This is a genomic window from Variovorax sp. YR752 (genome assembly GCF_943372545.1).
Map to the genome: position 1 here is coordinate 1 of NZ_CALRZC010000033.1, position 51,274 is coordinate 51,274.

The following is a 51,274-nucleotide window of genomic DNA, read 5'->3' on the forward strand; positions in this document are numbered from 1 at the left end:
CGAGGCGCCGGGCCTGACGCTGAGCACCGTGCGCAACACCGCCGTCAACCTGCGCGACGAGCTCGAGGCGGGCAAGGTCGACCTGGCGATCGGCCTGCTGCCGCAGCTCAAGGCCGGCTTCTTCCAGCGCCGCCTGTTCACGCAGCGCTATGTGTGCCTGATGCGGCGCGGCCACCGGCTCGACAAGCGGCGCATGACGCTGGCGGAGTTCAGCAGTGCAGAACACCTCGTCGTGATCTCCGCGGGCACCGGCCACGGCCAGGTCGACGAACTGCTGCAGCGCCAGGGCATCGCCCGCCAGGTGCGGCTGACCGTGCCGCATTTCGTCGGCGTCGGCCACATCCTGCAGGGCACGGAGCTCATCGCCACCGTGCCCGAGCGCCTGGCCGACAGCCTCGTCGAACCGTTCGGGCTGTGCAAGGTGGCCCATCCAGCCAAGCTGCCGGAGGTGGCGATCAACGTCTTCTGGCACGCCCGCTACCACCGCGCGCCAGCCAGCCAGTGGCTGCGCCAGCAGGTCATCGCGCTGTTCGGCGATGCGCCGGCGCGATCGAAACCCGCGCAGACAGGGGCTCGCCCGATGGGTTGACGTGGCGCAACGCCACGCTGCGCCCACCTGCTACTTTTTGGCTCTGCGCGCGATGTCGTGCGCAGGCCAGGCGGGCAACGACCCGCAGCAGGGGGAGTGATGGCGATCCGTGTCTGGAACCTGGCCCCCGGGCTGACGAGTGCGTTGTTCGGAATCGCCGCCTGGGCGCAACCCTTGCCCGCGTGGGCCGCCTGCGTTCCCGCCGGCGTCGCGACGGCACCGGTGCCGCTGATGTTCAGCATGTCCATGCCCTGGAACCTGCTGACCGACACCTTCTGCGCCCTGCCCGCTGCGGCGCCGAAGGCCTTCGTGCTGTCCGTGCCGCGCGGGGCCGGCAGCCGCCGCCCGCAAGTCATCCTCAACGAAGGAACGCTGAACGTGCGCGTCGCGTCCGGGGTGGCGAGCCGCAGCGTCTCGCTGACGCTGGACGGTGGCGACGACGCTGCCGACACGACCAGCGTGGCCGCACGTGCCGTCGGCATCGACGGCCGCGGCGTTGCGGACTGGATCGGCAACACCGGCACGGTGTCGGTGCTCGCCAGCGCGTCGGTGAAGAACTTCGACGCCGAACTGAACCTGGCCGACCTGTCGCATGGCGACACGAGCATCGGCGTGAGTTCGCGCGCGGTCGGCATCGACGCCGACGGCGGCGGTGCCAAGGGCCACGGCAAGGGCCATGGTCATGGCACCGGCGCCATCGTGAACAGCGGCACCGTCTCGGCACGTGCCACGTCGACGGTGGGCAGCGTCGACATCGAACTCAATGCGCTGGATGCAGCAACGGGTGATTCGCGCGTCGCCATCGATGCGACGGCGATCGGCCTGCGCGGCGGCCGCGACACCGGCCGCATCGACAACCAGGGCGCGGTCCACGCGACCGCCACCGCCACGCTGCGCGAGGTCGGCGTGACCGCGACCCTGCTCGACGCCACCGTCCTCGACGGCAGCGGCAAGGACGCGCCGAGCCTGCCGAGCAGCGTGGAGGCCAGCGCCGTCGGCATCGACGCGACACGCAGTCGCGACACGGTCGACCTGCGCCACAGCGGCACGCTGCGCGCCACGGCCACGGCCGACGCGCACTCGACGCTCGTCTCGGTGTCCTCCGAAGGCCTGCCCGACCTGAGCTGGAGCCTGCCGCTGCGCGGCGAGCCGGCCGAGTTCAGCGTCGGCAGCCTGAGCCGGGCGATCGGCATCGTCAGCGGCAGCAGCGGCGACCGGCTCACTCTCACTGGCGACATCGTCGCGGCGGCCAGCTCGACGGCAACGCAGGAGAGCGTCAACGTCGGCATCGCGGTGTTCGACCTCAAGCTGCCGACGCTGGCGCGCGACCTTGCGGATGCCGGCACCACCGCCCGCGCCGAAGCGACCGGCGTGGACAGCGGGCAGGGCAACGACCGGCTGTCCGTCAGCGGCACGGTGGACGCCTCGGCCGTCTCGAAGGCCTCGGCGACGACGGTGTCGGTCGACATCGCCGAGCTGTCGGTCGACCTGCTCCCGGGCGTGCCGAGCATCCCGTTCGGCGTGTCGCTGGTGGTGACCGACACCGCCACCGAAGCGCGCACGACGACCACCGCCATCACCGCCGGCAGCGGCGACGACCTGCTGGCCAACCGCGGCACCGTGCGCAGCGATGCCCGCGCCGAGAGCGGCTCGACGAGCGTTGCCGCGGGCCTGAACATGGCCTACGGCAAGGGCGACAACACCTTCGCGGTCGACCTGATCGCCGCGCGTGCGGTGAGCGATGCCGGCGCCGACGCCGTCGGCCTGGACACCGGCGCCGGGCGCGACAGCCTGCGCCACGACGGCCGCGCCACCGTCAACGCCACGGCCGATGCGCATGCGGTGGCGGCGATCGTCGACGTGGCCGGCACCCTGAAGGGCAAGGGCGGCGCCGTGAGCGGCGCGCTGACCGACACCTCGGCGATCGGCACGGCACGCGCGAGCGGGCTGCAGGCCGGCGATGGCGACGACGCGATCGCCAGCACGGGCCGGCTCGACGTCGGCGCCATCGCCGACGTCAACGCCGTCAGCGTCTCCAGCACGATCGGCATCGTCCAGCAGGGGCTGGTGGCCGGCGCCACGTTGTCGCGCTCGGCATCGACCGCCACCGCCACCGCCATCGGCATCGATGGCGGCGCCGGCCACGACCTGATCGCCCAGTCCGGCCCGCTGACCGCCCGTGCCGAGGCCGATGCCGACGCGGTGTCGGTGTCGGTGACGATCGCCGGCACGGCCAAGGGCATCGAAGGCGGCGCGGCGCTTGCCGATGCCCACACCACCGCCAGCGCCACGGCCGTCGGGATCCGCACGGGTGGCGAGACGGTCGGGTCCGGACACGACAAGGACGGCCGGGCTGTCCACGACAACCGCAAGGGCGCGAACACCGGTTGCCATCCCTGCGCGCCCGAGGCCGGCGTGATCAATACCGGCACGATCGCCGTCGATGCCGATGCGAACGCCGATGCGGTGGGCGTGGGCGCGAAGATCGGCGTGGCCAAGACCGGCGTCGCGCTGGGCGCAGCCCTGGCGCGCACCGGCAGCACCTCGACGAGCAGCGCGATCGGCATCCAGGCCGACGCGCGCGACGACACGATCGTCAACGCCGGCCGCATCGGCCTGCGCAGCGGGGCCGATGGCGACGCGGTGAGCGTCTCGCTCACCGTCGAAGGCACGGCCAGCGGGCTGGCGGCTGGTGCCGCGCTCGCCGATGCGAGCGTGACCGCCACCGCCGGCGCCTCCGGCATCGCGGCCGGCGCCGGCGACGACCGGATCGCCAACACGGGCTCGATCGCCAGCTCGACGGTGGCCGCCAGCGCCACGGCGGTGAGCGTGGCACCGAGCGTGCTGATCGCCAAGCAGGGCGCGGCGCTCGGCGCCGCCCTGGCCGACACCAGCGCCAGCGCGACCACGGCCGTTGCCGGCATCGACGGCGGCGAGGGCCGCGACGAGCTGAACAACGAGGGCAGCATCACGCTGCGCAACGCCAAGGCGCAGGCCGAGGCGGTCGGCGTGTCGCTGCAGATCGCCGTGGCCAAGGAGGGCCTGGCGGCCGGCGCCGGGCTGGCGCGCAGCGACAGCGACGCCGCGCTCTCGGCCACTGGGCTGGGCGGCGGCGCCGGCGACGACCTGCTCGTCAACAGTGGCACGGTCACGCTGCGGCAACTCGGCGCCCGCGCCGACGCGGTCAGCGTCGCGGCGGTGCTGTCCGGCGCCAAGGACGGCGTGGCGCTCGGTGCGGCGCTGGTCGATGCCGACGCGAGCGCCACGCTCTCCGCCAGCGGGCTCGCGGGCGGCGACGGCCGCGACATCCTGGCCAACCGCGGCGCGATCCGCATCGACGGTCTGGGCGCCGATGCCGACGCGACCGGCGTCAGCGTCGGCTTCACCTTCGCCCTGCAAGGCCTGGCGGCCGGCGCGGCGCTGGCCGAGACCGGCGCCCGCGCGCTGGCGACGGTGCGTGGCATCGACGGCGGCAGCGGCGGCGACCTGCTGCTCAACGAAGGCACGCTGGCGCTGTCGAACCTGCGTGCGGATGCCGATGCGGTGAGTGTCTCGGCGAAGCTCGCCGGGGCGCAGGACGGCGTGGCCCTCGCTGCCGGCCTGGCCGATGCGAGCGGCAGTGCCAGCGTGGCGGCGCGTGCGATCGACGGCGGCAGCGGCAACGACCGGATCGTCAATCGCAGCGCGCTGACGGCGACCGGCGTCGCCGCCGACGCCAATGCGGCCGGCATCTCGGTGGCGCTGGCCGGCGTCAATGCCGGCGTGGCGGCGGGCGTGAGCCTTGCCGATACCAGTGCCACCGCGCGGGCCGAGGCCAAGGGAATGGACGGTGGCGACGGCCACGACAGCCTGTGGAACCACAGCGGGATCACGCTGACGCAGGTGACGGCGGACGCCGATGCGGTCAGCGTCGGGGTCACGCTCAATGCGGCCTTGAGCGGCGGGGTGGCCGGCGGGGCGGCGCTCGGCCGCGCGCAGGGCCGCGCCTCGGCACGTGCCACCGGCATGGACGGCGGTGCGGGCGACGACGGCCTGGTCAACAAGGGTCGCATCACCATCGACGGCGTCGTGGCCGACACCGATGCGGTCGGCGTGTCGGCGCAGCTCGGCGTGACGAACGCCGGCGTTGCCATCGGTGCGGCGCTGGTCGACACCGCCGCCACGGCGCGCGCCGAGGCGCGCGGCCTGGACGGCGGGACGGGCGACGACCACCTGCTCAACGACGGCGAGATCACGCTGCGCAACGTGAAGGCGCAGGCCGATGCGGTGAGCGTCGGCGTGACCGTCAATGCCGCGCTCTCGGCGGGCGTGGCTGCGGGTGTCGCGTTGACCGACGGCAGCGGCACCGCCCATGTTCGGGCGGACGGGCTGTCGGGCGGCGACGGCCGCGACACGCTGGTCAACACCGGCAAGATCAGGATCGAGAGCGCGCTGGCCGATGCGAAGGCCGCTGGCGTGTCGGTGACGCTCAATGCCTCGCTGGCCGGTGTGGCGGCCGGCGCGGCCCTCGCCGACACCCGCGCGACGGCGGTCACCGAGGTGGCGGGCCTGGCCGGCGGTGCCGGCGACGACATCGTCTACGGCGACGACAGCGTCGACGTGACAGGCCAGGCGAAGGCCGGCGCACTCAGCCTGGCGCTGCAGATCAGCGGCGCGGTCGGCGTGGCCGGCGGCGCGACCATCACCGACGCGAGCAGCACGGCCACGTCCACCGTGATGGGCCTCGACGGCGGCGCGGGGCGCGACGCCATCGTCAACGCGGGGACGGTGAAGGCCAGTTCCACCGCCGCCGCCGAGTCGACCGCGATCTCGCTGGGCATCAGCGTCGGCGTGGGCGGCGATGCGACGCTGGCCGATGCCCGTTCGTCGGCCACCGCCACCGCGGTCGGCTTGCACGACAGCGCCGGTGCGCCCGATGCGGTCTGCGGCCGTGGTGGCCACGACGGCAAGTCCGGTTGCCGAAGCGGCGACGACCATCACCCCGACGCGCCGGCGGATCTCGTCGACAACCGCGGCGCGGTGACGGCCAGCGCCACCGCCAGCGCCAAGGGCACCAGCATCGCCGGCAACCTGCGCGGCTTCGCGCTCGGCGAAACGAGCAACAGCTCGGCAGCGAGCGCCGCCGGCATCCTCACCCACGACAGCCGCGACCTCGTGCACAACGAAGGCACGATCACCACGACCAGCAGCGCCACCACGCAGGGCCTGAGCGTGGCAGTGACGCTGGGCGGCAAGGCGCTGGGGGACGCGAGCAGCACGGCCGCCGCGACCGGCATCGGCATCGACACCGGCGCCGGCAACGACCAGATCGCCAACCTGGCGGCGATCCGCGTCGATGCGCGCAGCAACGCCAGAGCCACGGCGGTCTCGGTCGGGCTGGTCGGCGTGGCCGAGGCGGACGCGGCGACGACGGCACTCGCCACCGCCCGCGGCATTGCCGGCGGCGAGGGCGACGACCGCATCCTTAACCAGTCCAGCGTCAACGCCAACGCCGGGCTGCCGGGTCAGCGCAAGGGCGACGGTGTGTGCAGCAGTGCGGCCGGCGGTGCCTGCGCCAAGGCCTCGACGGTCTCCGTCACGCTGGCCGGCTACGGCGAGGCGGACGCCGGCAGCACGGCAACGTCTGCGGCGGTGGGCCTGGACGGCGGCGCCGGGCGCGATGCGCTCGACAACCGCGGCGCAGTGACGGCCGGCGCGCTTGCGCGCGGCCGCGCCGACGGCGTTGCGGTGGCGGTATTCGGCGCCGCCGACGCCAGCGCCAGCAGCACGATCGCTGCTTCCGCCTCCGGCATGACGGGCGGGCTCGGCGACGACGCGCTGCACAACGCCGGCGCCGTGCGCGCCGAGGCCGCGGCCGAGAGCTTCACGCGCGGCTTTGCCGTCACGGTGGCCGGCAAGGCCGGCAGCGCGGGCAGCAGCGTGACGTCGGCGTCGGCGTTCGGCCTGGCCGGCGGCGATGGCCGCGACCGCATCGACAACGCCGCGGCCGGCACGCTGAACGTGCGGGCCGACACCCAGGCGACCGTGCAGAGCTCGTCGTGGACATTCGCCGGTGCCGCGGCCGCGCAGGCCACGCTCGGTGCGCAGACGCTCGCCACCGGCATCGCCGGCGGGGCAGGCGCCGACTGGATCGACAACGCTGGCAGCATCGGCGTGGTGACCGCCTCGACGCTGACGGCCAACGGCCGCGGCAGCGCGATCTTCGGCGGTGCCAAGGCTGGCTCGAAGATCAGCGCCGCCACCGTCGCCACCGGCATCGACGCCGGTGCGGACAACGACGTGGTGATCAACCGCGGACAGGCACTGGCCACGGCCGGCGCGAACATGCTGGCCCACACCGCGTCGGTCAGCTTCGCCGGCAGCGCTGCCACCACCGAGTTCGTCACCGCCGAGGCCGGTGCGACCGCGATCGCCGCCGGCGACGGCGCCGATGCCGTCTACAACGAGGGCAAGGCGCGTGCCGTCGTGACGGCGGTGGCGCAGACGGAGGGTTCGGCGTCGACCGACCTGGCCGGCAACGCACAGGCCAGCGGCACGGTGGCCGCCACGGCCACGGCACGCGGCATCGACGGCGGCCTGGGTGCCGGACTGGTGATCAACCGCGGCAGCGTCGGCGCGGAGGTGTCGGGTCAGTCCTGGGCCACCCACGGCTCGAACTCGGGCGTGTTCTTCAGCGACGCCGGCGTCGTGGCCAGCAGCAGTGCGCGGCTGGCGGCGGCCGGCATCACGCTGGGCGATGGCGACCACGGCGTGAAGAACGCCGGCACGGTCGCGGTGCTGGCGTCGACCGGCGCGGGCGATGCAGGGGCCGACGGCAGCAAGGAGGGCATCTACGCGCGAGCCAACGCCGAGGGCGGCGACTTCGACATCTTCACCGGCGACGGCGATGCGGCCGGCACCGCGACGGCCCGCGCCGAGATGACACTGGACGGCATCACCGTGGGAATCGGCCACAGTGTGGTGCGCAACGACGGGCGCATCAGCGTGCGCACCGGCGCCGACGGCGCGAGGGCGACCGCCTACGCCGACCCGAACGGCGGCGCCGTGACGGTCGATGGCGACGGCGCGGGCTGGGCCAGCAGCACGATGACCTCGACGGCGCGCGGCATCGCCGCCGCCGGCGGCCGCGTGCAGGTGGCCAACCTCGGTGACATCACGCTGGACGTGTCGCCAGCGGCCTCCAGCGTCGTCGATGCCGACGGTGGATCGTCCGGCGACACCGATGTCTTCCTCGACGCGCAGGTCAGCAGCCAGGCCCTGGGTATCGTGCTGGGCAGCGGCCGCCACGGCGTGCTCAACAGCGGCACGATCAGCGTGCGCAACGCCGCCAGCGCGAGCATCGACGGCGACGCCAACGGGCAGGGCGTCGACGGCGACGGGCGGGTCGGCTTCGGCATCGCGCTGTCGCAACAGCCGGGCCACGCGCGCGTCGATGCGGTCACCACCGGCATCGACGTCGGCGGCAGCGGCGCCTGGGTCGAGCAGCAGGGCAGCATCACGCTGAACGACGACGCGGCGGCCAGCGCGACGGCGCGGGCCGACTCCGATTTCACCGGCGATGCGAACGCCTTCGCGCGCAGCGGCATCGGTGCCGCGCTGTACGGGTTGCGCACCCGTGGCGCGCAGGGCTGGGTCAAGAACAGCGGCACGATCTCCCTGGCCACCGAACCCTCGGCGGGCAGCTACGCCAGCGGGCGCGCCTCGGGCAACGGCAGCCGCGCCTGGGGCACGGCCATCGCGCGCTCGGAGATCGACACGCGCCTGCGCGGCATCGCCGCCGAGGGGGCCGGCAGCCGGATCCTGAACACCGGCCGCATCGCGCTTGCCGCCGATCTGTCGACGAGTACGCGGGGCGAGGCCGAGTCCAACCTCGACGGCAACTCGCGCGCCGAAGCCACGGCCAGCGGTGTGCTGCGCGCCTACGGCATCGAGGCCGCGGGTGCCGCTGCCGTGGTCGAGCAGCGCGGCAGCATCGACCTGCGGCTCGCCGCCTCAGGCCAGGCCACGACCTGGTCGCGGGCCGACGGCGCGCTGGCCCGCACCCGGGCGATCGCCGAATCGCAGGCGCGCCTGGACGTGCAGGCGATCGGCCTGCGCGTGGCCGACGCGACCGGTGTGCTGATGCAGGCCGGCACCGTCACGGTGTCCAGCCGCGCCAGCACCAGCACGGTGACCGACACCGACGCACCGGGCCTGCCCAAGGGCGTGGAGAACAACTACAGCCTGGCGACCGCAACGGCCTACGGTCTGTCGGTCGGCACGACGCAGCCGCGGCTGCTGATTGCCAACAGCGGGGCCATGCGGGTCAGCGCCTCCAGCACCGCGCAGGCGGTGGCCGAGGGCAGCACCTACATGCACACCGAAGAGCTCGCGACGTCGCGCGCCTACGGTATCGCCACCGGCGGCACGGCGGACTTCACGCTGCGCAACGACGGCCGGATCACGGCCACGGCCTCGGCGTCCTCCGACTGGAACGACCTCGGCCAGGGGCCGATCGCCCAGGCCTTCGGCATCCGCAGCGGCAGCGGCAACGACACCGTCGTGCAGAACGGCAGCATCGTCGCGACGCAGCGCAGCAATGGCGTCGCGGCGCGCGGCACCGCGATCTCCACCGGCGCCGGCAACGACCTGGTGATGCTCGGCGACGGCTCGGTGACCGACGGCCGCATCGACCTCGGCAGCGGCCACGACACGCTGTCGCTCGAAGGCACGCCGGTGATCCGCGGCAGCATCAGCGGCGGCCTGGCGGCGTCGGCGTCGTCGCCGGGCTCGCTAACGCTGCAGTTGCTCAACAGCGGCCGCTTCGCGGGCGAGCTGCCGGGCAACATCACGGTCAAGGCCGGGCCCGGCACCTTCTCGCTGGCCACGCTGAAGGTGATGGACCGCATCGAGGTGCGCGATGGCACCCTCGCCCTGGACAGCGGCTACAGCTTCGCGGCGCACGGCAACTTCGTGGCCACGGTGCGCGGCGATGGCACGCACGGCCGCTTCCACGTGCGCGGCCAGGCCAGCCTGGCCGGCCGGATGACGGTCGTCGACGCGCGCGACGCCTTCGTCGACGGGACGACCTATGACGTGCTGACCGCCGACGGCGGCATCCGCGCCGGCACCGCCTTCGCGGCCATCGAGCTGCCGCAGCCGACGCGGTTGCTCAGCTTCGATGCGCAGCAATTGCGCGACCGCGTTCGCATCACCGCCGACGTGCAGAGCTACACCAGCGTGGCGAAAGACAAGGGCGAGCGGGCGATCGCACGGCAGCTCGACCGCATCGTGCCGCTGGCCACCGGCGAGTTGCGCTACACGCTCGGCGCGATCCAGCGGCTGTCCAGCGACAGCGAGTTCAGCGCCGCCTTCGACGCCCTCGACCCCGCGCTGCACCAGCGCCACAGCCGCGCCAGCCTGGGCGGCCCGCGCCGCCATGCGCAGACGCTGCACGACCGGATGTCGACGCTGCGCATCGGCACGCTGGCGGCGCCCGACGGGCCGCCGGCACGGCTGGCGCCTGGCGGCGGCGACGGCGCATCGTTCGGGCACGGCATGTGGAAGACCAGCTTCACCCAGCAGGGGCGGCAAGGCGTCGAGCACGATGTCGATGGCCTCGCGCTGGGCTTCGACCGGCGCATCGGGCAGACGCTGACCGCCGGCGTCAGCTTCGCGCGCGCCGACAACGAAGTCCGGCCGGGCGTGACCCGCGTGGGCCTCGACAGCGATCAGACCACGATCCGCTCCGGGCTGGCGGCCGTCTACGGCAGCTACTTCGATCGCCGCTGGCACCTCAGCGGCACGCTCTCGACGGGACGCAACGACTATCGGACGCAGCGCACGATCGTGGTCGGCCCGCTCGGCTCGGCGGCGAACAGCCAGCATCGCGGCACGCTGCTGGCTACCAGCCTCGAGGCGGGCTACCTGGTGCCGGCCGGCCGGGGCTGGCTCGACCCGTTCGTCAGCGTCCAGCACACGCAGCTGAAGGAACAGGGCTTCAGCGAGGCCGGCAGTGGGGCCGCCGGGCTGGTGATCGCGGCACGCAGCACCCGCGAGTTGCTGTCCACCCTGGGGATGCGCTGGTCGCAGATCTTCGAACGCGGCAACGGCGCGTTCGCGACACCCGAGCTCAGCCTCGGCTGGCTGCGCGACTTCAGCCCCGCGTCCCGCATCCACGCGTCGTATGTCGGCGCCCCGGGCGCCGGCTTCGCGATCGACGGCGAGCCGGTGCTCAGGAACGGCGCCGTGGTCGGGCTCGGCTTCAACTACCGCACGACGCGCGGCATGACCGGAGCGATCCGCTACAGCGGCGAGTTGCGCGGCGCCGACACGGCGCACAGCGTGATCGGCGAGTTCCGCTACGAGTTCTAGCCCGCACGGACACGCCGGTCGGCTCAGCGCCAGCCCGCGATCGTCACGCCCAGCCCGGCCTTGGTCTGGCGCAGGTTGTAGTCGATCAGGCTCTCGCCGTAGCCGCTGAACAGCTGCAGCTGGCCGTGCAGCGCGCCGGCAAGCGGGAACACGTAGTCGAGCTGCGCCGAGCCGCGCGAGCGCTGTCCGCCGCGCAGCGAGTGGCGCAGCTGCACCGACAGCGCATGCTCGCCCCAGTAGCGCGCCACGCGCAGCTCGGCGCGGCCGACGTAGTTGGAGATGTCGGGGTTGTCGTCGTCGTCGGTCGCTTCGGTGATGCGCTTCCACGGCCGCAGTTCGGCGACCCAGTCGTCGCGCTCGAAGGCCAGGCCGCCGATCACGCGGTTCCAGCTGCGCGACAACGGCAGCGCGCGGCCGTTGGACTGGTGGTTCAGCGACAGCGAGGCCATGCGCAGCTTCCAGCCCAGCACGCCGATGTCCAGCGGTGCGACCAGCATCACCTCGGGCTCGTAGTTGGTTTCGCGGAAGGGCCGCGAGTCGGCACCGTTGTAGAGCTGCCAGCGCGACGACTGCGTGTAGCCGCCCCACAGGCTGACCGGCGCACCGAACAGCGAGTGCGCGAACTTGGTCTTCAGGCTGATCTGGTACTTGGCCTCGACCGCCTTGAGCACCAGCGGATCGGACACGCTGTGCTCCGGCGCCGGCGAGCCGGGGCGGCGGTTGACCTGATCGGTCCAGGTGGCCGGCATCAGGTAGACCGGCTTGTAGGCGCGGGGGGCGAACAGGGCGCTGCGCTGGCCGTCGAGATCCCAGCGCGCGCTGAGCTGCGTGTCCGGATCGCCGCCGGGCATGACCGGCAAGGCGGGCGCCGAGGCGGGGCCTGCCGGCGCGGGCGGTGCGGCCGGCGCCGCGGGCTCGGGCCGGCCATGCAGCCGGTCGTAGCAGGCCAGCCGCGCGGCCGCGTCGGTCAGCACGACGCAGTCGGCGGCACTCGCCTGTGCGAAGCCGGTGACCGGCAGGGCGCCGCCCAGCGACGCAAGCACCACGACGGCGCGGACGGATCGGATCATCGGCTCGGTCTCCCTGCACAAGGAACGAAGGCCGCAGTATCCGGCAGGCGCCGCGGTCTTTGCCCGGCCCGCAGAATGCGCGCCCATGGACTCGCTCTCGCAGATCGCACTCGGTGCCGCCGTCGGCGTGGCGGTGATGGGCCGCCGCACGGCGGTGTGGAAGGCGGCGGTGTGGGGTGCGGTGGCCGGCACGCTGCCGGATCTCGACGTGCTGCTCGACCACGGCGACCCGATCCGCAACATGGTGCTGCACCGTGCCGAGACGCATGCACCGTTCTGGCTGACGCTGTTCTCGCTGCCTTTCGCACTGCTGGTGGCGAGGCTTTCCGGCGAGTGGGCACAGTGGAAGCGCTGGTGGCTGGCGATGTGGCTGGCGCTGGTGACGCACCCGCTGCTCGACGCGATGACGGTCTACGGCACGCAGCTCGCACTGCCGTTCTCCGACCACCCCTACGGCGTCGGCAGCGTCTTCATCATCGATCCGTTGTACACGCTGCCACTGCTGGCCGGCACCGGCTGGGCGCTGGCGAAGAAGGGCAGCGGGCGCGCCTTCAGTGCCAACGCGGCGGGGCTGCTGCTGAGCACGGCCTACCTCGGCTGGGGCGTGCTGGCGCAGGCGCAGGTCGAGCGCGTGGCGCGCGAGTCGCTGGCCGCGCAGGGCATCGCTGCCGAACGGCTGCTGGTCTCGCCGAGCGCGTTCAACTCGGTGCTGTGGCGGGTGATCGCGGTGGCGGGTGACGACTACCACGAGGGCTTCCGCTCGCTGCTCGATCGCGAGCCGACCATGAGCTTCGACCGCTTCCCGCGCGGCGCCGCGCTGGCCGCCGAACTGCCGGATCACGACGGCCTGCGCCGCATCGCCGCGTTCAGCAAGGGCTTCTACAAGCTGCAGCAGGAGGGCGACCGTGTGCTGCTGACCGACCTGCGCATGGGCCAGGAGCCGGCCTACATCTTCACCTTCGTGATCGCCCGGCGCGCCAGCGCGCCGGTGCCGCTGGCCGTGCCCGAGCAGGTCGGCGGCCGGCCCGACCTGGCCCGTGCGCTGCCGTGGCTGTGGCGGCGCGCGCTCGGCGAGCCGTTGCCGCCGCCGCGCTGACGGCCGCGCTTCCGGGCCGCGCGGGATGGCTCGCGCTGGTGCAGACTCGCGGCATGGCCCCGCACCAGCAGGTCCGCTTCGTCACCTCCGCCGACGGCACGCGCATCGCGGTGGCCTCGATCGGCAGCGGCGCGCCGCTGGTGCGTGCCGCGCACTGGCTCAGCCATGTCGAGCACGACCTTGGCAGCCCGGTGTGGCGGCCCTGGCTGGAGGCGCTGTCGACACATCACAACTACATCCGCTACGACCAGCGCGGTTGCGGCCTGTCCGATGCCGACGTGCTCGAGTACTCGCTCGATGCCTGGGTGGCCGACCTCGAGGCGGTGGTCGACGGCCTGGGCCTGCAGCGCTTCCCGTTGATCGGCATGTCGCAGGGCGGGGCGATCGCGGTGGCCTACGCGGCGCGCCACCCGCAGCGGGTCTCGCAGCTGGTGCTGATCGGTGCCTATGCGCGCGGCGTGCTGCGCCGCGACCCGAGCGAAGCCAAGCGGCTCGAGGCGGCCACCATGGTCAACCTGATCCGCGTCGGCTGGGGCAGCGACAACGACGCCTTCCGCCAGCTCTTCACCAGCCTGTTCATTCCCGACGGCACCCCGCAGCAGCACCAGTGGTGGACCGAGCTCGAGCGGCTGACCTCGAGCGCCGAGAATGCGGCGCGCATGCTCGAGACCTTCTACCAGGTCGACGTCAGCGACCTGGCACGGCAGCTGGACCTGCCGACCCTGGTGCTGCATGCGCGCGGCGATGCCCGTGTGCCCTACGAGGAGGGCCGCCGCCTGGCGGCGCTGATCCCGGGTGCGCGCTTCGTCACGCTGGACAGCCGCAACCACGTGCTGCTGGCCGGCGAACCGGCCTTCGACGCGCTGCTCGCCGAACTGCGCGGCTTCCTCGCGCCGGGCGCCGCGGCGGCGGTCGAATCGCTCGGCCTCACGCCCTCGGAGCGCGCGGTGCTCGAACTGGTCGCTCAGGGACTGGACAACCACCGCATCGCGCAGCAGCTCGGCAAGGGCGAGAAGACCGTGCGCAACCAGGTCTCGGCGATCTTCGCCAAGCTCGGCGTGCGCACGCGCGCCGAGGCGATCGTGCGCGCGCGCGAGGCCGGCGGGCCGCGCTGACGCTCCCACGATCTTGGGGGGCGCGGGACCGGTGTCCCGTGTCGCACGCCCTCTGCCGAGCCGCCGTGGGACATCCACCTCATGCACGGCGCCGGGCGGCGCCGGACAGTGAACCCATCTTCACTGCGCCATCGCTGGAGCCCACCATGGCCTTCTTCGCCCTGCTCTACGGACTGGCCGCCTACGCGGTCTTCCTTGCCACCTTCCTCTACGCCATCGGCTTCGTCGGCAACCTGTGGGTGCCGAAGGCCATCGATCTCGGCATGCCTGCCGGCGCCGCCGATTCGCCGCTGGCCGAGGCGTTGCTGGTCAACGTGCTGCTGCTCGGCGTCTTCGCCGTGCAGCACAGCCTGATGGCGCGACCGGCCTTCAAGCGCTGGTGGACCCGCTTCGTGCCCAAGCCGATCGAGCGCAGCACCTACGTGCTGCTGGCCAGCCTGGCGCTGATCGCGCTGTTCGCCCACTGGCGGCCGATCGTCGCCGTGGTGTGGGACGTCTCCGGCGCTCCGCTGGCCGTCGTGCTGAACGTGATCCACTGGGCCGGCTGGGGCATGGTGCTGCTCAGCACCTTCCTGATCGACCACTTCGAGCTGTTCGGGCTGAAGCAGGTGCTGGCACGGCTGAGCGGGCGCGAGCTGCCGGCACCGGTGTTCCGCACGCCGCTGCTGTACCGCCGCGTGCGCCACCCGATCTACCTCGGCTTCCTGCTCGCCTTCTGGGCCGCGCCGACGATGACAGCAGGCCACCTGCTGTTCGCCGTGGCGACCACCGGCTACATCCTGATCGGCATCTGGTTCGAGGAGCGCGACCTGATCGCCCTGTTCGGCGAACGCTATCGCCGCTACCGCGAGGAGGTCGGGATGCTGTGGCCGCGCCTGGGCGGGCGCCCGGCCGCGAAGCAGCCCGACGCCGGCAGCACCGGCCATGCCGCTCACCACTGAGCCCGGCTCGATGGATCAGGCCTGCCAGACGGCGTAGCCCGCCTCGCGCAGGCCGATCGCCAGCTCGACTTCCATCTCGCGTGCCGCCTCGTAGGGCATCGGGTTGTAGACGGCGTACAGCGCCGGCAGCAGGCGCACGCCGTACTCGAACACGAAGCGGTTGGCCTGGATGCCGGCCTTGTGCCGGTCGAAGCGCAGGTCGGGGTCGAGCCCGGTCATGCCGACGTAGAGGCAGCGCTTGGTGATGTCGTGCTCGGGGTTGGCGCGGCGGAAGCTCGGTTCGTTCCACACGCGTGCATCGAGCTCGACCACGTAGACATGGTGGCGATGGCGCGCCGGCCGGGCGGGTCTCTTCGATGCCATGCGAAGCGGGGGAGGCGAGGGGCCTATGCTATGCGCCATGACGCCCCGCGGTGATGCCCTGCGCCAACTCCTTTGCGAACGCCTGCGCGGCATCCCGGTGCGCTCGCTCGAGGCCGATGGAAAGCGCCACGCGGCCGTGGCGGTGCCGGTGGTCGAGGCCGGCCACGGCGCCGATCTGCCCGTCCTGCCGGTGCATGCGGACTGGAGCGATGCGCCGGCGCTGCTGCTGACCCGCCGGGCCGAGAGCCTGCGCAGCCACGCTGGCCAGTGGGCGCTGCCCGGCGGGCGCATCGACGCGGGTGAGACGCCGGAACAGGCGGCCTTGCGCGAACTGCATGAAGAGGTCGGCCTCGCGGTCGATGCATCGGCCGTGCTCGGCCGCCTCGACGACTACGCCACCCGCTCCGGCTACCTGATCACGCCGGTGGTGGTGTGGGCCGGCGCGGCGCACGACGTGGTGCCGAACGCCGGCGAGGTGGCCTCCATCCACCGCATCCCGGTGCAGGAACTGCTGCGCAACGATGCGCCGCTGCTGAACCATGTTGCGGGCGCCGAGCACCCGGTGCTGCGCATGCCGGTCGGCGCGAGCTGGATCGCCGCGCCGACGGCGATCTTCCTCTACCAGTTCCGCGAGTGGGGGCTGCGCGGCCGGGCCACACGCGCCGCCCACTTCGACCAGCCGGTGTTCGCCTGGCAATGAGCAGCCTGCCGCCTGCCCCGCTGCGCCCGCTGTGGCAGCGCGCCGCCTGGACCGGCGCCGGCCTGCTCGCGGTGGCACTGGGCATCGCCGGCATCTTCCTGCCGCTGCTGCCGACCACGCCCTTCGTGCTGCTGGCCGCGTTCTGCTTCTCGCGCGGCAGCCGGCGCTTCGAGGCCTGGCTGCTCGCCCACCCGCGCTTCGGCCCGATGGTGGCCGACTGGCGTGCCCGCCGCGCGGTGCCGCGCCGCGCCAAGCAGTTCGCCTGGGCGATGATGACGCTGGGCTGCGCCTGGGCCTGGTGGGCGATGCCCGAGCCGTGGCGCTGGCTGCCGGCGCTGGTCTGCCTCGCCGTCGCCGCCTGGCTGTGGCAGCTTCCGGATGCCGATCCCAGATGAGTTCTTCGCACGCACACCACGATCACCCTGACCACGAGGGTCACGAGCATCATGGGCACGACCATGCCCACGGCCACCACGGGCATGCCCACGCGCCGGCGAACTTCGACCGCGCCTTCGCGATCGGCATCGCCCTGAACGCCGCCTTCGTGGCGATCGAGGCCTTCTACGGCTGGAAGGTGAACTCGCTGGCGCTGCTCGCCGATGCCGGCCACAACCTCAGCGACGTCGCCGGCCTGGTGCTGGCCTGGGCCGGGGCGGCCGCCGGCCGGCTGCGGCCCGATGCGCGCCACACCTACGGCTTCAAGCGCGCCAGCATCCTCGCGGCGTTCGCCAATGCGTTGCTGCTGCTGGTCGCGATGGGCTCGCTGGCCTGGGAGGCGATCGATCGGCTGCAGTCACCGCAGCCGACCCAGGGCCTGACGATCATCGTCGTCGCGGCGATCGGCATCGTGGTCAACAGCGTCACCGCGCTGCTGTTCATGCGCGGCGGCAGCGACCTCAACCTGCGCGGGGCCTTCCTGCACATGGCCGCCGATGCACTGGTCTCCGCCGGCGTGGTGGTCGCCGGCGTGCTGACCCTGACCTGGGGCTGGAGCTGGACCGACCCGGTGGCCAGCCTGCTGATCGCCGTGGTCATCGTGATCGGCACCTGGGGGCTGTTGCGGCAGTCGCTGCACCTGATGGTCGACGGCGTGCCGTCACACGTGAAGCTGGTCGAGGTGCGCGAGTGCCTGCAGGCCCTGCCCGGTGTGGCCCAGGTGCACGACCTGCACGTCTGGGCGATGGGCACCTCGGAGGTGGCGCTCACTGCGCACTTGGTGATGCCGGACGGGCCGGCCGACGACGGTTTCCTCGCCGCAGCGACCGAGCGCCTGCGCGAGCGCTTCGGCATCGCCCACGTCACGCTGCAGAGTTCTCGCAAGCCCCTGATGGCCGCCTGCGGCGGCTGAGCAACGCCCGGGGCATCGGCCCCGCTTCAGGGGATGGGCGACGGCGTAACCTGTGGTTACTGTGACGGCACTGCTTCACGGAGGATGACCATGTCGAATCGCGCCACCGACCTGCTGCACGCCTCCGTCGTGATCTCGGAGTTGCCGGCGCTGCGTCGCATGCCGGCGCCGACGCCGCTGCCGACGCTGCGCCAGCCCGGCTGGATCGAGCAGCTCGGCGCCTGGTTCGCCGCGCGCCGCGACGCGCCGCACAGGCCGCGGCGCAGCGCGCAGGTTCTGATGCTGCGCGCCTGAGCGCGGCTACGACGGCAGGAAGTCGAGCGGGTAGGTCACCGACATCGGGTTGACGTCCTTCGCGCCGAAGTCGAAGCCGCGGATGCGCGCCAGCAGCTTGGCCTCGAGCTCGGCCGCCTTCAGCTCGCTCGACTCGATGCGGATATCGGTCACCTGACCCGACGGCGCGATCGTCAGCTTCAGCACCACCTTGCCCTGCAGTGACGGGTCGTCGCGCAGCGCTCGGTTGTAGATGGCATAGATCGCACCCTTGTTGCGGTCGAACACGAGGCGCACGTCTTCCAGCGAACGCGAGGCCTTGCCGCCGCCGCCCTTGGCGAGCGAGCCACCGGAGCCGCCACCGCCCACGCCGGTGCCTGTGCCGCCCTTGCCGGAGCTGCCGCCACCGCCCGGGCCGCCGCCACCGCCACCACCGGCCACGCCTTCGACCAGCGTGGTCGCGCGGCCGGCCAGGCCGCCGCCGCCGGTGTCGCGGCTGTAGGCCGCGGTGTTGATGCCACCCGAACCGCCCTTGGCGTTGGAGGTGATCAGGTTGCGGTCGGGCAGACCGGCATCCTTGCCGGCACCGACGCCGACACCCACCCCTGACCCCACGCCGGGGCCGGCCTTGATGTTCTGGTTGAGCTGCACCGCCACCGGGGCGCCACGCAGCTCGGCCAGTTCGTTCTGCATCGCCAGCAGGCCGACACCGGCGGCCTTGCGGCGTGCGCCCTCGATCTCGCCCGGCGGCTTGCCCGGAATCGGCTTGCGCGCCTCGGGGGCCACCGCCTTGGGCAGCGGCTTGGCGTCGGGCAGCGGCTTGGCGACCTCGGGCTTGGCGTCGGCCTTGGCCTGCTGTTCCGCCTTGGCCTGTTCGGTCTTGGCCACCGGCTTCGGCGGTGGCGGGGGTTCACGCTGCTCGAGCACCAGCTTGGCCAGGCGCGGCGGCAGTTCCACCGGCGCGGCGCGGTCTTCCTGCGGCCGCGGCATCAGCAGCAGCACGATGCAGACGATCGCGCTGATCGCCAGCACGGTGCGCAGGATGCGCTTGAAGCGCGCCTCGTCCTCGGGCGAGATCGCCCAGGGCAGCACCGAGATGCGGAAGGAGATGGCCGCCGCGCTCATTGGACTGCCCTCCGCGCGAAGCGCTCCGGGATTCGCACTTGGGAACGGCCCGGCGCGCTCATGCTTTCCCCGCCTTTTGCGAGACCGCGAAGGACACGTCGCTGAAGTTCGCGCGCGCCGCGGTGTACATGACCTTGCGCAGCAGGCTGTACGGGATGCCCTTGTCACCCATGATCGTGACCGCCTGGTTCGGCGCCTCGCCCTCCTTGCGCAGCAGCGTGCGGCCGGCCTGCAGTTCGAGTTCGGCCTTCAGCGGCGCGATCAGGTCACCCTGCATGGCCATCGCCTCGGCCACCGTCGCCACCTTGCGGCCGGCGACGAGGATGTCGGTGGCGCTGACCGTCACGACGAGCATCTCCTTCGGCATCTTCTCCGCGGTCGACTGCGGCAGCTTGACCGCCTGCGCGGTCGAGAGCACCTCGACGCCGGTGCTCGACATCAGGAAGAAGATCAGGATGGTGAAGATGTCGATCAGCGCGACCAGGTTCATGTCCAGGTCGGAGTGGTTGCGCGCCTTGCGTGCGGCGCGCCTCTGGATCGGGGTCAGTTTCATGCAGACCGCCTATTTCTTGGGGACGCTGATGGGCGCGTCGCCGATCGAGATGTCGGGGAACAGCTCGGCCTGCACCGTCTTCGTCGACACCACCGGATCGGGCACCGTGTGTTCGCGCACCGAATCCATCACCTGCACCAGCACGTCGTAGGAGGTGTCGGGCTGGGCGAGCACGGTGGCCGCCTTCGTCTCGGGGAACTTGACCTTGACCTGCTGCATCAGCGTGGACAGCGCCGCCAGGTCGTAGCCCTCGGGTGTGCTCGGAATGCGCTGGATCAGCCCGCCGATGCGGTCGCCGACATCCAGCGCATCGGGCCGGATCACGATCTCGAGCTTGAGGTCGTCGACCTTGAGCTGCTCGACGCCGGCGTTCTGCGCCGGCAGCGACAGCTCGATGACCGACAGGCGTGTGAACACCGCCGTCGACAGCAGGAACGGCACCAGCACCACGATGACGTTGATGAACGCGGTGACCTCGAGGCTCGCCGCGTGCTTGCGCAGGCGTCGGACACGCATGGTGGCTTACCTCGCGGCCGGGTTGGTTTCGGACTTCAGGCGCTGCACCAGGTTCAGGAAGCTGATCTTGGCGGCTTCGAGGCCGTCGACGATCTCGCTGGTGCGCGCCTGCAGGAAGGCGTGGATGAGCAGGAACGGGATCGCCACCGACAGCGCGAACGCGGTGTTGTTCATCGCGATCGAGATCGAGGCCGACAGCAGTTCCGCCTTCTCGGCCGGGTTGACCGCCGCCACCGCGGTGAAGCCCTTGATCAGGCCGATGATGGTGCCCAGCAGGCCGACCAGCGTGATGACGTTGGCCAGCGTGGCGATGTAGTGGGTGCGCTTCTCCAGGCGCGGCACGATTTCCATCATGCCTTCCTCCATCGCGTTGTCGATGTCCTCGCGGCGCGCCGGGCTCTGCATGCGCTCCAGGCCGTTGGCGACGATCTTGCCGATCGCGGCATCCGAGCCCGAGGCGACGCTGTGCACCTCCTTGAACTTGCCGCTCTGCAGCAGCGGTAGCACCTTCGCCCACAGCTTGCGGTTCTCGGCGCGGGCCTTGTTGAGGAAGACCCAGCGCTCGATGGCGATGGCCAGGCCGACCGCCATGATGGCGATGCTGAAGTAGATGGCGACGCCGCTGTCCTGGAAGAACTTGACGGCAAAGTCGATGATGCTCATGAGGGTGCTCCTGTGACGGCTGTCTGTCTGTAGGTTTGTATTCGGGAACGGATGCTCAGGGGCGCGTGGGCGCCGCGGCGGGGGTGGCGCCGGCCTTCGGCGCCTGCAACTGCGCGTCGTACTGCACCTGGCGGCGGAACACATCGCGGTCGACCGGCGCGAGCGCCTCGTCGAGCACGCCGCCGCCGGGCCGGCCAGCCAGGTCGCCGGGCAGCGGCTTCTTCCACGGCACGATGTACAGCACCTTGGGCAGCTCGCGGTTGCCGATGATCTGCGTGCGGTCGATGTCGGCGCGGTCCTGCGTCGGGGCCGGCGCCGCTGCCTGCGCGGGGGGCGGCTTCGGTGCCGGCGCTTGTTTCGGTGCCTGTGCCTGCACGGCGCCGGCGACGACGCCGAGGGCGAGCATCAGCAGGTTTGTCCTGGTCATGACTGCTCCTTCTTCGCCGGTGCATTGTTCTGCGCCGGCTTGCGGTTCTTCAGGTCGACCATCCACTTGGCGACCGTGGCGTCCTGGCCGCCGGAGAGGGCCGCGTAGCGCTCGTAGGCCTCCAGCGCCTTCGCGCTGTCGCGCAGGTAGAGGTCGAACAGGATGCCGAGGTTGAGCTGCGCCGCGGCGTACTTCGGATCGATCTCGAGCGCACGCTCGTAGGCCGTGCGCGCCTTGGCGAAGTCGCCGAGGTGGCGGTAGCTGATGCCGATCTGGTTGAAGTAGACCGGCTGTTCGGGGCTGGCCTTGGTGGCGCGCTCCAGCGCCGCGACCGATTCGGCGAACTTGCCAGCCTGGCGGTAGATCACGCCGAGGTTGGCATGCGGCCCGCCGAGTTCGGGGTTCGACTGCGCGAGCGCTTTGAAGCCGCGCTCGGCGTCCTCGTTGCGGCCTGCGCGCAGGGCGCGCAGGGCTTCGTCGAACGCACGCTGGGCGGCAGGCGGCACCGGCACTTCGGTTCGCGCCGGAGCGGCGGGCACGGCCGCGGGTGCCGCCGCGGTCGCGGCCGGTGCCGAGGCGGCGGGAGCCGGGGTCAGCGCCTTGGCCACCGGCGCCACCACCGACTCCTGGATCTTCCTGCCGGCGTCGGACAGCGTCGAGCAGCCCGCCAGCAGCGCCAGCGCCGCGGCGAGGGCCGTGCGGCTCAGTGCGTCAGCGGATCGCATCGACCACTCCTTCCGCCCGCTCGACCTTGCCGTAGCGCACCGGACGCAACCTGGCCAATGCGTTGAAGCTCTCCTTCACCCACTTGTCGTAGACGCCCTGGGACGCACGCTTCGTGTTGACCTCGTGCAGCTCGATCGCCTTTTCCTCGAACGGGAAGGCCTGTTCCTCGAGCAGCACGTCGTACTGCTCGCGCTCGGCTTTCGACAGCTTCTTCGGCCGCTCGGACTTGATCATCGCCTGGCCGAACTCCTGGTACAGCGAGGCGGTGTGAAAGGTCGCCGCCGTGGTCACGTCGGCGACGCCGTAGTCGGCTGCGACGGCGTAGGCCTTCAGCGCGGTTTCCATCTTCGCCTTCTTCAGCTTCAGGTTGCGGGCCAGCGGCTCGACCAGCGCCACCTTGCGGTACTCGGCCACGGCCGGCTCGGCCATCACCAGCGCGGCGTTGGCTCCGAGGTAGCGGGTGCGATCGGTGCGTGCGCTGCCGCCAGCCAGGTCGCCCTGGTAGATCTCCTTCATCAGCACCGCCTCACGCTTGGCGTCGCCGTCGGCCTTGGCAATGCGCGCCATGCGCCAGCGTGCCTCGAGGCCGCGCTCCAGCGGCAGTGGGTACTGCTTCAGGTAGCGCTCGTAGATCTTCGCGGCGGTGGCGCGCGGTGCGGACTTCGCATCGGCCGCCTTCTCGTGCAGCTCGGCGGCCTGCCACAGCGCCTCGCGCGCGACCTGCGGGTCCTTCGACGTCATGGCGACCCGCTCGAACTCACCGGCGGCCTGCGTCCACTGCTGGCGCTCCAGGTAGGCCAGCGCCAGCTTGGCGCCGACGTCGGCCTGCAGCGGGTGGTTCGGATAGCGGCGTCGGAAGTCTTCCAGCGAACGCGCCGCGCCGTCGTAGTCCTTCATCACGATCATCGAGGCCGCGGCGTCGTACTGCGCGGTGGCTCGGATCGTCGAGGTCGGCGCGACGGCGGCGACGCGGTCGAAGTGGCCGACCGCGGCCTTCGGATCGCCGGCCGCACGCGCCTGTTCGCCCTGCTTGTAGACCGAGGCGGCGAGGCGCTCGGTCAGGTCGGCGCGCGTGGCGTCCTTCTCGGGCGTCAGCGCCAGCACCTCGGCGTAGGCCTTCTCCGACTGGTCGAAGCGGCCCTTCTCGAACGCGCTGTGCGCGACCACCGTCCAGGCGACGCGGCGCTGTGCCGCGGCGGCCGGCGGGTCGAGCTTGAGCACCTGCTGGGCCACGGCTTCGGCGCGTTCGGGGTCGCGCAGCGCGAACAGCTTCTCCGACGCGTTGGTCAGCACGGTGCCGGTGCGGCTGTCCTTCGGGAAGGCCTGCGCGAAGCGCAGCGCGCTGTCGACGCTCTGGCGTTGCAGCGCCGCCAGCGGCTCACCCTGCGCGGTCTTCTCCTGGCCCGCGTAGCTCAGCAGCGCTGCGTAGCCGGCGTCGGCCGCCTTGGCATGGTTCGGGTACTCGTACGCGACCTTCTCGTACTCGACGGCGGCTTCCGCCAGCCGCTTGTCCTCGTAGAGCAGTTCGGCGAGCAGGAAGTTGTTCTGCGCCGTCTCGGGGTCGTTCGGGTAGGCGGCGATGTAGGCGCGGTACCACTTGACCGCCTCCTGGTAGTCGGCGCTGGCCTTGCTCTTCTGCGCGCTGGCGTGATAGTGGCGCGCCAGCTCGGTCAGGTGCGTCTTGACCAGCGGCTGCGCCTTCTCCCAGCCGGCCGGGTTGGCGCGGCGGAACTCGCTGCCGACGCCGTAGCGCGACACGTAGTCCTTCTTCGCATCGAGTGCCAGCGCCGGGAAGCCGTTGCCCTGGTAGATCTCGATCACCCGCGCCTGCAGCTGCGGCGCCTGCGCGTGCAGCGGCTGGCGGCGTGCGAAGGCGCTGTAGGTGTCGGCCGCGTCCTTGACGCGCTCCTGCTTCAGGTACAGCTCGCCGAGCTGCTCGTAGACGCGGAACTCGTAGGAGCGACGCTTGTCGTCGGTGATGTAGGCCGGGATGCTCTCGGCGCCCTGAAGATTCGCCAAGCTGATGCTGGTGACGCGGAAGGTGTCTTCGACCAGCTCGCGGTCGGCGCGCGACAGGCCGGGCAGGCTGTCGATCGCACCGTCGCCGTCGATGCCGGCCGCCTTCAGGTCGAGCACGCCGAAGAAGGACTGCAGGGCTTCCTCGAGCCGGCCCTGCTTGAAGCGCGACCAGCCCTGCATGTACAGCGCGCGGTCGTTGAACTGGGTCGGCGCCGTGCTGGCAAGCACGGTGCTGTAGGCCTTCTCGGCGCGCGCGTAGTCGCGCAGCGAGAACAGCAGTTCGCCGCGGCGGAAGTTGGCCTCGTCGCGGTACAGCGTGTCGGGGTAGCTGGCGGCCAGGCGGTCCAGCGTCTTCAGCGAAATCTCGAGGTCGCCGGCCTGCTCCTGCGCGCGGGCCAGCTGGTAGAGCACGCGGTCGTTGCCCTTGTCGTCGGGGTAGGCCTTGAGGAACTCCTCGTAGCGCTTCACCGCGGCGCGGTAGTCGGGGCCGGTGGCCGGGCCCTGGCCGGCGGCCGAGCGCGAGTCGGCCAGGTCCATCTCCAGGTCACCGAGCCGGCGCATGGCCTCGCCGCGCTGCGCCGCCTTCGGCGCCACCTCGAGGAACTTGCGGTAGGCCGCGATCGTCTGCTCTTCGTTCGACTCGATGCGCTTGCCCAGCGGCACCTCGACCGTGCGGCCGGCCAGGCTGGCCAGCGTCGGCTCGTCGTCGCCGGGCAGCGTCTTCTTCTGGCTGGCACAGCCGGCCAGGCCGACCAGCATCAGCAGGACCAGCGGGCGCATTGCGAACTCACTTCGGCGCATCGCTGTCCTTCCGGGGCGACTCGGAGGCCGCGCGGTCGTACATCTGCGCCACGGCGAAGCGCGCCTGCTGCGAATAGACCGCCAGGCGTTCCTTCTGCCGGCCGAGTTCGGCCACGGCCAGCTCCTGCACTTCCTTCTGCTGGTCGCCCGACAGCGACGCCACCTGCGGCGTCAGCGCCTTGATGCGTGCGGCCAGCTCGGCGATGCGCTTGGCGAAGGCCTCGTGGCGCGCCGGTTCCTCGACCTGCGCCTTGGCCACGGCGGCTTCGCGTTCGCGCGCCTGGGCCAGTTCGGTGTCGATGGTCTTCAGGTCCTTCTGCGCTTCCCACGAGCGTGCCGGGTACTCCTGCGCGAGGCGCCAGGTCATCGCGCCGGAGACCAGCCGCGCACGCTGGCGCGCACGTTCGGCGTCGGCATCGCTGCCGAGCGACTTCAGGCCTTCCTGGACGACCTGGATGGTCTCCATCAACTCGCGGTCGCGCTCGTTGGCGAAGGCGGCGGCGTCCTGCTCGCGAACGGCGCGCTCGACTTCGCCGGTCACCTCGTCGCGGCGCTGCTGCAGCGCCGCGAGGTTGACCTGGCGGGCCTGCGCCTGCACCGCCGGCAACCGCTGCGCGTAGGCTTGGCGGCGGTTGTCGAGCATGTCGCCGAAGATGCCGAGCTTGTCTTCCCAATCCTTCAGGTTGGACGACAGGAAGCGCAGGTCGCGCCAGTTCTTGAAGGCTTCCTGGAACTCGTGGCCGGCCATCACCTGCGTCAGGTGGCTGGCATGCGGCATCTCGGGCAGCTCGGCGATGTTCCAGAACCAGCCCATCTCCTCGCCGGGGTTGCGCTCGATCAGCCCGTCGAGTAGCTTGCCGGCGCGGATCGCGACGACCGATTCGTCGAGTTTGCCGCCCTCGCTCTCGTAGGAGGCGATCGCGTTGTTGTACTGCTCGGTCGCCTCGCCGTAGGCGCCGAGCTCGGCATAGGCGTAGGGCACGGCGATGCGCGCCTCCAGCACGGCAGCGTCGCTGGCATCGCGGCCGGCGAGTTCCAGCCAGGGCACCAGCGCGAGCTTGTAGTCCTTCAGTTCGGCCGCCGCCCAGCCGAAGCCGAGCAGCGCCTTGTTCGACTGCATGGCGTTCAGGCGCACGCGCGACAGCGATTGCCTCGCCGCCTCCGGCTTGGCCGACTGCAGCGCGGTGAAGCCCAGCGCCAGGTTGGCCTTGTCGCGCAGGGCACGCATCTCCTCGTTGGCCGCGGGCGTGGTGCCCAGCGCATCGAGCAGCTTCGTGCCGCGCTCTTCCTCGCCGCTCTTGACCAGCGCGACGCCGAGGTTGAAGCGCGCGAACTGGCCGATCGGGCTGGTCTTGTCGACGCCATCGAGCAGCGCGGCGGCGCCGGCGTAGTCGCCGCGCGCCATCATCAGGTTGGACTGCAGCAGCAGCCGGTCCTCGTCGAGCGCGCCGGGCAGTTTGCCCTCGACGCGCGCCAGCGCCTCCTCGGCCTGCGCGAGGAAGCCGCGCTGGTAGCGGATCTTGGCCAGGTAGAACCAGGCGCGGTCGCGCACCGGCGGCGCGGTGGTGCCCTGGTTGATCAGCTTCGCGAAGATCTCGCCGGCCTCCTGGTGCAGTCCGTAGGACAGCAGCATGCCGCCGCGCAGCACCTCGGCCTCGTCGCGGTGGGCGACGACTCGATCGAAATGCTGCGAGGCCATCAGCGTGGTGATCGACGTGAAGTAGCGGTCCTGGAAGAAGTGGAACAGCGCGTCACCGTAGTAGGGCGCCTCGATGGCACGCGCGGTCTCGTTCGGCGGCACCGGCCAGGGCTTGGGCGGTGCAGCGACTGCCGCGGCGCAGGCGGCCGTCAACGCGGCGGCGGCCAGGCATCGCACCAGAGGCCGCGCCGGGCGCAGCGAAAGCTTCACGGGCATGGGCACGCCTACTGCCAGACCTTGACGTCGAACTCGGGCTGCAGCTTGCCGGCGGAGTCCTTGATCTGCAGCTCGATGTACTTCGGCTCGGTGCCCTTGTCGAACTTGATCGTCGCGCCGCGCTTGTAGTCGCGCTCGTGCGGGCCCTGGCCGGTGAAGAAGGCGACCAGCTCGTGCGTGCCGGCGCGCAGGTTGCCGAGGTAGACACGCTGCACGCCGCCACGGTGCAGCGCCTGCACCTCCAGCGGGGTGTAGAGGTAGTTGCTGACGATCTTGTCGTCGAGCTTGATCTGCACCGAGTCGAGCTGGAACAGCTTGCCGACGTCCATCGAGACGAACAGCGCCACCTGCGTGTTGGCCGGGAACAGCAGCTCCTCCTCCAGCACCAGCAGGTCGCGGTTGAGGCGGATCACGTCGCCCTTGACGGCCTGGATGCGCGCATCCAGCGTGCTCGGCGCCGGTGCGCTGGCGGGTGCGGCCACAGAGGCGGCCGCGGGTGCCGCAGCAGCGGCTGGGGGCGCAGAGGCCGCGGCAGCCGGAGCGGGCACGGCGGCGGTCTGGGCGAACGAATGCAGGGCTGCCAGCGCGAGCGCGAGGCCCGCGGCGAACGGCCGGAGATGGCGGTGGAAGAACGACATGGCGTCGGTGCTTTCGGGAATCAGAAGGTGGCCGTCGCGTACAGCTGCAGCAGGTTGGCGTTGAAGCGGTACGCCGAGCCGTCGCGGATGTCGGTGAAGTTCGAGTAGTTGAAGCGGATGCGCTCCACCGACCCGACGATCTTCAGCTCGTACTGGCCGGGCACGCGCCGCGCCGTGTAGCTCAGCTTGCCGCCCAGCCCGAAGCTGCGGAAGGCGCCGAGCTGGCGGTTGCGCGTCAGGTAGGTCGTCTCGCTGGTCGCGTTGTCGCTGTAGAACAGCGCCTCGCCCTGGGAGTACAGGCGCACGAAGCCGTCGGCCAGCCAGTCGGTGCCGACGTAGCGGCTGTAGCCGCCTTCCAGCGTGTGCGCCTTGATGTCCCAGGTGTCCCAGAAGTAGCGGTACTCGGCACGGGCGGCGTTGCGGTCGCCGAGGTCGGCGACGATGCGGAACTTCATCGCCCGGCTGGTGCGCGTGCGCGGCATGCGCTCGGGCACGGTGGCGCCGAACACGCGCGCGGCGCGGTAGGGGTTGCCGAGGTAGCCGCTGTCGGACACCACCTCGAGGTTGGCGCTGGCCAGCATGGTCGGCGTCAGCACCTGGGTCAGGCCGAGGCGGTATTGCCAGTGCTTGGCCTTGTCGGCGAAGCTCGGCTCGCCCCGCTTGCCGACCTTGTCGACACCGCGCGTGAAGCCCAGCGCCACGGTGGTCATGTTGCCGTAGACCTCCTGCGCGACGTCGATGCTGACGCTGTCGGCCTCGTAGTCGGGCTCCTTGCTGCGGTACACGCCCATCGACATCATCGAGTCGCGGTGCGCGTAGTCGACGTTGAAGTCGTAGGAGGTGCGTTTCTCCTTGAACGGGCTGGCGGTGGTGACGACGTCGATCGAGGCGTTGCTCACCGCGTCGACGTAGTACGAGCCGGACAGCGAGACCTTGTCGGCCAGGCTCTTGCGCACCAGCAGCGCCGGGCCGTCGGCGGTGACGCCGCCGCCCTTGTAGATGTGATACAGCGCCTCGGCGCGGTTCTCCGGCAGCTCGATGGCCTTCGCGCCGCCCATCGCCAGCAGGCTGCCCAGCAGCCCGGCGATGCGTTGCCAGAGGCGGTTGATACCGAGCCCGTCAATTGCAGCCACAGCCGCCCCCTTGTGCGCTGTTGGCGCCGCGCGAACCTTCGCGCACCACCAGCACGTGCTCGCGGTGGCGCGCCGCCAGCGGGTCGCCGCCCATGCGCATGATCGGGTCGGCCAGGCGCTCGCGCTCGTACGGCTTCACCCAGGGTTCGGGGAGCGAAGGCAGCGAGATCGACGAGCAGCCGGTCAGCGCGGCGCTGCAGGCCAGCAGGGCGGTGGCGGCGAAACGATGCATGTTCATGCCTTCAGCAGTTCGCGGACCTGCTGGTCGTAGGTCTGCTCGTAGCCCTCGCGGTAGCCGCGATGCAGGTGACGCAGCCGGCCGTCGCGGTCGATGATCAGCGTGGTCGGCATGGTGGAGAGGTCGTAGAGCTTGCTGACGCGCTTGTCGCCGTCGAGCAGCACCGGGAAGCTCACGCCCAGCTTGGTGGCGGTGGCCACCGCGTTGCGCGGGTCGTCGTCGATGTTGACGCCGAGCAGCTGGAAGCCCGAGGCGCGGTACTTCGTGTACAGGCGGTTCAGGTGCGGCATCTCGATCTTGCAGGGGCCGCACCAGGTGGCCCAGAAGTTGACCATCACCACCTGGCCGCGCTGCTCCTGCAGGCGCAGGTTGCCGCCGGCGGTGGTGCGCAGCGTGAAGTCGGGCGCGCTGCCGGCCGGCAGTGCGGCGCGCGCGCTGCCCAGCACGCAGGCGTTGCCGGCGGTGGTCAGCGCCGCGGCGATCAGGCGGCGGCGTTTCGGCGAGAAGTCGGAGGTCTGGCTCATCGGGGGCTCAGAAGTAGTAGGCGAAGCCGGTGGTCAGCTCGAGGTTCTGGGTGCTCTGGCGAACGCCCAGCAGGTCGTAGCTGAAGATGTGGTCGCGAACGTCCACGCGCACCGCCCAGCGGTCGCTGAACAGCACGCGGAAGCCGAAACCGACGTTGAAGGTCTGCTTGCGCTGGTTGGCGAACTTGGTGCTGCCGACGCCGCCGATCAGGTAGATCGACGAGGCCTTGGCGGTCTTGCTGCCGAGGAAGATCTCGCCCGGGAACAGGTTGTAGCCGGCCGAGACGTTGTAGTAGCTGAGCTTCTTGTCGGTGTCGGCCAGCGGGCCGGCGCCGGGGAAGATCTCGGTGAAGGTCTTGTCGCTGACCTTGGTCAGCGCGTACACGCCCTCGACGAAGAAGTCCTCGCTGAGGTGGTAGCCCAGGCGCAGCCCGGCCACGCCGCTGGCGCCGAAGCTCTGCGTCGCGTAGGTGCCGGCGAGCAGGCCGACCTCGAAGTCCTTCGACGGGAACTTCGGCAGGCGCACGTCGCGGCGCTGCACCTCGGGCACGATGACCTGCTCGTTGGCCGGCTGTTGAGTCGTCGCCGGTGCGGAGGTCTGGGCCAGCGCCGGCGAGGCGGCGAGCGCGGCAAGAAGGAGGGCGGGCAGTCGCATGGTGGTTGTTCTCGTTGCGAGGCTCAGAAGAAGAACGACAGGCCGCCGGTCAGGGCGCGGTACTCGCCGGAGCGGGTGTCGTTCAGGAACGCGGTGTAGATCGAATAGTCTGCGCGCAGCACGAAGCGTTCGGTAAGGTAATAGCGCACACCCACCGACGCATTGGCGAGCTTCGCGTCGGCCGGCGTGGCCGCCACCAGGCTCTGGTTCGGGATGTTCTTGAAGTTGCCGACGCCGGCAGCGAAGAACGGCGAGATGCGCTGGTCGGAGAAGGGCTCGAGCTGCAGGTTGACGTGCCAGAAGGTGGTGCCGGAGAAGATGCCCTGCACCTGGCCGAGCGTGGCCTCGATGCCGATCGACTCCGACAGCTTGTAGCCGGCCCAGAACTTGAGCATCGGCTCCTGCTTGAAGTGGCCCCAGGCGGCGCCGAACTCGGCGCGCCGCTGCAGGTAGTCGTCGAAGGCGATGTCGCGGAACGACTTGGCCACGCCGGCCTCGGTCAGCGTGGTCAGCAGCTGGCGGCGGTGCACCCAGCCTTCCTTGCCGTTGTCGGTGCGCACCTTGAACCAGTCGGTGTAGCGCAGGTTCAGCTCGATCCATTCGGCGCGCGCGGCGACGTGGTGGATCGGGTAGCCGCGGCCCGGCCCGGTGCGCATCTCGACGTACGGGTCGGTGATCTGCACGCGCTCGCTGCGCGGCGCGTCGTCGGCAGCGAGGGCCGGCATGGCCGCCGCCACGGCCAGTGCCAGCGTGCACAGGCTGCGAAGCATTCCCTGCGTGGCCGACCTCATTGGGTGAGGCAGGCGCCGGTCGCGCTGTCCAACATGCTGTTGCCCGCCTCGCTGAACTCGTCCTGGCCCTGCGGCATGGGCCGGCTGATCCAGAAGGCGATGCGCTTCGCGTTGTCGTCGTCGACGTTGGCGAAGATCTGCCCGCCGCCATGCAGCACCGTCAGCAGCGGCTTGGCCAGCAGGCGGCTTTCCGCCGGCGAGCCGATCACCGTCGCGCCCTGAGAGGAGTAGAAGTTCTTGTACATGTCGCTGGTGCGGGCCGCGTCGGTCGAGGTGGTCGACAGATCCACCTCGTCTGCGCTCTGAACCACGCGCAGCGCACCGCCGGTGCCGGTGCCGGTGTCATGGCAGCCGCCGCTGCCACAGGTGTTGGTCGAGATCACGCCGCCCTGGTTGACCGGCAGCGGCGTGTCGTAGATGACGTTGATGCACTTCTGGAAGTAGCGGAACGACAGCTTCTGGCCGCCCTCACCCGGCGGGTTCTGCACCGAGTCCGGGTTGGACAGCGGGTTGCCGCCGCCGCAGCTGGCCAGCAGTGCGGCGGCGAAGAGCGCGGCGAGACGCTTGGTCATTGCGTCGGGCAGCCGGTGGCGATCCAGTCGGCGATCGTCCGGTAGTTGGCGCTGTTGGTCGGCATCAGCGCGGTGGTCTGCGTCGCGCCGGACGGATGCGGCACCGTCGAGGGACGGCGCAGCAGCGCGTTGGACGGAGCGTTGCAGACGTCGGAGATCATCGTCAGCGTCACGTTGAAGTCGCCCTCGACGCTGCCGGCCAGCACGAAGCGGTTGTTGGCGAACGAGGTGGCGGTGGCCGCGCCCGAGTTGCCCTCCGGCTGGTGGCAGCTCGCGCACTCGGCCTGCAGGATCGGGTAGACCTGCGATTCGAACGTCGCTTCGCTGAGCGTGGTCAGGCGCACCGGGCTGCCGTTGGCGGCGAGGTTGTTGTAGTACAGGCCACCGAGGTCCATCCACTCGACGATCAGGCGCTTCTCCGCGGCGTTGAGCATGGCCGCGTGGTCCGGCGCCGTGTTCGGCGGGTTCGGGTGGGTGGTGCGCGCGTCGGCGCTGGACTTCAGCGTTTCGCCGAACATGATCTCGGTCAGGCGGCTGGCGCGCGCCATGCCGACCGCGTTGCCGGCCATGGTCTCGACCAGCGCGGCGCCGCGCACGATCTCCGGCTCGCCGTCACGCAGGCGCGTGACCGGCAGGCCGGTGGTCTCGTCGATCACCGGGTCGCCGAGCACCAGTTCCTCGTAGGAGGTCACCCGCCCGGTGCCGGCGATGGTGCCGCGCAGGTCGAGCGCAGCGGTGTCGGCGTGGCAGGCGGTGCAGGTGTTGGCGCCGCGATCGCGCGTCCAGATCGGCTGGATGTGGTCCGGGTAGTTGATGAAGCCGTTGGTCGGCACCGTGGTGGCGAGGTCGTCGGCCGGATTGGTGTTGCCGGTGTAGCGCACCGTGACCGGGGCGCGCGCGGTCACGCCGGTGCGGGTGGTGTCGGCCCACACGTCGGTGAACTCCATGTCGGCGCTCAGCGCGAATCGCGTGTTGTCCAGGCGGGTGCGCAGCGAGGCCATCGTTTCGCCGGACTGGTGCTGGCTGGCCAGCGCCGGGTTGAGCGCCGCCGGCAGCGTGTCGACCACCGTGCCGGAATTGATCGAGGCGCCACGGCGCGGGCTGTGGCAGCCCAGGCAGGTGCGGCGCTCGCCGGGGCGGACCTGGATCCAGTTCAGGTGCGTCTGGATGCCGCGGCCCTTGGAGTCGACCACCGTCAGCGCCAGCGGCGTGTCGGCCGGCACGCGCAGCTTGAAGGAGCCGTCCGGCTCGATCGGCGCGTAGCCGAGGATCTGCTGCGGCTCGAAGTCGGTCTCGCCGATCGCCTCGCGCATGCCGGTGCTGCCGGCGCTCGGTGCGACCACGCGGGTGGCGCGCACGAAGCGCATCGGCGAGCAGTGGTAGGCCGCGTCGGCCGGGTCCTTGATGCGGCGCAGGTCGGCGACCTGGGCGCGTGTGTCGGCGTCGCTCAGCGGCGCCGCCTTGGCGATGCCGACGCTGCAACCGTTGCCGGCCAGGTCGGCCGGGGCGATCATCGACTCGCCGTTGCGGTCCAGGCCGTCGGTGTCGTAGACGCTGCGCACCTCGATCTCGCCCAGGCCCTGGCCGGCCAGCGTGGTGTCGACGCTGGTCGGGTCGGTGGCGTTGGGCTCGTCGCGTTCCTCGATCGCGACCGGATCGCTGTACATGAAGCCGGCCGGCGGCGTGGCCACCGCCAGGAAGGTCTGCTTGGCCGGGTCGTACATGTAGATGCCGTAGGCGGCGGGTGCGTTGTCCTGCACCGGGGCGGCGGCGCGCTCGGCGCGCGACATCGTCTCGTCCTCGAGCATCTCGCGCTCTTCGGCGGTGAGGTTGGCGCAGGGGATCACCGTGCCGTTGCGCGTCACCTCGCAGGGGCGGTAGGCGAGCAGCACGCGGTCGGTGCCGTCCCACAGCGGGTAGGGTGTCGTGATGCGGCCATAGGGCGACAGGCCGCGGTTCTGGTTCAGCGGCTTGTCGGTCACCTCGGCCTGGCCGCCGGCAGCGGCCACCGTCTTGTTGACCGGCGTGTTGTGCTCCGAGTAGTTGGCCGCGTCGATGAACATCAGCGAGCCGCCTTCCTGGGTGCGCGACAGCGCCATCAGGTCGGAGGAAATGAACCCCTTGTACTGGCCCTTCGGGTCCATCTCGCGAGGGTGCAGGAAGCTGTTGCCGGGGCTCTGCGCGCCGTACATCACGAACATGTCGGTGCCGTCGGGCTTGACGCGGAACACCGCGAAGCGGTTGCGCGGGCCGACGTGTTCCCAGCGCGAGAACATGATCTCGCCGTTGGCGCGCACCGTCGGGTTGCGGTCGTGGCTGGCGTTGACCGAGATCTGCGTGATCGCGCCGCCGTCGGCGTCCATCGTGTGCAGCTGCAGGACGCGCTCGCGCTCGTACTCGTCGAGCGCGAAGAAGTCGCGGCCGCCGGCCGAAGTCTTGGTCTTGGCCTGGCGGTTGGACGAGAACACGAAGCCGCGGCCGCCAGGCAGGTAGGCCGGGTCGACGTCGTCGTCGGTGGTCGAGGCGGTGATGCGGCGGAACGTGCCGCCGGTCAAGCCGCCGGTCGTCATGTCGTATTCCCAGATGTTCCAGCGCCCGGTACAGGCCGGAACGCCGTCGATCTCGGCGGTGTTCGCGGTCGGGCAGCGCATCGCGAAGACGAGCTTCTTGCCGTCGTACGACACCTCGGGGTCGGAGGCGTCGCCCACGCCCTGCGTGAAGCGTGCGGTGATGTTGTGCTCTTCGGCGCTGGCGCTGGAGCGTTCGCGGATCATCAGGTCGCCGCCCGGTGCGCTGGGTGACCCGTTGGTCGGGTTCAGCGTCAGCGCGGTCGAGCGCTTGACGTACGCGATCGGCACTTCGCCGGACACCGTGACGGTGCCGTCGCTGCCGCCGCCGGAACAGGCCGCGGTGATCGCCGCCGCCAGTGCGGCCAGGCCGGTAGCCGCCATGCGGCCGTGGGGATATGACAGTTTCTTCATCTTCGCCTCCTCTGATGCCGGCCCGCTCACTGGCGGGCCACGTCGACCGACGGCGAACTGCCCGAGAGCAGTCCGGACGAGTAGTGCAGGACACCGTTCGCGTCGACGACGACGGCATCCACTCCCGAAAGCGTTTCGATCAGCTGCAGCCCGCGCTCGGCGCCGAGCACGAACACGGTCTTGGACAGCGCCTCGGTGGTCAGTCCGTCCGGCGCCAGGATGGTCACGCTGCGCACGGCGTCGGCGCAGCGGCCGGTGCGCGGGTCGATCAGGTGGTGGTGGCGCACGCCGTCACGCTCGAAGCAGCGCTCGTAGTCGCCCGAGGTCGAGATGGCGGTGTCTTCCAGCGGCAGCAGCGCAACCACGCCGTCGGCGCGGCGCGGGTCGCGGATCGCGATGGTCCAGGGGCGGCCGCGGCGGTCACCGAGCACATGGCTGTCGCCACCGGCGGTGACGATGGCGTTGCTCACGCCCAGCGCGGCCAGGATGGCCACGCCGTTGTCCACCGCATGGCCCTTGGCAAAACCGCCGAGGTCGATGCGCATGCCTTCGCGGGCGAAGCGCAGGCTGCGGCTTTTCGGGTCGAGGATCAGGTGGCGCCAGCCGATCGCCGCGCGGCCGCGCTCCAGCTGCTCGGCCGTCGGCGTGGTGCCGGCGCGGTAGTCGTACAGGTTGCCGACGCTGGCGAAGCTGATGTCGAAGGCGCCGTCGGAAAAGCGCGAGAACTCGATGGCGCGCTCGATCAGGCGGTACATCTCGGCCGACAGCGGCACGGCCTCGCGGGCGGCGTCGCGGTTGATGCACGACAACTCCGACGCCGGCTTGTGCGGGCTCATGGTGTGGTCGATGCGGTGCATTTCATCCATCACCGCGGTGATGGCGCTTTGCGCTTCACGCTCGTCTTCCGCCCACAGCTCGACGCGGATCGCCGTGCCCATGATGGCTTCGTCGCGGTGGTACCAGGCGCCCTGCGGCGCGGCCACCACCACGGGCGGCGCGATGTGCGCCGTGGCCCGCTTGCTGAACGTCAAGCCGAAGAATGACAAGACCCGCTCCCTGCGTTTGTGATGCGGGCGGATCTTCCGGCCTTGACGCGGTCAATTTGCGTCAAAACTTGGCAAACAGCGATGACCTTACAACCGGTCGCACAAGAAACCCCACCAGGCGTTGAGCGCCTGATTCAGGATGTTTCAGATGCGTGCAGACGCTGCGAGAGTGATGCTCCCGCACCACAATCGACAGCTCGGCGCATGAGTTCCTTGCGGCAGATCAGCGAGAGAACTCGGTCAGCAGCCGGCCAGCCAGCGGCGCCTGGTCGATCAGGCCGCGCGCATCGGCCACCTGGCGGCCGTTGACCCACACGCCGTGCACGCCGAGCGCGTCGGTGTGCAGGCGCGCCGCGCCGCCGGGCAGGTCGTGGACGCGCCGCGTCGCCGCGCGGCCCACCGTGGCCGGGTCGAACAGCAGCAGGTCGGCTGCATGGCCTTCGCGCAGCAGTCCGCGGTCGGTCAGGCCGAAGATCTGCGCGCTCTGCAGGGTCAGGCGGCGCACGGCCTCGGGCAGGCTCATCACGCCGCGGTCGCGCGCCCAGTGGCCCATCAGGTGCAGGCCGAAGCCGGCGTCGTTGAAGAAGGTCAGGTGCGCGCCGGCGTCGGACAGCGACACCAGGCTGTGCGGATGCGTCAGCAGTCTCGCCACCGCCTCCTCGTCGCTGTTGAGCAGCTGCGCGGTGAAGATGGTCGTCAGGTCCTCGTCGAGCGCGAGGTCGAGCATCGTGTCCAGCGGGTCCTTGGCCGCGCGGGCGGCCAGCTCGGCGATGCTCTTCTGCTCCAGCGCACGGTGCCGCTCCTGCGACACCTGCACCACGTGCACCTTCTGCCATTCGCCGTTGAAGAGGCGGAAGGTGGCCGGCGCGGCCAGCTCGGCGCGCACGCGGGCGCGGAACTGCGGGTCGGCCAGCAGCGCCTCCAGCGCCGCGCCCTTCAGGGCCAGCGCCGGCTGCCAGCTCTGCAGCCCTTCGACCGGGTAGGGCGAGGCGAGGGTGAACTCCATCGTCAGCGGGCAGCACGAGACCTGCCCGATGAGCTTGCGCCCGCGGGTGTTGGCAGCGGAGATGGCATCGAGGTCGGCGAACACCGCGCCCGGGTTGGTGCCGTTGTGCAGCAGCGCGGCGATCATCACCGGCCGCTGCGCGCGCGCCGCCATCTCCTCGAGCAGCGCCACCGGCATCTGCCCGCCCTTGGTGACCATGTAGACGCCGCCGCCGCGGTGCGCCATCGCCTCGATCAGCGCGAGATGCTCGGCGTCGCTGGCCAGCCGCGACGGCATCGGGATGCCGCCTTCGCCGTTGTGCGCCGGGCTGGTGGAGCTGGCGAAGCCGACGGCGCCGGCGTCCATCGCTTCGCGGATCACCGCGGCCATGCGCTCGATCTCGTCGGCCGTGGCTTCGCGCTGCGTCGCTGCATCGCCCATCACCCAGGTGCGCACCGACGAGTGGCCGACGTAGCAGGCCAGGTTCACCGCACTGCCGCTGCGCCGCAGTTGCGCGAGGTACTCGGCGAAGGTCTCGAACTCCCAGCGGATACCCTGGCGCAGCACGTCCAGCGACATGCCCTCGACCTGCGTCAGGTTGCGCATCGTGCGCTCGCGGTCGGCCGGCCGGCACGGCGCGATGGTGAAGCCGCAGTTGCCGATTGCCGCGGTCGTCACGCCCAGCGCCGGCGAGGGCCGCACGTACGGGTCCCAGGTGACCTGCGCGTCGAAGTGGGTGTGGCTGTCGATGATGCCGGGCATCAGCGCCAGGCCGCCGGCGTCGATCACCTGTGCGGCGTCGACCGGCAGCGAGGCGCCGATCGCGCGGATGCGGCCGGCCCTCACCGCCACGTCGGCCGCGAAGGGCTCGCTGCCGCTGCCGTCGTACAGCGTGGCGCCGCGGATCAGCAGCTCGTCGGACATGATCAGGCCGCCTTGCGGATCGGTGCGGCGAACAGGTCCTCCATCGCCTTGCGGGTGCGGTACGCGTGGGTGCTGGTGTCCATCGCCACGTCGGCCCAGCTCAGGCTCTGACCCTTCTTCACCGGCCGCAGCACCTTGACGTTGTGCGCCAAGCCGAGCGGCAGGCCACCCATGGCGGCCGAGGTCGCCGCCGGCAGCAGCTTGCCCCACACCGTGTAGCCGCCCTCGCCGTCGAGCATCTCGCCGGGCGCGAGGTCGCGCTTGGCGGTGGCCACCACGTCGGCGTTCCAGCCCATCGCCACGCCGGTCGGCTCATTGCGCAGCGCCACGCTGGCCACCGACACGCCGACCTCCAGCCCGATCAGGTGCCAGCGCTTGTAGAGCGTGAAGTAGCGCCCGCTCGGGTCGGTGTGGGCGTTGTATTCCTCGAAGCAGTTCCTGATGTACTCGGTCTCGGCCTCGACGGTGACCCACACGCCCATGCGGATGTCGTAGGGGATCTTGCGGCCGTCGGGCTCCAGCGAGGAGATCACCTCGACCATGCCCTTCTTCTCGAGCACGCCGCCTTCGCTCTTCGGGCGGGTGACGAAGGGAATGTCCTCGACGCTCGCCGGCGGGTAGAGCAGGCCGTTGCTCGGCACCGCCAGGCCGGTGGCGTTGGACACCGCGGTCGACTCGATCGAGGGCTTGGAGCCGTCGAGGAAGCTGTTGAACATCTTCGGGTTCAGCCCGCCGCGCGCCGCCTGTTCGGGCGTCAGGCCGTAGTGGCCCCACACCGTCTCGGGCGTCGACTCGCAGAAGTGCGGCAGCCACTTGTGGCCGCGGCCGGCAGCGACGACCGGGAAGCCGCAGGTGCGCGCCCAGTCGACCAGGTCGCAGATCAGCGCCGGCTGGTCGCCGAAGGCCATCGAGTAGACGACGCCGGCATCGGCCGCCTTCTTCGCCAGCAGCGCGCCACAGAAGGCATCCGCCTCGACGGTGACGTTGACGACGTGCTTCTTGTTGTCGAAGGCGGCGAGGCAGTGGTCGACGGCAGCAATCGGGTTGCCGGTGCACTCGACGATCACGTCGATCGCCGGGTGGCGCACCAGCGCCTGCCAGTCGTCGCCGACGTGCGTGGCGCCGGTCTTGAGCGCCTCGTCCAGCGAGCCGGCCTGTGTGCGCGCTGCCTCCCAGCCGACACGCGCCAGGTTGGTCTGCGCCGCCGCCGGCGACAGGTCGGCGATGCCGACCAGGTGCACGCCGGGCGTGCGCGGCACCTGCGCGAGGTACATCGAGCCGAACTTGCCGGCGCCGATCAGGCCGATGCGCACCGGCCGGCCGTCGGCCTGGCGCTGCAGGAGCTTGCGGTGCAGGTTCATGCAGCCACCTTGGTGCTGTCGATCGGCTCGGACGAGGTGACCAGCGCGCTGCCGGGCATGCCGTTCTTCCACGGCAGGTCGACCGGGTAGTCCTTGCGCAGGCAGTCGTCGGGCAGGCACTCGATCGCATCGAAGTTGCGATGCGCGATGAACTCCGGCCGCTTGAAGCGCCGGATGTGGTTGCTGACCGCACACAGGCTCAGGTAGACGCTGACGCGGTTCCACGGGCTCAGGTTGCTGGTCGAGGCGTGCACCAGGCAGGAGTGGAACAGGATCATCGAGCCAGCCGGCCCCTTCGGCGAGACGATGCCGCCGTTCTTGCCGCCGGCACGCGCCACCAGTTGGCGGATCAGCTCGTTGTCGACCGTCCACAGCGGGTAGCTGGTCGTCGTCAGGTCGTGCTTCGCATCGACCACGCCCTTCTTGTGGCTGCCGGGGATGAACATCAGCGGGCCGTTGTACTCGTTGACGTCGTCGAGGAAGATGGCCACGTTCATGGCCCGCTCGGTGGGCATCAGGTCGTCGTTCTTCCAGGTGCCGTAGTCCTGGTGCCACTGCCACACGTCGCCCTCGAAGGCCATCTTGCCGTTGATCTTGAACTGGTGCATGTACAGCTTCTCGCCGAACAGGTCCTCCACCGGCTCGACCATGCGCGGGTGGCGCGCCAGCCGGGCGAAGGGCTCGCTGTACAGGTGGGCGGCGAAGTTGGTTCGCACGGCGTCTGAGCCCTTCTCGCGCACGTTGTAGGCCTCGCGGCGTGCGTAGAGGTCGGGCACGGCGTCGGTCAGCGTCTTCGCCTCCTCGGGCGTGAACAGGCCGGGGAAGAACAGGTAGCCCTCGCGGTCGAATTCGGCGATCTGCTCGGGGGTGAGTCTCATGCGGTGTCTCCTTGGGCAAGCGGAACCCCGTCGCCGTGCGTTGCGGCATCGAGGTGGCGGGTGATGTGTTCGCTGGCGCGCGCGGCGTGCTCGCGCATCAGCTGTTCGGCGTGCTCGGCATGGCCGGCGGCGATCGCCTGCGCGATGGCTTCGTGCTCGTCCCAGACCGAGTCGCGCAGGGCGGCGGCCTGCAGCGACGCGCCCATCGCACGGCGGATGTGCGCCCAGTGCAGGTGCGCGCTGCGCGGGATCAGCGGGTTGTTCGAAGCCGCATAGACCGCGTTGTGGAAGGCGATGTCGGCGTCGATCATGGCCTGTACGCTGCGCCCGCCCGCTGCCTTGCGGCCGCGCTCGATCAGCTTCGGGTCGAGACGCTGGCCGCGTTGCGCCGCCAGCCGCGCGGCCAGGCCGTCCAGCGCGCCGCGCACCTGGTAGACGGCGGCGATGCCCGAGGCGTCCAGCGGTGCCACCTGCACGCCGCGGCCCGGAGCGTCGAGCACCAGGCCGTCCTGCTTGAGCAGGCGCAGGGCCTGCAGCACCGGCTGGCGTGACACGGCCAGCTGCTGCGCAAGCTCCTCCTGCGTGATGCGCGCGCCCGGCGCCAGGCTGCCGTCGCTGATGGCGCCGAGCAGAGCCTGGTAGACCTGATCGACGAGGTCGGGCGCGACGTGCAGTTTCAGCAGCGGGGCGGGCTTCATGGTGATCAGCGCACTCTGTATACAGAATACACGGAGTCTGCCCGGATTCAAGTCGGACTCACGCTATCCTGCCCTCCGAATCGATTCACCGCGTTGCCATGCCCGCCGCTGCCCTCGACCGCCAGCCTTCCTCCTTGCAGCGGCTGCTGCAACGGTTGTCCCGTGGCCGCTGGGGGCGGCGCCCACCGCCGTACCGCGCGGCCATGGACGCGATGGACGCGGGCATCGTGCTGTTCGATGCGCACGACCGCCTGCTGCTGTGCAATCGCCACTTCCGCGCGCTCTACCCTGGCATGGCCGACCGGCTGGTGCCCGGCCGCAGTTTCGAATCGATCCTGCGCGACGCCATCGCCCAGGGCCTGGTGCCGCAGGCGCTGCCTGACGTCGAGGCCTTCGTGGCGGACCGCGTGCGACGCCATCGGCAGCCCGGGGCGCCCATCCTGCGGCAGATGAGCGACGGCCGCTGGCGGCGCATCAGCGAGCAACGCCTGGCCGACGGCAGCCTGCTGGCCTTCAGCATCGACGTGAGTGAACTGGTCGAGAAGGAGCGGGCGCTGGAGGCGGCGCGCACCGAGGCGGCGCAGGCACGCGACCGGCTGGAGGCCGCGGTCGAGGCGCTGCCCGACGGCTTCGCGCTGTACGACGCCGACGACCGGCTGGTGGTCAGCAACCACCGCTACCGCGAGATCTACGGCCCGTCGGCGCCGGCGATCCGCCCCGGCACCTCCTTCGAGGACATCCTGCGCTACGGCCTGGCGCACGGCCAGTACCCGGCCGCCGAAGGCCAGGAGCTGACCTGGCTCGAGGAGCGCCTGTACCGCCACCGTCATGCCGATCAGCCGATCCTGCAGGAGCTGCCCGGCAACCGCTGGCTGCGCATCGAGGAGCGGCCGACGCGGCTGGGTGGTGTGGCCGGCGTGCGCGTCGACGTCACCGAACTGGTGCAGCAGGGCCAGCAGCTCAAGCAGGTCAACGCGCGCCTGACGGAGAGCCGGGCGCAGCTCAATGCAGTGATCGGCACCGCGATGGCGGCGATCGTCACGCTCGACGCGCGCGGCGAGGTGCTGTCGGCCAACCCGGCCACGACCACGATCTTCGGCTGGCACGAACACGAACTGGTCGGCCGCGACATCGGCGTGCTGGTGCCTGAACCGGCGGATGGCGAGCCCGATCCCCTGTCGCTGCTGGTGCAGCGCGGCACGTCGCTGCGCGCCGCGCCGCAGGACCTCCGCGCACGCCGCCGCGACGGCCAGGGCGTGGCCGTGCAACTGGCCCTGTCGCGCCTGGAGATTCCCGGCCCGGCGCGCTACGTGGCGCTGTTCACCGACCTGTCGGAGCGCGAGGCCTACGCGCAGGCGCTGCGCGACGCCAACGCGCAGCTGGCCCACCTGTCCGAGACGGACGCGCTGACCGGCATCGCCAACCGCCGCCGGCTGGACCGCGCGCTGCACGAGGAGTGGCAGCGCAGCGGCCGCCACGGCCAGCCGATGGCTCTGCTGATCGTCGATGTCGACCACTTCAAGCGCTACAACGACAGCCTCGGCCACCCGATGGGCGACGAGTGCCTGCGCGCGATCGCGCAGCTGCTGCGCAAGTGCGTGCACCGCACCGGCGACCTGGTCGCGCGCTATGGCGGCGAGGAGTTCGCGCTGTTGCTGCCGCACACGGCAGCCGCCGAGGCGATGGCCGTGGCGCTGGCCTGCATCGAGGCGGTGGAATCGGCCGCGCTGCCGCACCCCGATTCGCCGCTGGCCGCACACCTGACGCTGAGCGTCGGCGTGGCCAGCGCGATGGCCGGCGCGGGCGTGTCCGCGGCGTCGCTGGTCGAGGCGGCCGATGCGGCTGCGTACGCCGCCAAGCGCGCCGGGCGGCGCCGCGCCGTGCTGGCCGAGTAGGCACTTCGGGCCCGGGCACGCCGGCGGCCGGCGCAAATGGCCTGAAAATACGCGCTTCGCCCAGTCCGGATCCGCCGGGCGGCGCGCACACCCTCCCCCCCAGACCATGGCAACCATCCTCCAATCGCTTCCCGCCGGCCAGAAGGTCGGCATCGCCTTCTCCGGCGGCCTGGACACCAGCGCCGCGCTGCACTGGATGAAGCTCAAGGGCGCCGTGCCCTACGCCTACACCGCCAACCTGGGGCAGCCGGACGAGCCCGACTACGACGACATCCCGCGCCGCGCGATGCAGTACGGTGCGGAGAAGGCGCGCCTGATCGAGTGCCGCGCCCAGCTCGTCGCCGAAGGCATCGCCGCGCTGCAGTGCGGCGCCTTCCACATCTCCACCGCCGGCGTGACCTACTTCAACACCACGCCGATCGGCCGCGCCGTCACCGGCACGATGCTGGTCACCGCGATGAAGGAGGACGAGGTCAACATCTGGGGCGACGGCAGCACCTTCAAGGGCAACGACATCGAGCGCTTCTACCGCTACGGCCTGCTCGCCAACCCCTCGCTGAAGATCTACAAGCCCTGGCTGGACCAGACCTTCATCGACGAACTCGGCGGCCGCGCCGAGATGTCGGCCTTCATGACGCAGGCCGGCTTCGCCTACAAGATGTCGGCCGAGAAGGCCTACTCGACCGACTCCAACATGCTCGGCGCCACCCACGAGGCGAAGGATCTCGAGCAGCTGAACAGCGGCGTGAAGATCGTGCAGCCGATCATGGGCGTGGCCTTCTGGCGCGACGACGTCGAGGTCAAGCGCGAGGAGGTCAGCGTGCGCTTCGAGGAAGGCCAGCCGGTCGCGCTGAACGGCAAGACCTTCGCCAGCGCGGTCGAGCTGATGATGGAGGCCAACCGCATCGGCGGCCGCCACGGCCTGGGCATGAGCGACCAGATCGAGAACCGCATCATCGAGGCCAAGAGCCGCGGCATCTACGAGGCGCCTGGCCTGGCGCTGCTGTTCATCGCCTACGAACGCCTGCTCACCGGCATCCACAACGAAGACACCATCGAGCAGTACCGTGACAACGGCCGGCGGCTGGGCCGCCTGCTCTACCAGGGCCGCTGGTTCGACCCGCAGGCGCTGATGCTGCGCGAGACCGCGCAGCGCTGGGTGGCGCGGGCCATCACCGGCGAGGTGACGCTGGAACTGCGCCGCGGCAACGACTACTCGCTGCTGAACACCGAGTCGGCCAACCTCACCTACAAGCCCGAGCGGCTGACGATGGAGAAGGGCGAGTCGATGTTCTCGCCGCAGGACCGCATCGGCCAGCTGACCATGCGCAACCTCGACATCGTCGACACGCGCGACAAGCTGGCGACCTATTCGCAGGTCGGCCTGCTGCCCTCGGGCGGCTCGGACCTGCTGCCGCTGCTCAGGGACGACAGCGCGAAGTGAGCTTCACGCTGGCCGAAGCGGCGGCCCGCGTTCCTAGTTGTTGAAAGGATCGCGCACCGCCGGCGCCTTGCCGAGCAGCGCGTCCTTGAGCTGCGAGTCGGCGGGGTTCTTGCCCAGCCAGATGCGCAGCAGCGCGGTGAAGAACTCCGGCTCCTTGATCGGATCGATGTTCGCCTTGCCGTTGATGAGCACGGTCGTGCCTTGGCCGGGCAGGTAGTCGACCGAGAACGAGTCGCCGGCGACGAGCTTCTTCTTCGCCGAGAACAGCTCGCTCAGGCGGATCGTGCCGGCTATCGACTTGGAGAACTCCTCGCGCGGCGAGTTGTCCTGCATGCCGCGGGTGAACAGCTTGCCCAGTTCGTTGGCGTCGATGTCGCGCAGCATCACGATGTGCATGCGCTTGGGGCCTGGCGCGGCGAGCGCGGCTTCGGTCGTGGCGACCTTGCTGCCGAGGTAGAGCCCGGCGGTATAGACCTTGAACACCGCCTTGTAGCGGATGCCGGCGCCGTTGAGCTGCAGCTTGCCGTTGCCGACCTGCAGCGTCTGGTCGTACTTGACGCCAGCCACTTCGGTGGTCTGGGCTTGCGCCAGCGGCGCGGTGAGCAGGGCCGCCAGCGTGGCGGTCAGGACGATGGTGCGACGGATCACGACGCTCTCCGAAATGTGTTGGCCGGCCATGTGGGGCCGCGAAGCCTGCGAGTGTGTCAAACCGACGGCGCGGCTGTCCATGGCGAATTCCACGAGTCGGGAGCCCTCCCCAGGCCGTTCTTGTGCGCTGCTACACTCGGCGCCCATGTTTTCGACACGCAAGCAAACCACGGGGTCGCACGACCGGGGAGCCTGGCCCTGGCGCCGCTCCTGCTGCCACGCCGGGCGCTGACCCGGCGCGTTTGCTTGCCGCGGAGCGCCGCGTTCACCCATGAAGCGCGCCCTTCGGCTCCATCGGCTGGCTCATCCAGCCGGCACCACCGAATCGAACCGTCACGCGGACGCAGCAGTCGTCCGCCGGGCCGTGGAGGGCCCTGACCCGTGATCACCGAACTCGAATTCAAGAGCCTGGCCGCGCAGGGCTACAACCGCATTCCGCTGTTGACCGAGGCCTTCGCCGACCTGGAGACGCCGCTGTCGCTCTATCTGAAGCTGGCTTACGGCAACGGCGGCGGCAAGCACAGCTTCCTGCTCGAGTCCGTCGTCGGCGGCGAGCGTTTCGGGCGCTATTCCTTCATCGGCCTGCCGGCGCGCACGCTGTTGCGCGCCAGCGGCTTCCGCACCGAGGTCGTCACCGATGGTGTGGTCGTCGAATCGCACGACGGCAATCCGCTCGACTTCATCGACCAGTACCAGAAGCGCTTCAAGGTCGCGCTGCGGCCGGGCCTGCCGCGCTTCTGCGGCGGCCTGGCCGGCTACTTCGGCTACGACGCGGTGCGCTACATCGAGCCCAAGCTCGCCAAGACCTGGAAGGACGGCGGCGTCGACACGCCGGACATCCTGCTGCTGCAGTGCGAGGAACTGGCGGTCATCGACAACCTGTCCGGCCGGCTGTACCTGATCGTCTACGCCAACCCGGCCGAACCCGAGGCCTACTTCAAGGCCAAGCGGCGCCTGGCCGAGCTCGGCGACAAGCTCAAGTACAGCGTCACCGCGCCGCAGGTCAAGCGCGTGGCGGCGCATGGCGTCGAGCGTGAGTTCGCCAAGAGCGACTACCTGGCGGCGGTCGAGAAGAGCAAGGAGTACATCGCCGCCGGCGACATGATGCAGGTGCAGATCGGCCAGCGGCTGAAGAAGCGCTACACCGAGAGCCCGCTGTCGCTGTATCGCGCGCTGCGCTCACTGAACCCCTCGCCCTACATGTTCTTCTACGACATGGGCGACTTCCAGATCGTCAGCGCCAGCCCGGAGATCCTGGTGCGCCACGAGCATGTGCCCGAGGGCGAGAAGGTGACCATCCGCCCGCTGGCTGGCACGCGCCCGCGCGGCGCCTCGCCCGAGCAGGACAAGGCGCTGGAGGCCGAACTGCTGGCCGACCCGAAAGAGCGCGCCGAGCACGTGATGCTGATCGACCTGGCGCGCAACGACATCGGCCGAATCACCAAGACCGGCAGCGTGAAGGTGACCGAGGCCTTCGTCATCGAGCGCTACTCGCACGTGATGCACATCGTCAGCAACGTCGAGGGCCTGCTGAAGGACGGCATGACCAACATCGACGTGCTCAAGGCCACCTTCCCGGCCGGCACGCTGACCGGCGCGCCGAAGATCCGCGCGATGGAGATCATCGACGAGCTCGAGCCGAGCAAGCGCGGCATCTACGGCGGCGCCTGCGGCTACCTGAGCTTCGCGGGCGACATGGACGTGGCCATCGCCATCCGCACCGGCATCGTCAAGGACCAGACGCTGTACGTGCAGGCCGCCGCCGGTGTGGTCGCCGATTCGGTGCCCGAGATGGAGTGGAGAGAGACCGAGCACAAGGCACGCGCCTTGATCAGAGCCGCCGAACTCGTCGAGGAGGGCTTCTGACATGCTGCTCATGATCGACAACTACGACTCCTTCACCTTCAACCTGGTGCAGTACTTCGGCGAGCTGGGCGAGGAGGTGCGCGTCTTCCGCAACGACGAGATCGATGTCGCCGGCATCGCCGCGCTGAAGCCCGAGCACCTGGTGCTCTCGCCGGGGCCGTGCTCGCCGGCCGAGGCCGGCATCTGCGTCGAGGCGATCCAGGCCTTCATCGGCAAGATGCCCGTCCTCGGCGTGTGTCTCGGCCACCAGGCGATCGGCGCGGCGCTGGGCGGGCGCATCGTGCGCGCGAAGACGCAGATGCACGGCAAGACCGACGTGCTGCATCACGACGGCCGCGGCGTGTACACAGGCCTGCCGCAGGATTTCACCGTGATCCGCTACCACTCGCTGGTGATCGAACAGGCGACGCGGCCGGAGGTGCTGGAGATCACCTCGACCTCGCAGGACGGCGAGATCATGGGCGTGCGGCACCGCGAGCTGGCCGGCACGAAGACGCCACTGGAAGGCGTGCAGTTCCATCCGGAGTCCATCCTCACCGAGCATGGCCACGCGATGTTGAAGAACTTCCTGGAGCTTCGGCCATGATCGTCGACCTGCGCAGCGATACCGTCACGCGGCCGACCGCCGCGATGCGCGAGGCGATCGCGCGGGCCGATGTCGGCGACGACGTGTTCGGCGACGACCCGACCGTCAACGCGCTGCAGGAGCGCATCGCCGCGATGCTAGGCAAGGAGGCGGCGCTCTACGTGCCCAGCGGCACGCAGAGCAACCTGTGCGCGCTGATGAGCCATTGCCAGCGCGGCGACGAGTACATCGTCGGCCAGATGGCGCACACCTACCGATGGGAAGCTGGCGGCGCGGCGGTGCTGGGCAGCATCCAGCCGCAGCCGATCGCCCATCAGCCTGACGGTACGCTGCTGCTGGCCGACATCGAAGCGAACATCAAGCCCGATGACCCGCATTTCGCGCGTTCACGGCTGCTGACCCTCGAGAACACGCTGGGCGGCAAGCTGATGCCGATGGCCTACCTGCGCGATGCGACGGCGCTGGCGCGCCGGCAGGGGCTGGCAACTCACCTCGACGGCGCCCGGCTTTTCAATGCGGCGGTGGCTCTTGGCGGCGATCCACGCGCGAACGCCCGCGCGATGGCAGACTTGTTCGACTCCGTCTCGGTCTGCTTCAGCAAAGGCCTGGGTGCACCGGTCGGCTCGGCGCTGGTTGGCTCGAAGGAACTGATCGCCAGGGCGAAGCGCGTGCGCAAGATGGCCGGCGGCACGATGCGCCAAGCCGGCGTGCTGGCCGCGGCCGCGCTGCACGCGCTCGAGCATCACGTCGATCGCCTCGCCGACGACCACGCACGGGCGCGCCGCCTGGCCGACGGCCTGCAAGGCCTGCCCGGTGTGACGGTGCAGCCGCCGCAGACCAACATGGTCTTCATCGACCTGCCGCGCGAGCGAGCCGCTGCGGCCGTGGCCGAACTACGTGCCCGCGGCGTGCTGGCCACCGGCTTGTACCAATTGCGCCTGGTCACCCACCTCGACGTAGCCGACGCCGGCATCGACCATGCCATCGCCGTGCTGCGCGAGGCGCTGCACTGACCCCGCGCCCCTTCAGGAGCCCGCCATGCCCATCACCGACAACGAAGCGCTGACCCGCACGATCGAGCACCGCGAGATCTTCCACGACGAGATGCTCGCGCTGATGCGTCGCATCATGGGCGGCGAGATGTCGCCCGTCATGATGGCCGCGCTGCTGATCGGCCTGCGCGTCAAGAAGGAGACCATCGGCGAGATCACCGCCGCCGCGCAGGTGATGCGCGAGTTCTCCACCAAGGTCGAGGTGGCCGACCGCACGCACCTGGTCGACATCGTCGGCACCGGCGGCGACGGTTCGCACACCTTCAACATCTCCACCTGCTCGATGTTCGTCGCGGCCGCTTGCGGCGCGCGCGTGAGCAAGCATGGCAACCGCAGCGTGTCGAGCAAGTCGGGCAGCGCCGACGTGCTGGAGTCGCTCGGCGTGAGCCTGTCGCTGAAGCCGGCCGACATCTCGCGCTGCATCGCCGACACCGGCATCGGCTTCATGTTCGCGCCCAACCACCACCCGGCGATGAAGAACGTCGCGCCGGTGCGCAAGGAACTCGGCGTGCGCACGATCTTCAACATCCTCGGGCCGCTGACCAACCCGGCCGGGGCGCCGAACATCCTGATGGGCGTGTTCCACCCTGATCTCGTGGGCATCCAGGTGCGCGCGTTGCAGCGCCTGGGCGCCGAACACGCGCTGGTGGTCTACGGCCGCGACGGCATGGACGAGGTCTCGCTCGGCGCCGCGACCCTGGTCGGCGAGTACAAGGACGGCGACATCCGCGAGTTCGAGATCCATCCCGAGGACTTCGGCCTGACGATGGCAAGCAACCGCACGCTGAAGGTCGAGACGCCGGAGCAGAGCAAGACCATGCTGCGCGCGGTGCTCGACAACGAGCCCGGCCCGGCGCGCGACATCGTCATCCTCAACGCCGGCGTGGCGCTGTATGCCGCCAACGCGGCGGCAACGATGGCCGACGGCGTGGCGATGGCGCGCGAGGCGCTGGCCTCGGGCAGGGCGCTGGCGAAGATGCACCAGTTCGTGGCCCGGACCAAGGAACTGGCCGCGGCATGAGCAGCGACATCCTGAACAAGATCGTCGCGGTCAAGCGTGAGGAGATCGCGGCGGCGAAGCGCGTTCGCGATGCTGCTGCGCTGCGCCGCGACGCGGAATCGCTCGGTAGGCAAAGGGACTTCGTCGGCGCGCTGCGAACGAAGATCGCCGCTGGCCGCGCCGGCGTGATCGCTGAAGTGAAGAAGTCGAGCCCGAGCAAGGGCGTGCTGCGCGAGCACTTCGTGCCAGCGGAGATCGCCTCCAGCTATGAGCGCGGCGGGGCGGCCTGCCTGAGCGTACTGACCGACGTGCAGTTCTTCCAGGGCTCGGCGGAGTTCCTCGAGCAGGCCCGTGCTGCCTGCGCGCTGCCGGTGCTGCGCAAGGACTTCATGGTCGATGCGTACCAGGTGTTCGAGGCGCGCGCCATGGGTGCCGACTGCATCCTGCTGATCGCCGCCTGCCTCGACGACGAACTGATGGCCGACCTGGAAGCACAGGCGTTGGCGCTGGGCATGGCGGTGCTGGTGGAAGTGCACGACGGCGCCGAACTCGATCGTGCGCTGCGCCTGAAGACGCCGCTGGTGGGCATCAACAACCGCAACCTGCGGACCTTCGAAGTCACGCTGGACACCACGCTCGGCCTGCTGCCGCGGGTGCCGACGGACCGCCTGCTGGTCACCGAAAGCGGCATCCTGGGCGCGGGCGACGTGAAGCGCATGCGCGATGCCGACGTGCACGCCTTCCTGGTCGGCGAAGCCTTCATGCGCGCGCCGGACCCGGGCGCCGCGCTGGCCAGCCTGTTCGCATGACCGCGGACGATCTGGCGGCGGCCTGCGCCAGCCTGCCGCCGGCCTGGGCCGCCGCGTTGCCGCAATGGACGCCGGAACGCTTCGCCGGCGTGATCGAGCGCGTTCGCGCCGTATCGGATGCGCGCGAGATCGCTCCGGCCGACCCCTTCCGTGCCTTGCGATTCGCCGATCCGGAGCAGGTCAAGGTCGTCGTCTTCGGCCAGGATCCCTACCCGAAGCCGGGTCATGCCGACGGCCTGGCCTTTTCCGCCGGGCACGGCAAGCCGGCTTCGCTGCGCCGCATCTTCCAGGTGCTGGCCGAAGACAAGCCCGGGTTCAAGCCGCCGGCGGCATGGAAGCTCGACGGCTGGGCGCGCCAGGGCGCGCTGCTGCTCAACCCGACGCTGACCATCGAAGTGGGCCGCATCGGCAGCCATATGAATTGTGGTTGGCAAGCGCTCACAGCCGATATTGTCAAGGTTCTGTGCAGAGCGGAGTGCCCGCCGGTGTTCATGCTCTGGGGTGACAAGGCTCGGCAGTTCTTCGTCGAGGCGCAGCCGGCCAACACGCAGGTGCGTACCCTGGTGACCCGCCACCCGTCCAACGACTTCCAGCGCCGCTTCATGGCCGAGGACCGGCACTTCCTGGAGACTGCCAGCCTGGTCGACTGGTGGGCTCTCTAGCCTGTGTTATAGTCGCGGGCTCTGCGTGGAGGGGTGCCCGAGTGGCTAAAGGGGGCAGACTGTAAATCTGTTGGCTTACGCCTACGCTGGTTCGAATCCAGCCTCCTCCACCAAAGATTGCAGTGAAGCGTGTTGTCTCCCGAGCGGGAGTAGTTCAATGGTAGAACCCCAGCCTTCCAAGCTGATGACGCGGGTTCGATTCCCGTCTCCCGCTCCATGTCGCCAGAGGCTTGGTGTCCCGCCCGGATTCAAGCCTGTGTCGACGGTCAGTTGATCGGCCCATGTGGCTCAGTGGTAGAGCACTCCCTTGGTAAGGGAGAGGTCGCGCGTTCGATCCGCGCCATGGGCACCAAGTCTTGATATTCATTCTCGTTGTCGAGGAGCGAAACGATGGCAAAAGGCAAATTTGAGCGGACCAAGCCGCACGTGAACGTGGGGACGATTGGTCACGTGGACCATGGGAAGACGACGCTGACGGCGGCGATCACGACGGTGCTGTCGGCCAAGTTCGGCGGCGAAGCCAAGGCGTACGACCAGATCGATGCGGCGCCGGAAGAGAAGGCGCGCGGCATCACGATCAACACCGCGCACGTCGAGTACGAGACCGCCAACCGTCACTACGCGCACGTCGACTGCCCCGGGCACGCCGACTACGTGAAGAACATGATCACCGGTGCGGCGCAGATGGACGGCGCGATCCTGGTGTGCTCGGCCGCTGACGGCCCGATGCCGCAGACCCGCGAGCACATCCTGCTGGCGCGTCAGGTCGGTGTGCCGTACATCATCGTGTTCCTGAACAAGTGCGACATGGTCGACGACGCCGAACTGCTCGAGCTCGTCGAGATGGAAGTTCGCGAACTGCTCGACAAGTACGACTTCCCCGGCGACAAGACCCCGATCATCCACGGCAGCGCCAAGCTGGCGATGGAAGGCGACAAGGGTGAACTCGGCGAGCAGGCCATCCTGAAGCTGGCCGACGCGCTGGACAGCTACATCCCGACGCCCGAGCGCGCCATCGACGGCGCCTTCCTGATGCCGGTCGAAGACGTGTTCAGCATCTCCGGTCGCGGCACGGTGGTGACCGGTCGCGTCGAGCGCGGCATCGTCAAGGTCGGCGAGGAAATCGAGATTGTCGGCATCCGTGCCACGCAGAAGACCACCTGCACCGGCGTCGAGATGTTCCGCAAGCTGCTCGACCAGGGCCAGGCCGGTGACAACGTCGGCATCCTGCTGCGCGGCACCAAGCGTGAAGACGTCGAGCGCGGCCAGGTGCTGTGCAAGCCCGGCAGCATCAA

Annotated in this window: 42 protein-coding genes and 3 tRNA genes; 21 read left to right on the plus strand and 24 right to left on the minus strand. The window is 70.5% G+C overall.

Annotated features, from left to right (window positions below; translation table 11 throughout):
* The coding region (locus AAG801_RS10540; RefSeq protein ID WP_341888331.1) for a LysR substrate-binding domain-containing protein at positions 1 to 589 on the plus strand (589 nt) is incomplete at its 5' end.
* A gap of 99 nt (positions 590 to 688) precedes the next feature.
* Complete coding sequence (locus AAG801_RS10545) at positions 689 to 10,942, plus strand: autotransporter outer membrane beta-barrel domain-containing protein (protein WP_341888332.1); 10,254 nt, start codon at positions 689 to 691, stop codon at positions 10,940 to 10,942.
* Positions 10,943 to 10,965: 23 nt separating this feature from the next.
* Here the strand turns inward: AAG801_RS10545 and AAG801_RS10550 are convergent, their stop codons facing one another.
* Positions 10,966 to 12,012, minus strand: a complete 1,047-nt coding sequence (locus AAG801_RS10550; RefSeq protein WP_341888333.1) for a phospholipase A — start codon at positions 12,010 to 12,012, stop codon at positions 10,966 to 10,968.
* Between the two features lie 85 nt (positions 12,013 to 12,097).
* On the opposite strand from AAG801_RS10550, the gene AAG801_RS10555 reads away from it, so the two are divergent.
* The 3 genes from AAG801_RS10555 (at position 12,098) to mddA (ending at position 15,164) form a co-directional block, all read left to right on the plus strand.
* A complete protein-coding gene (locus AAG801_RS10555; protein ID WP_341888334.1) occupies positions 12,098 to 13,108 on the plus strand; it encodes a metal-dependent hydrolase in 1,011 nt (336 codons plus the stop codon).
* Positions 13,109 to 13,161: 53 nt separating this feature from the next.
* Positions 13,162 to 14,223, plus strand: a complete 1,062-nt coding sequence (locus AAG801_RS10560; protein ID WP_341888335.1) for an alpha/beta fold hydrolase — start codon at positions 13,162 to 13,164, stop codon at positions 14,221 to 14,223.
* A 146-nt stretch (positions 14,224 to 14,369) separates the two neighbouring features.
* Positions 14,370 to 15,164 (plus strand): methanethiol S-methyltransferase, encoded by a 795-nt coding sequence (mddA, locus tag AAG801_RS10565; protein ID WP_341888336.1) that lies wholly within the window; start codon positions 14,370 to 14,372, stop codon positions 15,162 to 15,164.
* Positions 15,165 to 15,179: 15 nt separating this feature from the next.
* Here the strand turns inward: mddA and AAG801_RS10570 are convergent, their stop codons facing one another.
* A complete protein-coding gene (locus tag AAG801_RS10570; protein ID WP_341888337.1) occupies positions 15,180 to 15,527 on the minus strand; it encodes a hypothetical protein in 348 nt (115 codons plus the stop codon).
* A gap of 37 nt (positions 15,528 to 15,564) precedes the next feature.
* Between AAG801_RS10570 and AAG801_RS10575 the strand changes: the two genes are divergently transcribed.
* The 4 genes from AAG801_RS10575 to AAG801_RS10590 all read left to right on the plus strand — a co-directional run bounded on the left by AAG801_RS10575 (position 15,565) and on the right by AAG801_RS10590 (position 17,869).
* Positions 15,565 to 16,227: a CoA pyrophosphatase gene (locus AAG801_RS10575; protein WP_341888338.1), complete on the plus strand. Its 663-nt coding sequence runs from the start codon at positions 15,565 to 15,567 to the stop codon at positions 16,225 to 16,227.
* Positions 16,224 to 16,622: a YbaN family protein gene (locus tag AAG801_RS10580; protein WP_341888339.1), complete on the plus strand. Its 399-nt coding sequence runs from the start codon at positions 16,224 to 16,226 to the stop codon at positions 16,620 to 16,622. The genes AAG801_RS10575 and AAG801_RS10580 overlap by 4 nt, the downstream gene beginning before the upstream one ends.
* Positions 16,619 to 17,575 carry a cation diffusion facilitator family transporter gene (locus tag AAG801_RS10585; protein ID WP_341888340.1) on the plus strand — a complete coding sequence of 319 codons (957 nt, stop codon included), beginning with the start codon at positions 16,619 to 16,621 and terminating at the stop codon, positions 17,573 to 17,575. Before AAG801_RS10580 ends, AAG801_RS10585 begins: the two co-directional genes overlap by 4 nt.
* Before the next feature lie 90 nt (positions 17,576 to 17,665).
* Positions 17,666 to 17,869, plus strand: coding sequence for a hypothetical protein (locus AAG801_RS10590; protein WP_341888341.1), 204 nt, complete (start codon positions 17,666 to 17,668; stop codon positions 17,867 to 17,869).
* A 6-nt stretch (positions 17,870 to 17,875) separates the two neighbouring features.
* Here AAG801_RS10590 and AAG801_RS10595 read toward each other — a convergent pair whose 3' ends face one another.
* The 21 genes from AAG801_RS10595 to AAG801_RS10695 all read right to left on the minus strand — a co-directional run bounded on the left by AAG801_RS10595 (position 17,876) and on the right by AAG801_RS10695 (position 40,017).
* The gene (locus AAG801_RS10595) at positions 17,876 to 18,973 is read right to left on the minus strand and encodes an AgmX/PglI C-terminal domain-containing protein (protein WP_341888342.1); all 1,098 of its coding nucleotides are present in this window, start codon (positions 18,971 to 18,973) and stop codon (positions 17,876 to 17,878) included.
* 58 nt (positions 18,974 to 19,031) lie between these two features.
* Positions 19,032 to 19,526 (minus strand): biopolymer transporter ExbD, encoded by a 495-nt coding sequence (locus AAG801_RS10600; RefSeq protein ID WP_341888343.1) that lies wholly within the window; start codon positions 19,524 to 19,526, stop codon positions 19,032 to 19,034.
* Positions 19,527 to 19,535: 9 nt separating this feature from the next.
* Positions 19,536 to 20,042 carry a biopolymer transporter ExbD gene (locus AAG801_RS10605; RefSeq protein ID WP_341888344.1) on the minus strand — a complete coding sequence of 169 codons (507 nt, stop codon included), beginning with the start codon at positions 20,040 to 20,042 and terminating at the stop codon, positions 19,536 to 19,538.
* A gap of 6 nt (positions 20,043 to 20,048) precedes the next feature.
* Positions 20,049 to 20,705 (minus strand): MotA/TolQ/ExbB proton channel family protein, encoded by a 657-nt coding sequence (locus AAG801_RS10610; RefSeq protein WP_341888345.1) that lies wholly within the window; start codon positions 20,703 to 20,705, stop codon positions 20,049 to 20,051.
* 55 nt (positions 20,706 to 20,760) lie between these two features.
* Positions 20,761 to 21,132, minus strand: a complete 372-nt coding sequence (locus AAG801_RS10615; RefSeq protein WP_341888346.1) for a hypothetical protein — start codon at positions 21,130 to 21,132, stop codon at positions 20,761 to 20,763.
* Positions 21,129 to 21,857 (minus strand): tetratricopeptide repeat protein, encoded by a 729-nt coding sequence (locus AAG801_RS10620; protein WP_341888347.1) that lies wholly within the window; start codon positions 21,855 to 21,857, stop codon positions 21,129 to 21,131. Before AAG801_RS10620 ends, AAG801_RS10615 begins: the two co-directional genes overlap by 4 nt.
* Positions 21,844 to 24,657: a tetratricopeptide repeat protein gene (locus AAG801_RS10625; protein ID WP_341888348.1), complete on the minus strand. Its 2,814-nt coding sequence runs from the start codon at positions 24,655 to 24,657 to the stop codon at positions 21,844 to 21,846. The genes AAG801_RS10620 and AAG801_RS10625 overlap by 14 nt, the downstream gene beginning before the upstream one ends.
* A gap of 7 nt (positions 24,658 to 24,664) precedes the next feature.
* Entirely contained in the window at positions 24,665 to 26,593 is a 1,929-nt protein-coding gene (locus AAG801_RS10630; RefSeq protein WP_341888349.1) for a hypothetical protein, read from the minus strand.
* Between the two features lie 8 nt (positions 26,594 to 26,601).
* Positions 26,602 to 27,231: an AraC family transcriptional regulator gene (locus AAG801_RS10635; RefSeq protein WP_341888350.1), complete on the minus strand. Its 630-nt coding sequence runs from the start codon at positions 27,229 to 27,231 to the stop codon at positions 26,602 to 26,604.
* Between the two features lie 20 nt (positions 27,232 to 27,251).
* On the minus strand, positions 27,252 to 28,364 hold the full coding sequence (locus AAG801_RS10640) for a DUF3570 domain-containing protein (protein WP_341888351.1): 1,113 nt from the start codon (positions 28,362 to 28,364) through the stop codon (positions 27,252 to 27,254).
* Entirely contained in the window at positions 28,351 to 28,602 is a 252-nt protein-coding gene (locus AAG801_RS10645; RefSeq protein ID WP_341888352.1) for a DUF4266 domain-containing protein, read from the minus strand. The genes AAG801_RS10640 and AAG801_RS10645 overlap by 14 nt, the downstream gene beginning before the upstream one ends.
* Positions 28,599 to 29,126 carry a TlpA disulfide reductase family protein gene (locus AAG801_RS10650; protein WP_341888353.1) on the minus strand — a complete coding sequence of 176 codons (528 nt, stop codon included), beginning with the start codon at positions 29,124 to 29,126 and terminating at the stop codon, positions 28,599 to 28,601. Before AAG801_RS10650 ends, AAG801_RS10645 begins: the two co-directional genes overlap by 4 nt.
* A gap of 7 nt (positions 29,127 to 29,133) precedes the next feature.
* Entirely contained in the window at positions 29,134 to 29,781 is a 648-nt protein-coding gene (locus AAG801_RS10655) for an outer membrane beta-barrel domain-containing protein (protein WP_341888354.1), read from the minus strand.
* Positions 29,782 to 29,804: 23 nt separating this feature from the next.
* Positions 29,805 to 30,551 carry an SH3 domain-containing protein gene (locus AAG801_RS10660; protein ID WP_341888355.1) on the minus strand — a complete coding sequence of 249 codons (747 nt, stop codon included), beginning with the start codon at positions 30,549 to 30,551 and terminating at the stop codon, positions 29,805 to 29,807.
* A 17-nt stretch (positions 30,552 to 30,568) separates the two neighbouring features.
* Positions 30,569 to 31,144 carry a hypothetical protein gene (locus AAG801_RS10665; protein ID WP_341888356.1) on the minus strand — a complete coding sequence of 192 codons (576 nt, stop codon included), beginning with the start codon at positions 31,142 to 31,144 and terminating at the stop codon, positions 30,569 to 30,571.
* Positions 31,141 to 34,125: a hypothetical protein gene (locus tag AAG801_RS10670; protein ID WP_341888357.1), complete on the minus strand. Its 2,985-nt coding sequence runs from the start codon at positions 34,123 to 34,125 to the stop codon at positions 31,141 to 31,143. The genes AAG801_RS10665 and AAG801_RS10670 overlap by 4 nt, the downstream gene beginning before the upstream one ends.
* A gap of 26 nt (positions 34,126 to 34,151) precedes the next feature.
* Positions 34,152 to 35,171: an FAD:protein FMN transferase gene (locus AAG801_RS10675; RefSeq protein ID WP_341888358.1), complete on the minus strand. Its 1,020-nt coding sequence runs from the start codon at positions 35,169 to 35,171 to the stop codon at positions 34,152 to 34,154.
* 223 nt (positions 35,172 to 35,394) lie between these two features.
* Positions 35,395 to 37,080, minus strand: coding sequence for an amidohydrolase family protein (locus tag AAG801_RS10680; RefSeq protein ID WP_341888359.1), 1,686 nt, complete (start codon positions 37,078 to 37,080; stop codon positions 35,395 to 35,397).
* A gap of 2 nt (positions 37,081 to 37,082) precedes the next feature.
* Entirely contained in the window at positions 37,083 to 38,441 is a 1,359-nt protein-coding gene (locus AAG801_RS10685; RefSeq protein WP_341888360.1) for a Gfo/Idh/MocA family oxidoreductase, read from the minus strand.
* Positions 38,438 to 39,319, minus strand: a complete 882-nt coding sequence (locus AAG801_RS10690; protein ID WP_341888361.1) for a phytanoyl-CoA dioxygenase family protein — start codon at positions 39,317 to 39,319, stop codon at positions 38,438 to 38,440. The genes AAG801_RS10685 and AAG801_RS10690 overlap by 4 nt, the downstream gene beginning before the upstream one ends.
* Entirely contained in the window at positions 39,316 to 40,017 is a 702-nt protein-coding gene (locus tag AAG801_RS10695; protein WP_341888362.1) for a GntR family transcriptional regulator, read from the minus strand. Before AAG801_RS10695 ends, AAG801_RS10690 begins: the two co-directional genes overlap by 4 nt.
* 98 nt (positions 40,018 to 40,115) lie before the next feature.
* Here AAG801_RS10695 and AAG801_RS10700 point away from each other — a divergent pair, with 98 nt between their 5' ends.
* Together AAG801_RS10700 and argG are read left to right on the plus strand one after the other, a co-directional pair.
* Complete coding sequence (locus tag AAG801_RS10700) at positions 40,116 to 41,912, plus strand: diguanylate cyclase (protein WP_341888363.1); 1,797 nt, start codon at positions 40,116 to 40,118, stop codon at positions 41,910 to 41,912.
* A 106-nt stretch (positions 41,913 to 42,018) separates the two neighbouring features.
* Positions 42,019 to 43,356 carry an argininosuccinate synthase gene (gene argG, locus AAG801_RS10705; RefSeq protein WP_341888364.1) on the plus strand — a complete coding sequence of 446 codons (1,338 nt, stop codon included), beginning with the start codon at positions 42,019 to 42,021 and terminating at the stop codon, positions 43,354 to 43,356.
* Positions 43,357 to 43,389: 33 nt separating this feature from the next.
* On the opposite strand, the gene AAG801_RS10710 is transcribed toward argG, so the two are convergent.
* The gene (locus AAG801_RS10710; RefSeq protein WP_341888365.1) at positions 43,390 to 44,004 is read right to left on the minus strand and encodes a chalcone isomerase family protein; all 615 of its coding nucleotides are present in this window, start codon (positions 44,002 to 44,004) and stop codon (positions 43,390 to 43,392) included.
* A gap of 381 nt (positions 44,005 to 44,385) precedes the next feature.
* Between AAG801_RS10710 and trpE the strand changes: the two genes are divergently transcribed.
* The 10 genes from trpE to tuf all read left to right on the plus strand — a co-directional run.
* The gene (trpE, locus tag AAG801_RS10715; RefSeq protein WP_341888366.1) at positions 44,386 to 45,870 is read left to right on the plus strand and encodes an anthranilate synthase component I; all 1,485 of its coding nucleotides are present in this window, start codon (positions 44,386 to 44,388) and stop codon (positions 45,868 to 45,870) included.
* Between the two features lies 1 nt (position 45,871).
* Positions 45,872 to 46,456 carry an aminodeoxychorismate/anthranilate synthase component II gene (locus AAG801_RS10720; RefSeq protein WP_341888367.1) on the plus strand — a complete coding sequence of 195 codons (585 nt, stop codon included), beginning with the start codon at positions 45,872 to 45,874 and terminating at the stop codon, positions 46,454 to 46,456.
* Positions 46,453 to 47,469 carry a low-specificity L-threonine aldolase gene (gene ltaE / locus AAG801_RS10725; RefSeq protein WP_341888368.1) on the plus strand — a complete coding sequence of 339 codons (1,017 nt, stop codon included), beginning with the start codon at positions 46,453 to 46,455 and terminating at the stop codon, positions 47,467 to 47,469. The genes AAG801_RS10720 and ltaE overlap by 4 nt, the downstream gene beginning before the upstream one ends.
* Positions 47,470 to 47,494: 25 nt before the next feature.
* Positions 47,495 to 48,529, plus strand: coding sequence for an anthranilate phosphoribosyltransferase (gene trpD, locus AAG801_RS10730; protein ID WP_341888369.1), 1,035 nt, complete (start codon positions 47,495 to 47,497; stop codon positions 48,527 to 48,529).
* On the plus strand, positions 48,526 to 49,317 hold the full coding sequence (gene trpC / locus AAG801_RS10735; protein ID WP_341888370.1) for an indole-3-glycerol phosphate synthase TrpC: 792 nt from the start codon (positions 48,526 to 48,528) through the stop codon (positions 49,315 to 49,317). Before trpD ends, trpC begins: the two co-directional genes overlap by 4 nt.
* A complete protein-coding gene (locus tag AAG801_RS10740; protein WP_341888371.1) occupies positions 49,314 to 49,979 on the plus strand; it encodes a uracil-DNA glycosylase in 666 nt (221 codons plus the stop codon). The genes trpC and AAG801_RS10740 overlap by 4 nt, the downstream gene beginning before the upstream one ends.
* A 27-nt stretch (positions 49,980 to 50,006) precedes the next feature.
* Positions 50,007 to 50,092: transfer RNA gene (locus AAG801_RS10745), tRNA-Tyr, on the plus strand.
* Between the two features lie 30 nt (positions 50,093 to 50,122).
* A tRNA-Gly gene (locus tag AAG801_RS10750) sits at positions 50,123 to 50,196 on the plus strand.
* 60 nt (positions 50,197 to 50,256) lie between these two features.
* A tRNA-Thr gene (locus AAG801_RS10755) sits at positions 50,257 to 50,331 on the plus strand.
* 38 nt (positions 50,332 to 50,369) lie between these two features.
* Positions 50,370 to 51,274, plus strand: a 905-nt coding sequence (tuf, locus tag AAG801_RS10760; RefSeq protein WP_341888372.1) for an elongation factor Tu, incomplete at its 3' end; no start/stop codon positions are given.

What these genes read in the sequence shown, in the direction of transcription:
- AAG801_RS10545 (WP_341888332.1), top strand. Translation starts at nt 689, where the DNA reads ATGGCGATCCGTGTCTGGAACCTGGCCCCCGGGCTGACGAGTGCGTTG.
- AAG801_RS10550 (WP_341888333.1), bottom strand. Translation starts at nt 12,012, where the DNA reads ATGATCCGATCCGTCCGCGCCGTCGTGGTGCTTGCGTCGCTGGGCGGC.
- AAG801_RS10555 (WP_341888334.1), top strand. Translation starts at nt 12,098, where the DNA reads ATGGACTCGCTCTCGCAGATCGCACTCGGTGCCGCCGTCGGCGTGGCG.
- AAG801_RS10560 (WP_341888335.1), top strand. Translation starts at nt 13,162, where the DNA reads ATGGCCCCGCACCAGCAGGTCCGCTTCGTCACCTCCGCCGACGGCACG.
- mddA (WP_341888336.1), top strand. Translation starts at nt 14,370, where the DNA reads ATGGCCTTCTTCGCCCTGCTCTACGGACTGGCCGCCTACGCGGTCTTC.
- AAG801_RS10570 (WP_341888337.1), bottom strand. Translation starts at nt 15,527, where the DNA reads ATGGCATCGAAGAGACCCGCCCGGCCGGCGCGCCATCGCCACCATGTC.
- AAG801_RS10575 (WP_341888338.1), top strand. Translation starts at nt 15,565, where the DNA reads ATGACGCCCCGCGGTGATGCCCTGCGCCAACTCCTTTGCGAACGCCTG.
- AAG801_RS10580 (WP_341888339.1), top strand. Translation starts at nt 16,224, where the DNA reads ATGAGCAGCCTGCCGCCTGCCCCGCTGCGCCCGCTGTGGCAGCGCGCC.
- AAG801_RS10585 (WP_341888340.1), top strand. Translation starts at nt 16,619, where the DNA reads ATGAGTTCTTCGCACGCACACCACGATCACCCTGACCACGAGGGTCAC.
- AAG801_RS10590 (WP_341888341.1), top strand. Translation starts at nt 17,666, where the DNA reads ATGTCGAATCGCGCCACCGACCTGCTGCACGCCTCCGTCGTGATCTCG.
- AAG801_RS10595 (WP_341888342.1), bottom strand. Translation starts at nt 18,973, where the DNA reads ATGAGCGCGGCGGCCATCTCCTTCCGCATCTCGGTGCTGCCCTGGGCG.
- AAG801_RS10600 (WP_341888343.1), bottom strand. Translation starts at nt 19,526, where the DNA reads ATGAAACTGACCCCGATCCAGAGGCGCGCCGCACGCAAGGCGCGCAAC.
- AAG801_RS10605 (WP_341888344.1), bottom strand. Translation starts at nt 20,042, where the DNA reads ATGCGTGTCCGACGCCTGCGCAAGCACGCGGCGAGCCTCGAGGTCACC.
- AAG801_RS10610 (WP_341888345.1), bottom strand. Translation starts at nt 20,705, where the DNA reads ATGAGCATCATCGACTTTGCCGTCAAGTTCTTCCAGGACAGCGGCGTC.
- AAG801_RS10615 (WP_341888346.1), bottom strand. Translation starts at nt 21,132, where the DNA reads ATGACCAGGACAAACCTGCTGATGCTCGCCCTCGGCGTCGTCGCCGGC.
- AAG801_RS10620 (WP_341888347.1), bottom strand. Translation starts at nt 21,857, where the DNA reads ATGCGATCCGCTGACGCACTGAGCCGCACGGCCCTCGCCGCGGCGCTG.
- AAG801_RS10625 (WP_341888348.1), bottom strand. Translation starts at nt 24,657, where the DNA reads ATGCGCCCGCTGGTCCTGCTGATGCTGGTCGGCCTGGCCGGCTGTGCC.
- AAG801_RS10630 (WP_341888349.1), bottom strand. Translation starts at nt 26,593, where the DNA reads ATGCCCGTGAAGCTTTCGCTGCGCCCGGCGCGGCCTCTGGTGCGATGC.
- AAG801_RS10635 (WP_341888350.1), bottom strand. Translation starts at nt 27,231, where the DNA reads ATGTCGTTCTTCCACCGCCATCTCCGGCCGTTCGCCGCGGGCCTCGCG.
- AAG801_RS10645 (WP_341888352.1), bottom strand. Translation starts at nt 28,602, where the DNA reads ATGAACATGCATCGTTTCGCCGCCACCGCCCTGCTGGCCTGCAGCGCC.
- AAG801_RS10650 (WP_341888353.1), bottom strand. Translation starts at nt 29,126, where the DNA reads ATGAGCCAGACCTCCGACTTCTCGCCGAAACGCCGCCGCCTGATCGCC.
- AAG801_RS10655 (WP_341888354.1), bottom strand. Translation starts at nt 29,781, where the DNA reads ATGCGACTGCCCGCCCTCCTTCTTGCCGCGCTCGCCGCCTCGCCGGCG.
- AAG801_RS10660 (WP_341888355.1), bottom strand. Translation starts at nt 30,551, where the DNA reads ATGCTTCGCAGCCTGTGCACGCTGGCACTGGCCGTGGCGGCGGCCATG.
- AAG801_RS10665 (WP_341888356.1), bottom strand. Translation starts at nt 31,144, where the DNA reads ATGACCAAGCGTCTCGCCGCGCTCTTCGCCGCCGCACTGCTGGCCAGC.
- AAG801_RS10670 (WP_341888357.1), bottom strand. Translation starts at nt 34,125, where the DNA reads ATGAAGAAACTGTCATATCCCCACGGCCGCATGGCGGCTACCGGCCTG.
- AAG801_RS10680 (WP_341888359.1), bottom strand. Translation starts at nt 37,080, where the DNA reads ATGTCCGACGAGCTGCTGATCCGCGGCGCCACGCTGTACGACGGCAGC.
- AAG801_RS10685 (WP_341888360.1), bottom strand. Translation starts at nt 38,441, where the DNA reads ATGAACCTGCACCGCAAGCTCCTGCAGCGCCAGGCCGACGGCCGGCCG.
- AAG801_RS10690 (WP_341888361.1), bottom strand. Translation starts at nt 39,319, where the DNA reads ATGAGACTCACCCCCGAGCAGATCGCCGAATTCGACCGCGAGGGCTAC.
- AAG801_RS10695 (WP_341888362.1), bottom strand. Translation starts at nt 40,017, where the DNA reads ATGAAGCCCGCCCCGCTGCTGAAACTGCACGTCGCGCCCGACCTCGTC.
- AAG801_RS10700 (WP_341888363.1), top strand. Translation starts at nt 40,116, where the DNA reads ATGCCCGCCGCTGCCCTCGACCGCCAGCCTTCCTCCTTGCAGCGGCTG.
- argG (WP_341888364.1), top strand. Translation starts at nt 42,019, where the DNA reads ATGGCAACCATCCTCCAATCGCTTCCCGCCGGCCAGAAGGTCGGCATC.
- AAG801_RS10720 (WP_341888367.1), top strand. Translation starts at nt 45,872, where the DNA reads ATGCTGCTCATGATCGACAACTACGACTCCTTCACCTTCAACCTGGTG.
- ltaE (WP_341888368.1), top strand. Translation starts at nt 46,453, where the DNA reads ATGATCGTCGACCTGCGCAGCGATACCGTCACGCGGCCGACCGCCGCG.
- trpD (WP_341888369.1), top strand. Translation starts at nt 47,495, where the DNA reads ATGCCCATCACCGACAACGAAGCGCTGACCCGCACGATCGAGCACCGC.
- trpC (WP_341888370.1), top strand. Translation starts at nt 48,526, where the DNA reads ATGAGCAGCGACATCCTGAACAAGATCGTCGCGGTCAAGCGTGAGGAG.
- AAG801_RS10740 (WP_341888371.1), top strand. Translation starts at nt 49,314, where the DNA reads ATGACCGCGGACGATCTGGCGGCGGCCTGCGCCAGCCTGCCGCCGGCC.